The following is a 55,397-nucleotide window of genomic DNA, read 5'->3' as shown; positions in this document are numbered from 1 at the left end:
GAAAGTGCAGTCGATACCCTGTGCGAAGCGTTGGGCGAGGAAGGCTTTGACTTCACGCCCGGAGGGATCTGATCCATCGGGCTTGCGCGACTGGCGTGACCCGCTAAGCTCAGCTCATCCGGGGGTCGTAACTTCATGGAATGGCTGATTATTCTGGTTCTGTGCGTGGCGGTAATCGCGCTCTGGGACCGCGTGCGCATCCTCGGAAGGCGCGTCGAGGAGATAGAGCGGCACGATTATACGCAGCTAGCCGAACTCTCCGAAGAGCCGAAGATACACACGCATTCGGAGCCGGAAGCCGAGCCTGCGCCCGTCCCTGCTAAGGCCCGAACGGCGCCACCTGAAGAGCCGATCACACAAGAGTTACCTCCTCTTTATGATGAGCCTCCTGTGGAAGCTCCACCGCCGGACCAACCGGTGGATTACGAGGATCAAGGCGCCGGTTTCCAGCTGCCAAAATTCGACTTTGAAGACATCTTCGGGCGGCGTCTGCCCATCTGGCTGGGCGGTATCGCGCTGGCCGTCGGCGGCATTTTTCTGGTGCGGTATTCGATCGAGAAGGGGTTGCTCGGCCCGCAAGTGCGCGTTGCCTTGAGCTTCCTATTCGGCTTGCTCCTGCTCGCCGGCGCGGAGGCCGCCTATCGCTTTGAGGATCGCGTTGCCGACCCGCGCGTGCGGCAGGCATTGGCAGGAGCGGGCATCGCGACGCTCTATGCTGCGTTCTACCTCGCCGGTGCGCAATACGGGTTGATCGGGCCGGGCGTAGCGTTTGGCGGGCTTGCGCTGGTGACAGTGCTCGCGCTCGCCCTTACCTTCCGCTTTGGTTTGCCCACCGCTGTGCTCGGCCTTGTCGGCGGCTTCGCAACCCCGATGATGGTGGCGAGCGAGGAAGCCAATGTCCCTGTGCTCGCATTCTACCTTGTGTTGCTGACGGCCGGGCTGGCGCTCACTGCCCGACGCCTTGGCAACCGCTTGCTGGGCGCGGCTGCACTGGTGGGCGGATTTGTCTGGGGCGTCGGCATGCTCGCCTCCCAGCCGAACGCCGGGGGCGATGTGCTGGCAGTCGGGTTATACGTGTTGGCGCTTGGAGCAGTAGTGCCCATTGTGCTGGGCCGCGATGCAGCATTTCCCTACACGCGCGTGCTGGCCGGAGTCATCGCAACCGTGCAGCTCGCGGCCCTCGTCGCGCTGGCCGAGTTCTCCATGCTCACCTGGGGCCTTTATGCCCTGCTCGCAGCTGCCCTCGCTTTCCTCAGTTGGGGAGAGGAACGCCTGCGGCTCGCCAATGTCATGGCGCTGGCACTGGGCATTGTATTGTTGATCATGTGGCCCGATGCACCCGCAGCAGACTTTAACAGCATTGTCTGCACTCTGGCCGTCATCGGACTTGGCCTGCCGCTGATGCTGGTTTGGCGCAACGCGGCAACGCCTGTGGAGCTCGCGCAACTTAGTGTAGGCGCACTGGGCCTTGGCCTTGCCAGCTACCTGCACTTTCCCGTTGCGGACAATGATGTGATGCTGCCGATGCTGGCACTCACCTTTGCTCTGCTTGCCATAGTTGTCGCGCTTGGTGCGTGGCGGCTCTGGATGGAGGACAGCAATCTGGGCCAGCTGGTCGCGCTGCCAGTGGGAGCGGCAGCGATACTGGCCTTCGGTGCGACTCAGATGGTGCTGGTCGGGTGGGCCGAGGTGATCGGTGCGGCAGCCATCGCGCTTGTGCTTGTGGAGCTGGTACGCAGACGCCGCGATGTGGCACTTGCTGGCGTTGCATGGGGTGGGCTGGCTCTCACCATCGTAACGCTAGTTGCCCCTTGGGCCTTCACCCGCGAACTCTCGTATGCGGTTGGCGATCCGTACAGCACGCGAGATCTGCCGCAGGCATTGGTGCGCTGGGGCGTGGCCGCATTACCCTTCGCCGTGATGGCCTATGTCGAATGGCGCCGCCCTGCCGCGCGCCTGGCAGAGATCTTGCTGGCCCTGCTCGCCTATGTCTGGCTCTCCCAGATCGTGCCGGGAGATTGGCTGGCATGGACCGCTGCGCTGGCAGCTGCTGCGATCGTCTGGTGGCTTGCACCGCGTGGAGCGCTTTCGGGCACCTTCGTCACCATCGCGTTCTTCTGGAGCCTCCTGCCGCTCATCGAATGGATCGAGCGCGGTGCAGAAGCGCTTTCGGGTTTCCCGATGCTGGCTAGCGAACTTCCCACACCTGCCGATGCGCTCCGCCAAATCCTGCCCGTAGCACTCGCAGCCGCTTTCGCCTGGTGGCGTATTCGTGACAGCAAGCGCATGCGGCCGCTGCTCGCCGTGGTCGCGCTCGCCACAGGCATTGTTGTCGATCATACGCTGTTCAAGCAGCTCTTTGCACTCGCCTCATTCGAGGACTTTATCCATCTCGGCATGGCAGAGCGAACCGTGTGGCAAGCGCTACTTATGGGTGTTGGCGTTGCTATCCTTCACTGGTTGCCCGATTGGCGCCGCCTTGGCATCGGACTCTTGGGAGCGGGCCTTGTCCACTTCATCATCTTCACTTTCCTCCTCCACAATCCGTTGTGGAGCGAGCAGGCCGTGGGCGTACTGCCTATCATCAACTGGCTCACACCCGCCTATCTCCTAGCCGGAGCGGGCGTGTGGTGGCTGGCACGGCAAGGGCCGGAGGTGATGCGAGATCGCTTGCGGGTGCTGGGTGACGGGGTGATCATGCTGCTGATCGCTTTCTGGGCGCTGAGCGAATTGCGGCATGCCTTTGCCGGAAGCATTCTCACCGCCACCCCAATGACCCAGACCGAAGACCTGCTGCGCTCACTCACCGGAATTGTGCTGGCGCTGGGCTTCCTCGGGTGGGGTTCGCGCACCGGAACGCGCAGCTGGCGGATCGGATCGCTGGTGCTGATGCTGCTCGCGGTGTTCAAAGTCTTTCTGGTGGATGCCGCCGGGCTGGACGACCTGCTGCGCGTCGCCAGCTTCATTGCGCTGGGCTTCAGCCTGATCGGTATCGGCTGGTTTTATGCTCGGCTGTTGGGGCCGCGCGCTGCACCTCAAAACCACACATGAGAAAGGGGCGGAGAATCGCTTCTCCGGCCCTTTCGCGTGTTCTGTAAGCTGTAGGAAAGGCCTTCAAGCCAGAGCCTGTTGGCCCTTCCGCAACCGGAACGCACCAAACGCGCCGAGACCAAACAACACCAGCATTCCGGGCGCAGGGACTGGTGTACCGCTGCTGGCTGAATAGGTCGGCAGGCTCCAGCTCCCGCTGAACAGCAGATCGAAGAAGCCCTGCCCTTCGGCCGAGAAGGGATCGGTGCTGTAAACCGGGATGTTGAGTGCGCCGACCGATCCTGTTCCCTGCAGTCCGTTCAATCCGAAAATGACCGGATCGTATGCGGCAGACGGCGTGCAACCGGTTGCACCAGAGCATGGCACGTAAGTGCCGCTCGCAGCATCGTAGATATAGCCCGGCCCGCCATAGGCGCCGGAGTTGAAGCTGGAATCGGGGTCGATGTAGTATGTGTCGGTATTGTAGTCGTAGACCAACCCCACACGGGCCACCGTCGGTTGGCCGAAATTCAACGTTGGTTGCAGTGGGGTACTGACCGAGAAGCTCTCGATATAGCCGGTGACTGGGTCAGTACCCGGATCGAGCGAACTCACAGCGAATTCGTAGATTCCGTCTTCGGCGATCGGACCGGCGTAGAAGTTGTCGTAGAATTCCTGCGTCGGCACCTGCGCCGTGGCGGTGAACGTGAAGCTGTCACCAACTTGCAGCGGATAGTCAGGCAGAGGTCCAGTGTAATCCGTCAGCGTGCCATCGGCGAGCCGTACACGCAGATTGTCCTCAGCGTTCTGGATGACAGTGGCATCGTAAGTGATCGTGATTTGCTGCGAAAGAGGGACCGTTTCAGCCCTCACCTGGCCTGGTAGCAGGGCAAAACTCATCAACGCCGTAAAAAGAACTGGCCTGATCATAGAGCGACTCCTTCGGTCAGCCATCTGACACCGGATAAGCGACTGTACCCATTAACCATTTTGCTGCGTGCCGTTTCGGCACAAAGAGAAAGGGCCGGAGAATCGCTTCTCCGGCCCCTTCGCTTGTTTCGGATTCTGTAGGACAGTCCTAAATCAGGCCCCCTCAACCTCGGCGAGGTCGATCTTCAGGCCCGGGCCCATCGTGCTGGTCAGCGAGACCTTCTTCACGAACTTGCCCTTCGCGCCCGAAGGCTTGCCCTTCACAACAGCGCCGGTCAGCGCCTGGAAGTTGGCCTTGAGGTCAGCGTCCTTGAACGACAGCTTGCCGATGCCCGAGTGGATGATGCCCATCTTCTCGACACGGAATTCGACCTGGCCGCCCTTGGCGTCCTTCACGGCCTGCTCCACGTTCGGGGTAACGGTGCCCAGCTTCGGGTTCGGCATCAGGCCCTTGGGACCCAGCACCTTACCGAGGCGACCGACAACGCCCATCATGTCCGGCGTGGCGATCACGCGGTCATAGTCGAGGTTGCCTGCCTGCATATCTTCCATCAGGTCTTCGGCGCCAACCTTGTCAGCACCGGCAGCGGTAGCCTTCTCGGCATTGTCGCCACGTGCAAACACGGCAACCTTCACGTCCTTGCCCGTGCCACCCGGCAGCGAGACCATGCCACGGACCATCTGATCTGCGTGACGCGGGTCGACGCCGAGGTTCATGGCGACTTCAACGGTCTCGTCGAACTTGCCCTTGTGCTCGCGGAGCACGGCGATGGCTTCGTCAACGGTGTACAGCTTCTCGCTATCGAGTTCCGCGACCTGCTTCTGCTTCTTGGTCAATGCCATTGGTTCAGCCCTCCACCACATCGAGGCCCATCGAACGCGCGCTGCCCTCGATGATCTTCATGGCCTGGTCGATATCGTTCGCGTTGAGATCCTTCATTTTGGTCTCGGCGATTTCCTTGATCTGGCTCTGCTTGATTTTGCCGACCTTGTCCTTGTTCGGCTCGCCCGAACCCTTCTTCACCTTGGCGGCTTTCTTCAGCAGATAGCTGGCAGGCGGCGTCTTGGTGGTGAAGGTGAAGCTGCGGTCTGCATAGACGGTGATCTTCGTCGGGATCGGAGCGCCCTTTTCGAGGCTGTCCGTCGCGGCGTTGAAGGCCTTGCAGAATTCCATGATGTTCACGCCGCGCTGACCCAGGGCAGGGCCGATGGGGGGCGACGGGTTGGCGATGCCGGCGGGCACCTGAAGGTTGATGTAACCTTCGATCTTCTTGGCCATGATGGCCTCCTTTTCTCACTGTTCCCCGCAGCCGAAGCCACAGGGTCATGTTAAGCGGTCCAGCGCCACTGTTTGCACAGCAGCTCCCGCACGGATTTCCCGATGCTTTGAACGAGAAGGCGCGCAGATAGCGGTTTTCGCGGCAAATGCAAGCGATTCCCCCTCGGCAGCAGGCAAAGGTGTGACAGGTGTTACACAGTCCTGACGGGAAACTATTCCGGGGCGAAAAGCGGCTGCAAACATGGCCGAACCGTGCAGAGCGAACCGCCCTGTAGGAAAGCCCCGATCTTTACTCCTCGTTTACCATGACTGGTTAGAACTGCCTTACACATTGAAATGCGTTTGCGGACAACAGGGTAACAGTGGCGAAACAGTCCAACTTTGCGGAGAGGATATTCCTGCTCCTGGCGATGATCACGACGGGCGGGCTGCTCGGCGCGCTGAACATCGCACCCTTCCCGCAGATCGCCGACAGCGCGCGCATGACCATGACAGTGGTGGGCGGAATGTTCTCCAGTCGCCCGAGCATTCTCCTGCCCCTGACTTACGAAGGCGAAGGCCTGGTCACGCACGACACCGCACGTAGCCAGCCCGGTCTCACACTCGTCCAGGGCATCATGGAAAATGGCCACGAAGTCCGCTTGCTCGGCCCCGATGGCGAGACGCTGCACAGCTGGACGCCCGACTTCTACGCCAGTTGGCCCAATGCCAGCGAGGTGATCCCGGCCAAACGCATCCCCGCATCGCAGAACCACTATGTCAGCCAAGGGTTGTACCCGCTTCCCGACGGATCGCTGATTGTGAACTTCTCCGGACTCGGCACGGCTCGTATTGACGCCTGTTCGAACACCATGTGGGCGAGCACCGCCCCGCGCCACCACTCGGTAACGCCTGATGGGCAAGGCAATTTCTGGATCCCCGGCCACATCCCCGCAAGCGATACGCCGAGCGAGTGGATGCCCGATGGCCTCGATCCGCAGGAAATCGAAGACGATATCGCGACGGACCACTATTACCACGACAGCGTCACTCTGATGAGCGCCGACGGCGAAACGCTGCGCGAGTTTTCCGTGCTACGCGCCATAGTCGAGGCAGGCCTTGAAGGTGCGCTCTATCTCTCGGCGCAGGATCTGCGTACCGATGCGACGCATATCAACGACATCGACCTTGTCACCGCCCTGCTGGCGGACCGGATTGAGAATGTGAACGAAGGCGACCTTCTCGTCTCGCTACGCGCTATGAACATGATCGCCATTCTCGATGCGCGGAGCGGCGCGCTCAAATGGCATCGCCAAGGTGGCTGGGTGCGCCAGCACGACCCCGACATCACCGCTGACGGCATGATCGACATCTACAACAACCGCTCGCCCGAAATCCGCGCGCTGGGAGCGGGCAGCCAGATCGTTCGCTTCGACCCTTCCACCGACACCAGCGAAGTGCTGGTCGATGGCTTTTTCAGCGACATCATGGGCGTCCACCAGCTGCTCGACAACGGCAACCGTCTGGTGGTCGAAAGCCGCGCCGGACGCGTGTTTGAAGTGACCCCCCAAGGCGAGGTGGTGTGGGATTACCGCCAGCCGTGGGACGATGAATATGCCGCCCTGTTTTCCTTCGGCATGCGTGTGCCGACAGACTTTTTCGAAGAGGAATTTCCGACATGTACAAATTAGGCAAAGTCACTGTGCCCACCTGCGTGGCACTCGTCGCCTTCGGTGAAAGCCCGGCCCACGCCTATATGGGCGCAGGCGCAGGCCTTTCCGCCATCGGATCGATGATCAGCTTCCTCGGAGTGCTGTTCCTGATGGTGTTTGGCTTCATCTGGTTCCCCTTGAAGCGCGCCTTCAAAAAGGCAACCGGCAAAAATGAAGACAGTGCCGCCACCGAAAGCGCCAAGGAAGACGCATCGGAACCCGAAGAAGCCGCATGATCGCCGCCTACGTCCTCAGCTGCATTCTGCTGGTGCTGGCCTTTCAGGGGCTGCGCGTGTGGCCGCGCACGGCCGAAATGACGCGCGAACTGCGCACGGCATTCGGCGTGATGGCAGCAAAGGACATGAGCGATGACGAGAAGGAGCGCGAGATCCAGACGCGCTCGATCCGCGTGCTTGGGCTCACCGCGAGGCTGACACTGGCACTGATCGTGACCTTCGCCGCCGCCGCTGCACCCGTCGCTATTGCTGTCTGGGCAGACTGGCTGACGTGGGAGAGTTTTCTGATCTTCTCGATCCAACCGCTGGTGATCGTGCTGACGGTGGTCGCGCTGGCGCTGTGGCCGCGTGTGCAATCGCGCTTCGCCCGGGGCTGAACGAGTGGCGCTGGAAGACTACAGCTGGGCGGACCGCATGGTCCATCGCATGGCTTTTTCCGCCAAAGCGCCGCAACGTATGCTGCGCGAGATGGAAGACAGCCGCTTCGGCGAAACCATAGCCGCGCAAAGCATCACCGCACCGATTTTCATCACCGCCCTGCCCCGCGCCGGGACCACGCTGCTGCTCGAACTACTGGCCAAGCATCCCGACGTGGTCACGCACACCTATCGCGATATGCCCTTTGTGCTTTCACCCGTGATCTGGCGACAGTTCTCGGGCCGCTTCCACGCCAAGCAGGACGCGAAGGAACGCAGCCACGGTGACGGGATTATGGTCAGTGCTGACAGCCCCGAAGCGTTCGAGGAAGTCTTCTGGCTGAACCATTGCGCCGAGGATTTTTCAGGCGGCGCGATTGCGCTGCGCGAGACTATGACCGCGCCGACCAAAACCGCCATGCGCCAGCATATGCGCGCGCTGATGCTTTCACGCGGCGCTTCGAACGCCCGCTATGCCTCCAAGAACAATGCCAACATTGCACGCCTGCCCGCCCTGGCCCAGGCCTTCCCCGATGCGCACATCATAGTGCCACTGCGCAACCCGCTCGATCAGGCGCAATCGCTACTGCACCAGCACACGAAAGCGCTCGCGAGCCACTCGGCCAGCGCTTTTGCGGCCCGCTACCCGCGCGATATCGGGCACTTCGAATTTGGCGCCGATCACCGCCCGATCATGTTCCCCGGCATGGAGCAGGTGCGCGCAGACCATTCGCCCGACACGCTCGACTACTGGCTCGCCTACTGGATCGCTGCGATGCGCCATGCGAAGGAAAGCCGCAGCGCGCGCTTTGTCGATATGACGGGCTTCACGCATGATCCGCAGGGTGTGCTCGCGCTGTACCACCTGCTGGGGCTGGAAGCCGCGCCTGAGGCTAGCGCAGTGGCACAGGCGATGGTGAAGGCGATCCGTTCCTATGACACGCCGGTCGAAAGCACTCTCGCGGACGAGGCGCTGGGACTGTTCGAGAAACTTGGCGGCACGATGGCAGGATCGCTTTCCGCTTAGGCGGCGCGTTCTACCTGTAGGAAAAAGTTCGCTGGGCCCTTGTCCGGCATACAAAAGCCGTCGAGATGGTCCCGGGGCACAACAGGGAACGGACGATGGCAGAAACCAATATCAAAAATACGGGCGCGGCGACGCCGATCACTTCCGGCGGGACACTGCTCTGGGGGTTCCCGTTTCTGCACGTATTGACCGTTGCAATCGTCTATTTCGTAGGCAGCACGCTACCCGCACTGCCAGCGGTCTTCGCGCAGATCGAGAGCGGTGCCGCGGGCGATCCGGAGTTGAGCTCGCTCACCGTAGCGCTCACCGTGATGGTCGGCATGGCGCTCGGCCTCTTGATGAGCTGGTTCTGGCTCAAGCGTGAAGGCGTTGTGGGGGAGGCGTGGAACCTCAGCACACCGCCCGTCAGCTGGGGCCGCACGATCGGCTGGGCTGCTGCGGCAACCTTGGTAATCTTCCTGATCTTCGGTCTTGGCGGAGCGGCGGTCGACGCGCTGGGCCTTGGCGCGCCCGATCCGGGCTTTGTGCTCGACCTCGTCACCGAAAGCCCGGCGATGTTCGCGGTGTGGATCATCGGTGTCGCGATTCTGGCTGCAGGCGCTGGTGAGGAATTGCTCTATCGCGGTTTCCTGATGGATCGCCTGTCTCGCGTCGCCGGACTGCGGGACAAGATTTGGCTGGTAATTATCATTCAGGCCGTACTGTTCGGCCTGCCCCACGCCTATCAGGGCTGGGGCGGTGTGGTGGTGACCGGCACTGTCGGCCTGTTCTTCGGCTGGTTGCGGGTGCGGATGAACGGCAACCTGTGGGCCTGCATTATCGCCCACGCCGCAGTGGACGTGCTGGCGATGAGCCTTGCCTATGCCGAGAAGCTGGGTTGGCTGAGCGTGTAAATACACGTCCACACGGCACACAAAAAAGCAGCGCAAGGCAACCGTGCCCTGCGCTGCTTTTTGATTTCGTCAGAAGGTCTTACTTGACCAGTTCAACCTGGTCGAAGTCCAGTTCCACCGGAGTTGCGCGGCCAAAGATCGAAACGCTGACCTTGACCTTCGCCTTATCGAAATCGAGTTCTTCGACTTCGCCGTTGAAGCTTGCGAACGGCCCTTCGAGCACCTTGACCTGATCGCCGATTTCGTAATCGACGTGGATGTCCTGCTTGGGTGCGGCCTTGGCTTCTTCCACACCGCCGAAATAGCGCGCGGCTTCTTTCTCGCTGATCGCCTGCGGCTTGTTGCCCGAACCGAGGAAGCCGGTAACCTTCGGCGTGTTTTTCACAAGGTGATAGACATCATCCGTCATGTTGAGCTTGGCGAGCACATAGCCGGGCATGAACTTGCGTTCGACCTGCACCTTCTTGCCGCGCTTGATCTCGGTCACGGTTTCGGTGGGCACTTCCACCTCTTCCACGCCTTCGGAAAGGCCCAGACGCTCTGCTTCGGAAAGGATCGCGTCGCGCACCTTGTTCTCGAAACCGGAGTAGGCGTGAATGATGTACCAGCGGGCTGCCATGTTGTTACCCTTTATCCCTCAATTATCTTCGTAAGCGTGATCGTGATCAGATCAGTTCAAGCAGGGTTTCAACCACCCAGCCGAACAGCGAATCGACGCCGAGGAAGAACAGCGAGAGGATCACCACCATGATGAACACGAAGATCGCGGTGCGGACGGTTTCCTCACGCGTCGGCCAGACGACCTTGCTCATTTCCGAGCGCACCTGACGCACGAATTCGCCGGGGCTGGTTTTCTTCTTCGGTGTTGGTTCGGCCATGATGGGCACTTCCCGCTTGTCTAAAACTTGTCTCGTGCCTTCCGGGTAGGGCTCCTCGCCGCCCCGGTTTAGGTCCGGGAGGGGCTTGATGCTCTGCCAATGTCGGAAGACGATTGGCTATCTAGGCGCGTGGCCACGCCTTGGCAAGAGTGGGAAATGGGGGGCGGGCGCAGAAATTTCCAGCGAATCCGGCCAAAATGCGCGCCAATATGCAGAAGGGGGCTAGGCATGACCGTCTGCCACCGATAGCAAGGCGCCAACAATTTTCAGAGGGACGCGAGGGGATTTCTCGAATGGCGGCACAAGACGCGAGCGTAAGCCTGGTCGACAGGGTTACGAATGTTTCCGACTTTATCTGGGGCGGCACGTGGAACGGCGAAGTCCTTCCGTGGCTGTCTATTGGCGGGCAACCGATCCCACCCATGACGCTGATCCTGCTGGGCATCGGCATGTGGATCATGATCGGGCTGCGCTTTTATCCCATCGTCAAGCTGGGCAGCGCATTCAAGGGCCTGTTCAAGAGCCGCAAGAGCGACGGCGACGGTGAGATTTCACCTTTTGCCGCACTCTCGACCGCACTTTCCGGGCAAGTCGGTACGGGTAACCTGGCAGGTGTCGCAACTGCGATCGCCTTGGGTGGCCCCGGCGCTATCTTCTGGATGTGGGTGACGGCACTTGTCGGCATGGCACTCGCCTTCGCCGAAGGTTCGCTTGCCATCCGCTATCGCGAGAAAACATCTGACGGCGTCTATCGCGGTGGTCCGATGACCTACATCATGATGGGTCTGGGCAAGAAATGGACATGGCTCGCCATCCTGTTCTGCCTCGGCACGCTGTTTTCGGCACTGGTCACAGGCAACTCGATCCAGGCCAACGCCATTGCAGACGGCATGACCGAGCTGTTCGGCATTGAGGAATGGCTTGGCGGTGCGATTACCGCGATCCTGGTGTTCATCGTGATCATTGGCGGCATCAAGTCGATCGGCAGCGTGGCGGAAAAGATCATTCCGTTCATGGCTGCAAGCTACATCCTCATGGCGGTGATCGCGCTGATCCTGAACTTCGGCGATCTGCCCGAGACTTTCGGTCTGATCTTCCACGGTGCGTTCAACCCGCAGGCAGCCACGGGTGGCTTCGTGGGTGCGGCGATCATGCTGGCGATCCGCGCCGGTGTCGCGCGCGGCCTGTTCTCGAACGAGGCAGGTCAAGGTTCGACGCCTATCGCTCACGCGGTGGCACAGACCAACGATCCGCAACAGCAGGGCCGTATGGCTATGTTGGGCACCTTCATCGATACCATCGTGATCTGCACCATGACGGCGCTGGTCATGCTGACGGTGGAGGGTAACTTCACCGCTGGTGAAGAGGCCGTGCGCCACGCGTGGAATTCCGATCTCCAAGGCTTTGCGATGACGAGCGGCGCTTTCGCAGCGGCTTTCCCGTTCGAGATTGTTGGCGTCCCGCTCGGCACGTTAGTGGCATCACTCGCGCTGATCCTGTTCGTGTTCACCACACTCCTCACCTGGAGCTACTACGGCGAACGCGCGATCACCTTCATCTACGACCGCGTTCCGGGTTCGACTCGCGGCGGCGAAAAGGTGCTGCACATGATCTGGCGTGTGCTGTGGTGCGTGGTGATCTACATCGGATCGACGCAGGATCTGACGCTGGTCTGGCGCATGGGCGATATTTCCAACGCCGCGATGGCGCTGCCCAACCTGCTGGCACTCGCGCTGCTCTCTGGCGTGGTGTTCAAGCTGGCAAGGGGCGAGAAGGACGCCGGGCCAACGCACACGGCAGACACACCGGAAGAGCCGAACGAATACTGAGACTCTTTTGCTTTTCGCTCCTGCCTCCGCAGGAGCGTCCTCGCTAAGCGCGCAGGCGAGCTGCGCCCGCTGCGGGCGGCCAGTCGGCCTTGCGGTCCGCTTATCGCGGACCGATCAAAGAGAAAGGGCCGGGAGCTTTGCAGCTCCTGGCCCTTTTCTATGGGTTATGGTTTTTGATCAGCGCCAGCCGAACAGGCGCTCCAGAAGGCTCGGCTCTTCCATCGGCAGTACACGGCCGTGCTTGGCAAAGCGCAGGCTGGCATCGGTGTAAGGACGCGGATTGCTCCAGGCGTCATTGCGGCTGGATGTGTAGATTCGATTGCCCATAGTGGCCTCCTGTTCCTTTTCGGCGACTGCGAATGCCCTCCATTCGTCGCCGGTAGGGAACGGATTACCGCCTGCTATCTGAATTCGCTGTGGGCGGTTGGTTAGCCTCGCGTTCAGCTTTGTGAAGAGTTGTATGAACGCCCGCCGCCACGCGACCAGATCAGCCAGACCAGTGCAAGCGAGGCGAGTGCCATCAGGTTGATCTCCAGCGGGAGAGCTGCCGCGCGGGTGGCGTAGGGCGCGGCAAACAGCACGACGAGGCCAAGTTTCTCGTATGATCGGAAGCCCTCACGCAGTCCTTCGCGCACCAGCCACAGCACCGGCAGGATCAGGAACGGCAGGTCGTAGCTGAACAGATAGGGCGAGGTGAGCGCGGTGGCGGCCAGCACAAAAGCACCGCTCGCCAGCATGTCTCCGCCAAAGCGCCTCGCTGACAAGAATGCCAGCGCGCCCATGCAGAGCGCCACCAGCGCGTTGGCCGCCAGCGCAAGGGGCACCGTCGCAAACAGGCGCAGCTGGCTGTAGATACTCGCCATACGCAGATAGAACTCGGGATCGTCCCCGCGCATGATCGCGGCGCTTGCTTGCCAGCTATCCATGTAGCCGAGCATCGTTTCGTTGCCGAACACCAGCCAGCTCAGCAACAACAGCCCGGCTGCACTTGCGCCAGCAGCCACGAAAGCGCGCCATTGCCGTGCGCCCGCCAGCCAGAAAGGAATGAGGATCGCCAGATGCGGCTTGATGATGAGCGCGCCGAGTAACATTCCGCCGAAAACAGGCCGAGTGCCCATCGCTGCCACGCCGCCCACCAGCAGCGCTCCTGTCAGAAGGCCTGTCTGCGCGTGACCAGCTGCGAGCAGCGCGCCCGGAAATACGAGAATGATCGGCCAAAAACGCGGAAAGGCGCGAATGCTCGCCCAGGCCCACAGCGTGAAGGTCACAGCGACCCAGGCGATCCACGCCAGCGGGAATGGCAAGGCGCCAAACGGGGCGGCGGCAAACAGGAACGGCGGCGGATTGACGAACGCGAACCAGCCAGTGCTACCCGTGCCGGTCTGTACTCGCTCCTGCGTCGCAAGATCATATGCCGCCGCCGGATCGCCGGAGACCGTCACATGCCCCGCACCCCAGAATGCGAGGAAATCGGTCCCATCCGGCCCCATCGCCTTGAGGTAGGAATTCACCAGCAGCGCCAAGGAGGCAATGCCGAGGATCACCGCGTATCCGCGCACACGCCGGCTATCGAGCCAGTCGGCTTGGCGGATGTGGTTGAGTTTGCCCCCGGACATAGTCGGGACGTTAGCGGAATCGCGTGAATAAGGAATCCCTTGTTTGTTTTTCGCACCGACCTCCGTCGGTGCGTCCTCGCTAGATGCGCAGCAAGCTGCGCCCGCTGCGGGCGGGCGTTCGCCCTTGCCCTCGGCTAGTCGCCGAGCGAGCTCCGCCACATGGTAGCTATCGCTCGCTGTGATTGGGCGCGACTAGCGCACGACCTAGGCCGACTGGCCGCCCGGACCAGCCGCGTAGCGAAGCGGAGCGAATTGCTGGGAGGACGATCCGGCGGAGGCCGGATCATGAAAATATATGGCAGGGGTGACAGGATTCGAACCCGTGGCCCTCGGTTTTGGAGACCGATGCTCTACCAACTGAGCTACACCCCTGCATTCAGGAGCGCCGCCTCTAATATGCGAATTGCACGATGGCAAGCGACGACATGCTTCCGGCGTGCTAAAGAGCCGCGATGCACTCGCCCCCTCCCCCGACTGCCATCAAGCTGATCCCGCCGGAGATCCTGCTGCTCGCCTATCGCAGCGGCGTTTTTCCGATGGCCGATTCGCGCGATGACGAGGAGGTGTTCTGGGTCGAACCGCGCAATCGGGCGATTTTTCCGCTCGATGGTTTTCGCATGTCCCGCTCGCTCGCCAAGCTGATCAGGCAGGACAGGTACGAAATTCGCGTTGATGGTGATTTCTCTGCAGTGATCGGCGAATGCGCGCAGCCGCGGATCGATCATCCGGGCACCTGGATCAGCGAAGTCATCGATGCGAGCTATCGCAACCTCCACCGGCAAGGTCACGCCCATTCGGTCGAGTGCTGGCACAAGCGCAAGCTGGTGGGCGGCCTTTACGGAGTGGCGTTTGACCGCGTCTTCTGCGGCGAAAGCATGTTCACCCGCGCGGACAATGCCAGCAAAGTGGCTCTCGCCGCACTGATCTGCCTGATGCGGCGAGCGGGTTATGTGCTGCTCGACTGCCAGTTTATGACCGATCACCTCGCCTCATTGGGCGCAGTGCAGGTTTCTCGTGATGACTATCAGGAAAGGCTGTCAGCCGCTTGCGAAGGGTCGCCACGGTGCACTTTGCTCGAAGCGCTGGAGCAACTGCAGGAGGAGGCTCAGGCCTCGGCTTCTTCCCCGGGGAAGCTCATCGCGCAGTCCTTCACCCACACATCGTAGACCGGGTGTTCGACGACATTGATGCTGGGCATTTCCTTGAAAAGCCAGCCGGAAAAAACCTGGTTCCACTGCGTGCCATCGCCGCTATCAACGCGTTCGTTGACGAAGACCTGCACGAAGCCGCCGGTCTGCTGCGGATCTTCCCACGGGGCGGTGCGCTCGCACGCCTGCAGCCGGACGATGACATCGCCAAAGCGGCGCGATTCGCCCGGATACATTTCGATGTCGCGGGTTTCGTTGTTGCGCTTGTTGACGAGTCCGATGGTGGCGAGGCGCTCTTCCATCGGGGTTCCAATACCTTCGGGATTGCCGATCTGCGTAGCGGGCTCGGACTGGAACTCCTCGGGCATCTCGGTCTCTTCAGCCTCCGGAGCGGGTGCATAGCCTCCGCAGGAGGTCAAGGCCAGCGTGGCCAGCGCACCGGCGCAGACGGCGCGTAGAGCGATCACGCGTCGGGCGACCATGCTTCGTAGTCACCGGTGGCTGCGGCGCGCTTGCCACCGCGTTCCAGTGCACCCGCGGGCAGGTAACGCGCATCGGTGCCGGTAGCATTGGGCGTGTAATCGGCTTCCCAGATCTTCGGCGGAGCGAGATGGCTTTCGGGCAGCTCGTCATACGAGCCGTGCAGCCAGCCGTGCCATTCGGACGGCACGCGGCTTGCATCATTGGCACCATCATAGATGACCCAGCGGCGCTCTTTCTGGCCTTCTTTCACGTTCTTGGAACGGTAGTACTTGTTGCCCTGCGCATCGGTGCCGACATGCTCGCCATTCTTGAACGACCACCACAGCGTGCCGATGGTGGCGCCTTCCCACCAGGTGAAGATTTTCATCAGAAAGTTCATGGGGGCGCGATTAGCGGATTCGCTGGCGAAGGCCAATAGCCATTACCACTCTACGCTATCACCTGGCTCGAGACCTAGCTCTTCCGATCGACCGGCTGCCAGCTCCAACACGGCAATACCCGGACGGTCAGATGTAATTGGCTCCTCATTATACGGCTCGCCCTGCCCGATGTTGATGACCTGGCGGTTCTCGTCGATGAAGATGAGGTCGAGCGGAATTACCGTGTTTCGCATCCAGAAGCTGAGCGGCTGCACCGGATCCTTCGGGAAAATCATGCCTTCATCGGGACCGAGCTCCTGCCGGAACATCAGTCCGCGGCTCTGTTCCTGCTGGGTCGCCGCAACCTCAGCCTGGATTACGTGAGTGCCATTCGACGTTGTCAGCGTCACCGGAATAACCTCGAGACCGGAGATCGGATGTGTCGCCACCGCTTCTTCAACGACCGGCGCAGCAGCTTCCTGCGCAGCTTCACCGCTACATGCTGCCAGCGTCAAGGCCGCCAGCGCCGCAAACACATTCCTACCGAAATTCATCGTCACCATTATCCTCCGCTTCGGAGATCCATTGTTCCACTGCCCTCTCGCTTGGCGCATCCAGCACCGCGCGGGCGTGATCAAAGGAATGGCCTGCCCGCAGCATGGCTGCAATCTGTTTTTCGCGCTTTTCCTTATCGGGAGCCTCGATAGCGAAGGGGCCAAAGCGTCTGCGTTGTGCTAATCGCACCGCCGCTTGCCGCTTGGCTGCATCACCCGGTCGCATTTGTGACCGGACCTCTTCGTTGACGCCCGCTTGCCCCAGCGCCTGATTGACACGCCGTGCACCATATCCTCGCCGCAGCAGATCGGATGCGCGCGCACGGGCGTAAACTTCATCATCGACGAAGCCTTTTTCAACGAATTTCGCCACCAATTGAGGGACATCAGGCTGATGGTCATCTTCCCAACCACGCTCGCGCAACTTGCGCGCCAGATAGCGTTCCAGCTTGGCCGCTGTGGTTGCAAACCGGGCGGCGTAGGACAGCGCCAGCTCCTCCAGCGAGGCAGCCGAAAGCGGTTTCGGCGCACGCCGCTTGCGTATTCCCCCTTGTCGATTGCTGTCCATTGGCCTTATTCGTGCCACACTTCCCTTCAAATGGGAAAGCTTGCGGCGTGGAACAACCAATTTTCCCGCCGTTTTGTATATGGGAAGCGCCGTAGAAGCGCGTTGAAGATGAGGGTTCCCCATCACACAGACGACTGAGCTAACGCCGACACCGAACGATTGTCCGTTGCCGCGCCGCCGATCCGATTTCGCCACCTTCGTCGAAGCGATCGAATATGCCGCGCGCAGCGAAAAGGGCATGAACTTCTATGACCCGCGTGCCACGCTGGAGCGTGTCTACACCTACCGCGAAATGCGCGAAGACGCGCTGGTCGCAGCGCGCCGCCTGATGGGCATGGGAATCAAGAAGGGTGACCGTGTCGCCCTGATCGCTGAAACTAGCCCCGAATTCGTCGCCGCCTTCTGCGCCTGCGTCTACACCGGCGCATGGCCGGTGCCGTTGCCGCTACCGACCACGTTCGGCGGCAAGGACAGCTATATCGACCAGTTGGGCGTCCAGCTTTCCAGCAGTGACCCCGCCGTCTTGCTCTACCCCGCCGAGATCGATGAAATGGCGCGCGCCGCTGCGGACAACCAGGGCTGCAAGGGCATGAATTGGGACGAGTTCGCCGCGCTTGACGCGCCCGAGGCAGACCTGCCCGAAGCCGACCCCGAAGACATTTGCTACCTGCAGTATTCTTCCGGCTCGACCCGCTTCCCTACCGGTGTTGCGGTCACCCACCGCGCATTGCTGCACAACCTTTATGGCCATGCCGAAAGTATGCACATCGGCGAAGGTGATCGCGGCGTCAGCTGGCTGCCGTTCTATCACGACATGGGTCTTGTCGGTTGCTTCCTGTCGATGGTCGGCAATCAGGTGAGCGCGGATTATCTACGCACCGAGCATTTCGCCCGTCGCCCGCTCGCATGGCTCGATCTGATCAGCCGGAACGAGGGCAATTCGATGAGCTATTCGCCCACATTCGGCTATGACATCTGCGCGCGCCGCATTTCCAGCCAGAGCCATGTGGCGGACCGGTTTGATCTGTCGCGCTGGCGGCTTGCCGGCAACGGTGCCGACATGATCCGCCCTGACGTGATGCAGCAATTCGTCAACGCCTTTGCCGATGCCGGCTTCAAAGCGAGCGCTTTCACGCCGTCATACGGGCTTGCTGAAGCGACACTGGCCGTCACCGTGATGCCGCCGGGCGAAGGTATTCGCGTGGAACTGGTCGAGGAAGAACGCCTTTCGGGAACGCAGCGAGATCTTTCGCGCCCCGCCCGCTATCGCGCCATCGTCAACTGCGGCAAGCCGCTGCCCGACATGGATGTCGAGATCCGCGGCGAGAATGACGAGATCAAGGGCGATCACCAGATCGGCAAGGTCTGGTGCCGTGGCCCCAGCGTCATGCACTCCTACTTCCGCGATGAAGCCGCGACCGAGGACTGCCTGGTCGATGGCTGGCTGGATACCGGAGACATGGGCTACATGGCCGATGGCTACCTGTTCATCGTCGGCCGGGCGAAGGACATGATCATCATCAACGGCAAAAACCACTGGCCGCAGGATATCGAATGGGCGGTAGAACAGCTGCCCGGCTTCAACCACGGCGATATCGCCGCCTTCTCGGTCGAGACCGAGAGCGGTGAGGAAGCACCCGCCGTGCTCGTCCATTGCCGCGTGAGCGACCCCGAAGAGCGTGTAAAACTGCGCGATCAGATCGCCGACAAGGTACGCTCTGTCACCGGCATGAACTGTGTGGTCGAACTCGTGCCCCCGCGCACCCTGCCGCGCACAAGCTCAGGCAAGCTGAGTCGCGCGAAGGCGAAGAAGCTTTACCTTTCGGGCGAGATCATGCCGCTGAAACTGGCAGCCTAACCCAGCAACAACACGCCCAGCACGTAAAGCAGCGCGACTAGCCCCGCGCCCCACACTATGGTGCGCACTTTCGGTACGCCGGCCCAGTATAGCGGCAAGTAAATCGCCCGTGCGCCCAGCCACACCCACCCTGCAAGCGCGGTCCATTCATTTGCCTTCTCCGCCAGCACCACGCCGAATAGTGCGATGATCGCGAGCGGCAAGGTTTCGATGAAGTTGTCTCGCGCACGCTCCAGCCGAGCTGCCAGATCATTGAGCGGCGGCATATCCGCATCACGCGCGCCCATATTCCAATCCTTGCCATATTGCTTCGTCTTGAAATGGACGGCGACGAACACGTGTACGACCAACAGCACTCCCGCGAGCGCAAGCACAGTGATTTCGGGTGCCATTGTACCTACTCCCCCGCTGCCCAGCTGACGGTCACCGTACCGTGGCCCGCTCCGTTTGTCTCTTCCATCATGCTGCGATTGTCGGTCGAAAGGATGGTACGGAGCGCCGCGACCGAATCCGCCGGACCTGTCAGGCGCACGGGAATGCTGGTGCGATCCTGCGCCCAGCTGGCCAACGCGAGAGCGCGGCGGCCCTCAGCTGTCGGTCGCCACACGGTCTCTCCTTCAGCATTCTCGACCTGCTCGAAGGCGATATTGGGAAGAGCGCGGAGCGGCGGGGTGAAGCGGATATCCCATTCCGGCTCGGTCGCATCGATACGCCGTTCGAGCTCGCGATAGGTCGCCATTGTCGCCCCCGCGAGCGGGCGGGCAACGACGATAGCGCGGCGGCGTTCGCGGTCGATAGTCACATCGTCGGTCGGCACCCCGGCGAGCAAGGCGAGACGATCGGCGATGTTCTCCATCTGCTCGACAGCTTCGGCTTCACGGGTACGAGCGGCAGCAAGCTGCGCTTCTTCGGCTGCGTCTTCGCTGGTGCCGACCGGGATCTGCGTAAGGGAAACATCAACCGTCCGGCCCAGTCGCTCGCTGATCGCTGTTTCAGCCAGCACCTCTGCATCGCCGATGATCTCGGGCGTCAATACCGTTGCAGTTATGTGCACCGTTTCGCCCTCGTAGTTTGGGTCGAGCGTGTCGACCCGCGCACGGCCATCGAACGTCTCTTCGATCACGGTATTGATCTGCCGTGTCGCGGTGGTCTCCCAAACGATCTGGCGCAGCGAAAGTAGCAATGGAATCGCCAAGACCACAAAGGCGGAAAAGATCAGAAAGGCCTGCAACTGCGTCTGCTTGTCCGAAAGACTGGTCGAAAAGCCATATGCGCGCGCCATCGCCGTGGCTGTCAACGCAATGGCGGTAAGGTTGGTGATGAACAGGAACAGCGCGCCCCAGAACACCGTGCCGTTGAAAGTCGCAAGACCGAAGCCGACGACGGCCAGTGGCGGCATCAAGGCAGTAGCAATCGCCACGCCAACGATGGTGCCCTCACGCCCCCGGATCATCGCGTAAGCACCGGCAATGGAGGAGAAAATCGCTACGCCGAGGTCGAACAGCGTCGGACGAGTTCGAGCGGCAATTTCGGCTGTGATCGTCTGCAAGGGCGAAAAGAACACGATCATCGCGCAGAACAGGATCGCAAACGCCGTGCCGACGGCCAGCGACTTGGCCGATTGCCTCAGCCATTTGTAATCGCCAATCGCCAGTGCAAAGCCCACACCCATGATCGGATCCATCAGAGGCGATAGCAGCATGGCGCCGATCACAACCGCGGCGGAACCCTGCAGCAGACCAAGAATAGCAATCCCGGCAGACATACAGGTCATCAGCAGGTAACGTGCCGAAAGCGTACATTCGGCACGACGCTTTTCGATGACCGCAACCTGGTCCACGGTGCCGCTGACATCCTTGCGCCACCAGCTGTTAAAGTGCGTCAGGCTCTCTGCAAGATTGGCCTTTGCCTTGTCGAGCGGCTGATCGGCAGTGTTCGGACTATTCGCGTCGGGCGCGTTTGGTGTTTGCATTGTAGCCTATTATCGCGGAAACTCGATTGGCACAAAGCTTGATGCACTAAACTTGAATTGCGTGTCTTGCATCACTAATACAGTTAGTGAGGAACGAAGAGGGATTTTGCCGCGATGGCCACGACAAACGAAACAACGACCAAGACAGACCTTGATCTGGAGCTGACTCCGCCTGAACCGGTGCCCACAGTCGCACCCGAAAAGGCCGCCGGACTTGTCCCCGTGAGCGAGGAGAAGAAGAGCGCGCTGCAGGAGAAGGTTGACGGTTTTGTTGACGAGCTTGTTGCGCTTGATGCCAATTCGCCCGATTTCGGCAAGAAGGTCGACCAGATCACCAATATGGGTCGCAAGGAAATCATGGCAGCCAGCCAGATGTCCAACCGCTTCCTCGATCGCCCTGTGCGCGCGATGGACCAGGAAAGCGGCGTTGGCGCGGATCTGGCAGAGCTGCGCCGCGTGGTCGAAGATCTCGACCCCGGCAAGCGCGGTAAGCTGTCCAAGCGGCGCAAGTTCCTCGGCATCATCCCGTTCGGCAACAAGCTGCAGAACTATTTCCGCAGCTACCAGAGCGCGCAGGGGCACATCCAGTCGATCCTTAGCAACCTTTCCAGCGGCAAGGACGAACTGATCCTCGACAATGCGGCCATCGATGTCGAACGGCAGAAACTGTGGGAAGCAATGGGCAAGCTTGAGCAGATGATCCACATCGCCAAGACGCTCGATGGCCAGCTCGAAGAAAAGGCAGCCGATCTCGACGCAACCGATCCGGAAAAGGCCAAGGCGATCCGCGAGACCGCGCTGTTCTACGTCCGCCAGCGCACGCAGGACCTGCTGACGCAGATGGCGGTGTCGGTGCAGGGTTATCTCGCACTGGACCTGGTCAAGAAGAACAATGTCGAGCTGGTGAAGGGTGTTGATCGCGCCAGCACCACCACGGTGGGCGCGCTGCGCACCGCTGTGACCGTGAGCGAGGCGATGACGAACCAGAAGCTGGTGCTCGGCCAGATCACCGCGCTCAACGAAACCACCGCCGGGATTATCGATTCCACCGGCGAATTGCTGCGTTCCAACACCGCGCAGATCCACGAACAGGCGGCCAGCAGCACCATCCCGATGGAAACGCTGCAGCGCGCCTTCCAGAATATCTACGATACCATGGACGAGGTCGATACCTTCAAGCTGCGCGCGCTCGACAGCATGAAACAGACAGTCGACACACTGTCTGTCGAGGTCGAGAAGTCCAAGGGCTATATCGCCCGAGCCGAAGGACAGGCCCAGGCCGCCCAGCAGGTGCAGGACAGCGGCCTGCTGTCGCTGGAGCCGTAAGGACGCATTGATGGTAGATTCCACCGACCAATCCGACCGTATCCTGAGGGAAGCCCGCTCCAGCCTGCAAATGCAGCGCGAAGGCGGCTATCACCGGCGCGGCGGTGGCTCGATTGGCGAAGGTTCGCGGAGAGTAAAGAAGTCCAACCGGATGAAACGGCTGAAGCTGTTTTTCGGGACAGTCTTTGCAATCCTCGCCGGAGCCAGCATCTTTGGTGTCTTCATCGAAGCGCTGGGTTTTGGCGGAGTGATGATCGTTGCCCTGATGATCGTTGCTGCCGTTTTCATTTTCAGCAATTTTCCAAAGGTGAGGGCGCCCAAACTCCCTGATCTGAAGCGCGTGCAGGACGCCAAGCAACTGGTCGCGCGCACCGAAATCTGGCTCGAGCACCAGCGCGAAAAGTTGCCCGAGGCTTCCGCGCGTCTCGTACACAGTATGGGCTCGCAACTCGATGCTCTGGGCCAGCAGCTTGCGCATATCGATCCCGAGCACCAGGCGGCAGGCGAAGTGCGGCGACTGGTGGGCGAAATCCTTCCCGAAACGATCCAGACCTATCTGCGCATTCCGGCCAACCTGCGCAGTGAGGAACGCGCTGGCGCTACGCCTGATGCGCAGCTTGAGCGCAGCCTCAAGAAGATCAGCAAGGAATTGGACAGCGTCACCCGCCAGCTGGCCGAAGGTTCGCTCGATGACCTCGCGATCAAGGACCGCTATCTCGACTATCGCTATGGCGATGCGGAAGGCAATCCGCTCGATAGTGCAGCCGATAACGGTGTGCCTCTGAATGAAGGCTCCGGCGTTCCGCTCCCCGACTTCGATACGGCAAAGAGCAAAAGCTGATGCAGGTCGCGATCCCGCATGATCTGGGCCGAGAGGAAGTGCGCCGTCGCCTGCGCGAAAATGGCCATTCCATCGGCGACAATATTCCCGGCGGAATGGCCGATGTCGCAACCAGCTGGCCGACCGAAGACCGCATGACGCTCACCATCACCGCGATGGGGCAAGGGCTCACCGGACACATTGATATCGAAGACAGCCAGGTGCTATTCGAAATGATACTTCCGGCTGCTCTCGGTTTCCTCAAGCCCATCGTCGAAGGGGCCATAGCGGATCAGGGCCGCCGCATGCTGGAGCCGCCCAAGGAGTAACCGCGGGGAATTTGTCCACGCCGCCTAGAGCTTGCGCTCACGCTCCAGATAACTCTCCGGAACCCGCAAACCTTCGGTCGCTTCGCGCGTTTCGCGCAGGAACAGCACAAGCGCCCACATCAGCAGGCCAATCGAGACGATAAAGGTCGCAGCAGCAATCGGGTTAAGTCCGACATGCGCGAACTCTTCGGCAAACAGCAGCACCACTGTCACCCCGATCGCGAGGCTCGCGATGACCAGCAGCCGCAAGGCCTGGTTAATGAGTGCAATCCGGCTATCGAGCAGGCGGATTTCCCGCACCACGTCATCATGCTCCATGCCTTCGGTAACGCCGTGCTCGCGCTGCAGGTCTCGGCTGCGGTCCACCACGCGGCCAAGGCGCTGTGTCAGCGTGCCGATGATATTCCCGATAGCCACGAGGAGAAAGACCGGCGCAAGCGCGAGCTGGATGGTCTGGGCAATCATCACATCGGCTTCCGGAGACAGTCCCATCGGCGGCACCAACTATTGCCGGGCCGCGCCGGACAGTTTTCCGACTTTCTGCGCGCCATCCATGGAGGTGACGAGCACTTCATCGCCATCCACCACGATTGCGACATCTTCCAGACCGATTGCCGACACACGCGGGCCGTCACTATCGACCAGGACATTCCTGCAGTCGACAAGTTCAGCATTGCCGTTGACGCGATTGCCGTTATCGTCACCCGCGCGGGCATCGCGCAGCGCAGGCCAGCCGCCGATATCGGACCAGCCCATTGAAACGGGCACCATTGCCGCGCGCGATGTCTCTTCCATCACCGCATAGTCGACCGATTCAGACTGGACCTGCGCGAACGGTTCGGGAGCAGGATGGAACCGCGCGCCCTCTTCACTGCCCTGCTCGACAGCGGCCCGCACAGCAGCCGCGAGGTCAGGCCTATGCGCCTCCAACTCGGAGACAAATGCACCCGCCCGGAAAGCGAAAATGCCGCCGTTCCAGCTGTATCCACCGTGTGCCAGGAACTCGGTCGCGCGCTCCAGATCGGGCTTTTCGACGAAACGCTCGACCGCAAAGCCACCCTCCAGCGGGTCGCCCTGCAAGATATAACCATAACCCGTTTCGGGGTGTGTCGGAGTAATGCCAAAGGCGACCATCCGGTCTTCCCGCGCCAGCTTAGCAGCCGCCTGAGCCGCTGCCTGAAATGCCGCGACATCGGCGATATGATGATCGCTCGGGCACACCAGCATGACTGCGTCTTCGGGCAGGCGCAGCGCCGCAAGTGCGATGGCTGCCGCGGTGTTCTTGGCTTCGGGCTCGACAATAATCGAAGCCTCTGCATCGCCCAGCTGCGCCTCAACATGCGGCAGATGCGCCGCCCCGGTCACGACGGTGGACGCAGCAAACTGCGCAGGATCACTCGCGCGGGCAATCGTTTCCTCGAACAGCGTCTGCTCGCCGACGAGCGGTAGGAAGGGCTTGGGCATGGTCTTGCGGCTGCGCGGCCAAAGGCGCGTTCCGCTGCCGCCGCACATGATAACGGGATGGATCAAGGTCATGGCGCTACCCTGTGTGGAATCGCGCGGCTCACTGCAAGGGATTTCATCACCAAGCCCTAGCGCGCGCGGAAATCGACCCGGTAGCCATAGCGCGCCTCCACCGGCGTGCCGTCGGAAGTGGTGGCTGGGTTAAAACGGATGCGCTCCACCACCAGCGGACAGACACGTGCAGTGGTTTCCGCATCTACGCCAGTGCTCGCCACCGTACAGTTGCGCGCGCGGCCATCCACGGTGACGATAAACTGGACGGTGACCGAGCGACCAAAGCGGGTGGACCGTCCACCTTCCGGGATAGGAAAATCGCGCGATTCATTGAGTTCGCCCGAACGCACCGAAGGCCGGACCGCCACCGCGCCGCCACTGCCCGAACCGCGTCTGCCGCTACCCGTGCCATCACCATTGCCGCCCGCCCCGGTGCCTTCGCCTTCCTGGCGCGCTCCCGAAGCATTTGCCGTCCCGGTGGAGGATGCGCGCGGCGCGGGTGTGGGCCGAGGGATTGGCTGTTCGGGCGCGACCACCTCGCGCGCAATTGCCTCCCGTCCCTCGTCCCCGGCTGCGCCTTCATCGGTGGACGGAGGTGAAATGCTCGGCTCTGCCTCGGGCTCGACGGTGCGCACAGTGACGGTGACCATACTGGTCGCCTGTTCGATCACGTTGGCAGTGAATTCGGGCACAAGCGCACGAGCCAGGCCGTACAGGACAAGCAGGTGAAACAGCACGATCAGCACTACCAGCTTCCAGTCTAGCTTCTTGCGTTTGGCCAGAAATCCGCTTTGCGCCATCGCGATGTCTCCTCTTGGGCCATATTCGCGCGCAGAAGCGCGTCATGCAAGCTTGGCAAGCGCATATGGCAACGCCTAGGGATGCGCGCATGGCCTCTTCCTATCGTTTCGCCATCGATCGCGGTGGCACCTTCACCGATGTGGTGGCCGAATTGCCGGGCGGCCAGCTGGTGACTACCAAGCTGCTTTCCAGCAATCCCGATCAATATCCCGATGCCGCCAGCGAGGCGGTGCGGCGCGTGATGGAGGAGCACGGGGACGCGCCGATTGCAGAGCTGCGCATCGGCACCACGATTGCGACCAATGCCCTGCTCGAGCGGCAGGGAGCCAGAGTCGCACTGGCGATTACCGGTGGGCACGGCGATGCCCTGAAGATCGGCAACCAGGCACGACCCGATATCTTCGCGCGGCATATCGTGAAGCCCGAACGGCTGGAGCAGCGGACGGTCGAGATCACCGAGCGGATGAGTGCTGCTGGCGAAGTGCTGATTGCGCTTGATGAGCAGGCCGCACGTCGGGACTTGCAAGCCCTGCGAGACAACGGGTTTGATGCCCTCGCCATCGTGCTTATGCACGGCTGGACTTTCACCGTTCACGAGGCGCGACTGGCAAAGATCGCACGCGAGCTGGGCTTCACGCAGGTGAGCGCCAGCCACGAAGTCTCCCCCCTTATCCGCCTGGTTCCGCGCGGCGATACCAGCGTGGCCGATGCCTATCTGTCCCCCGTGATCCGCGCCTACGTCGACCAGCTTGCAGAGCGCTTGCCCGATCACGGAAGCCTGCGCTTCATGCAGTCAAACGGCGGCCTCGCCGATGCGCGCACCTTTCGCGGCAAAGATGCGGTTCTCTCCGGCCCTGCTGGCGGAGTGGTCGGCATGGTGCGCACGGCAGAGGCGCTGGGGTACAGTCGGCTGATAGGCTTCGACATGGGTGGCACCAGCACAGATGTCTGCCACTATTCGGGCGAGTACGAGCGCACGGGTGACAGCGTGGTCGCGGGCGTGCGCATCGCCGCGCCGATGATGCAGGTGCATACCGTAGCGGCGGGTGGCGGCTCTATCTGCAGCTTCGACGGGCAGCGGCTGCGCGTGGGACCGGAAAGTGCGGGGGCAGATCCCGGTCCGGTATGTTACCGCAAAGGCGGGCCGCTAACCGTGACCGATTGCAACCTTATGCTGGGTCGGATCGATCCCGCACATTTCCCGCATGTCTTCGGGCCTAATGGTGACCAGCCGCTCGATCCCGAAGCTTCGCGCCGGAGGTTGGGCGAGGTAGCCGCAAGCCTTCCAACAGCCATGCAGCTCGAAGAACTGGCCGAAGGTTTCCTCACGCTGGCTGTCGATGAAATGGCCAATGCCATCCGCAAGATTTCGACCGCACGCGGACACGATGTCACCACCCATGCACTCGCGTGCTTTGGCGGAGCTGGCGGGCAATTTGCCTGCCGCGTGGCGGACGAGCTGGGGATGGAGACGGTGCTCGTGCATCCCTATGCGGGCGTGCTCAGCGCCTACGGCATCGGCCTCGCTCCCGTGATCGCCATGCGTGAAGCCGGTGTCGTGCGACCCCTGACAGAGGATTTTTCCGCTGCCCTTGAAGCTTTGCAAGCGCAGGCGCGGACCGACTTGGTAGCGCAGGGTATTTCCAAAGAGCGCATCGTGCTTGTCACTCGCCTGCGGCTCCGCTTCGATGGTAGTGACACGACGCTGGACATGCCGCTCTCAGACGATGCCGATGCGGAATTCCGTGCCGAACATCGCCGTCGTTTCGGCTGGTCGGACGATGCCGCGCCCGTGGTGCTCGAAGCAATAAGTGTTGAGGCACAGGGCAGCAGCGGTGGCCTCGCAGCAAAAGCCAGTGTGACATCGCGTGGCCAGCTGGAACAGGGCCAGACGCTCGCCGGACCCGCGCTGATCGCTGATCCGAGTTCTACAACCATCGTCGAAGAGGGGTGGGGCGCGAGTGTCGCCGACGATGGCTCGCTGATCCTCAACCGCACCGCTCCGCGTGAACGCGCGCCCGCTGCGGGGACTCAGGTTGATCCCGTCCGCCTTGCCATTTTCAACAACCTGTTCATGGCGATTGCTGAAGAAATGGGCGTGGTGCTCGAAGCCACGGCGAGTTCGGTGAACATCAAGGAACGGCTCGATTTCTCCTGCGCGCTGTTCGATGCGGACGGATCGCTGATCGCCAATGCGCCGCATATTCCGGTGCATCTGGGCAGCATGGGCGCGAGTATCCGCCGGGTGATCGACAACCGCATGGACAGTGCCCGCGGTGTGCGGCGCGGCGATGCCTATGTGGTGAATGATCCTTACAACGGCGGCACACATCTGCCCGATGTCACGGTGATCGTACCCGTGTTTTGGGACGAGAAATCACCCAATCCGCAGGCCTTTGTCGCCGCACGCGGGCATCATGCAGATATTGGCGGGATTGCACCCGGCTCCATGCCGCCCGACAGCACAACCATTGATGATGAGGGTATCCGGCTTGATGACGTGCTGCTCGTCGACGAGGGGCGCTTCCTCGAAAGCAAGATGCGCGAACTGCTTGGCGCAGGCCCGCATCCGGCACGCAGCCCCGACCGCAACATTTCCGACCTCAAGGCCCAGCTCGCCGCTTGTGCGCGCGGGAACGACCTGCTCACCGCCTCCGCAACCGAACACTCGGGCGAAGTCATCACCGCCTATATGGGGCACGTCATGGACAACGGCGAAGCTGCTGTACGCGGGCTGCTGGAGAGGCTGCCAGAGGGCGCATTCACCTATGAGATGGACAATGGCGCACAGGTTTCGGTCGCCATTTCAATAGACCGCGAGAAGCGCAGCGCTGTGTTCGATTTCACTGGAACGAGCGGCCAGCTGGAAGACAATTTCAATGCCCCTGCCGCGATCACCCGCGCCGCCGTACTCTATGCTTTACGCTGCCTTGTCGATGACGATGTGCCATTGAACGATGGCTGTCTGCGCCCCGTCACCCTCAGGATACCGCAAGGTTCGATGCTCTCCCCCAACCCGCCTGCCGCGATTGTCGCGGGCAATGTCGAGACGAGCCAGGTCGTCACCGATGCCGTGCTCGCTGCATGCGGCGCACTCGCGCCTTCGCAGGGCACGATGAACAACCTCACTTTCGGCAATGAAGAGCACCAGTATTATGAGACGATCTGCGGTGGTTCAGGCGCCGGACCAACGCACCCCGGCACCGATGCTGTGCAAACCCATATGACCAATTCGCGCCTGACCGATCCCGAGGTTCTCGAAAGCCGCCTGCCCGTGCGTGTTGACAGGTTCGCGATCCGCACAGGTTCGGGTGGAAAGGGCGCGCAGCAGGGTGGAAACGGGGCCGAGAGGCGCATAGCGTTCCTTGAAGATATGCAGGTGCAGATGCTCGCCAACCGCCGCCGTGTCCCGCCGCGCGGATTGGCCGGAGCGAGCGATGCTATGCCAGGAGAGACGTTTGTGGAACACGCTGATGGCAGTACCACTCCACTGGGAAGCGACGGCGCCGTTCAGGCCCATGCGAGAGACGTGGTGGTGATCCGTACGCCCGGCGGTGGCGGCTTCGGGAAAGCCGGATGAGCGTCGATCCATCCATGGCCGGGCGCTTTGCCCGCACCGCGCTCGATCACGTGTGCCAGGAATACCCCAACAAGCTCGATCATGTGATGGGCGGCGATGAGGATGCGCTATCGCCCAGCACGCTGCACCCCGTATTCTACGGCAGTTTTGACTGGCACAGCTGCGTGCACAGCTGGTGGCTGCTGTTGACGATCCGCCGCGTGTATCCCGATCTGCCCGAAGCCCCGCGGATCACCGCGCTTGCCGATGAAATGTTCACCGCCGAAAAGCTGGCAGTGGAAACCGAGTATGCACGGCGCCCGCTTTCCCGCGGGTTCGAGCGGCCATATGGCTGGGCGTGGTATCTCAACTTGCATCTCGAGGCATCGCGGGAACCGGGCAAACCCTGGGCACAACATATGGAGCCCCTCGCCCGTCAGTTCGCCGCCGGTTGGCGCGACTATCTGGCTGCGCTTGCCTATCCCATCCGCACCGGCACCCATTTCAATACAGCCTTTGCCATGCGCCTCTCGCTAGACTGGGCCGAAGTTTTCGACCCTGCCCTCGCTAAACTGATGGGCGACACCGCAATGGGCTGGTTCGAAGGGCACCGCGACGTGCGCCCTATCGAGCCTTCGGGCGATGATTTCCTGTCCGGCACGCTCACCGTGGCGCAGCTGATGCGCAAAGTAGGCCGGGTGCCCTTCGCAGACTGGCTTGACGGCTACCTCCCCGGTCTGGCGCAGGGCCGCCCCGCTTGCCTGTTCGATCCCGTGGTCCCGCGCGACCGCAGCGATGGCAAGATGGCGCACCTCGACGGCTTCAACATTTCGCGCGCTTGGGCGTGGATAGAAATCGGCAAGGCAGCCGACCTTGGCGAGCGCGAGAACCCGCCCGAAATTGCACTCTACAACGCTTCTATCGATCAGATCGATCAAGATTATATGTCATCGCACTGGCTGGCGAGCTTCGCGCTGCTGACTATATTGGCCTACGAGGAAAGGCATCGGTCATGAGCGAGAGAGACACGGCACTCCATGCCGCCACCCGGCAGGTTGAAGCGGCGCTGGCCGATGCGGGCAAGCGCCCCACTATTGCTGGGTTCTTTGACGAGGCGACCAATACCGTCAGCTACGTTGTGAGTGATCCCGCCACCCGCGAAGCAGCGATTATCGACTCTGTTCTCGATTACGATGCACCTTCGGGCCGGACAACGTTCGGATCGGCAGAGCGGATTATCGAATATGTCGAGACCAATGCGCTCAAGGTCACCTGGTTGATCGAAACCCATGCCCATGCCGATCACCTGTCTGCAGCACCCTATTTGCAGGAGAAGCTGGGCGGAAAGCTGGCTATCGGCCGCGAGATCATCCGGGTGCAGGACGTGTTCGGCAAGCTGTTCAATGCCGGGACCGACTTCGAACGCGACGGATCGCAGTTCGATCACCTGTTCGACGATGGTGATCGCTTTGCGATTGGCAAGCTGGAAGGGATAGCCCTCCATGTGCCCGGTCACACCCCGGCCGACATGGCCTTCGTAGTGGGCGATGCCGCCTTCATCGGCGACACGCTTTTCATGCCCGACTTCGGCACCGCGAGAGCGGATTTTCCAGGCGGCGATGCCCGTCAGCTGTTCCGCTCGATCAAGCGCCTGCTGGCTCTGCCTGACGCGGCGCGGCTGTTCACCTGTCACGATTACAAGGCGCCGGGGCGGAACGAATTCGCCTGGGAAAGCACCGTTGCCGTGCAACGCGCGGGCAATATTCACGTGAAAGACGGCACAAGCGAGGATGAATTCGTCGCCATGCGCTCTGCCCGCGATGCCAAGCTCAACATGCCGACGCTGATCCTGCCCAGTGTGCAGGTCAACATTCGCGGCGGTCATTTGCCAGAACCCGAGGACAATGGCGTGAGTTATATCAAGATACCGGTGAATGCGCTGTGATGCTGCCCGGCTTCCCTGACGCTGCTCCCCTGGATGGCCTTGTCGGCGGCGCGCTGATCGGCGTAGCGGCGGCGATCATGCTGCTTGGCCTCGGCCGTATCGCGGGTGTTTCAGGCATCGCTGCCAAGGCAGTCGGGCTCGGCGGTAGCGGCATGGACCGCACCAGCGCGCTGGCCTTCATTATCGGATTGCCGCTGGGCGCGATGCTGATTGCCGTGGCGCGCGGCGGGGTCGAGGCGAGCTTTGCCGGACCTGTCCCGCTGATTATCGCCGGGCTGCTTGTCGGTATCGGCACCCGCATTGGCAGCGGCTGCACCAGCGGCCACGGTGTATGCGGGATGAGCCGCCTGTCGGTCCGTTCCATCGTGGCGACACTCACCTTCATGGCGGCGGGCATTGCGACGGTGGCGATCATGAATGCGCTGGGACTGGAGGTGCTGTCATGAGCACGCGTCCACTCGTAGCGCTCGCGGGCGGCACCGTTTTCGGCGCAGGCCTTACCGTTGGCGGCATGACCGATCCTGCCCGCGTACGCGGTTTTCTCGACCTGTTCGGTGACTGGGACCCGACCCTCGCCTTCGTCATGGGCGGTGCGCTGGTGGTCATGGCAATCGCCTGGCGCATTGTTCCCGGCATGGCGCGACCACTGTTCGAAGACGGTTTCCACCTGCCCACCCGCAGCGATCTCGATGGCCGATTGATCAGCGGTGCCGCACTGTTCGGCATAGGCTGGGGTGTTGCAGGGCTGTGCCCGGGGCCGGGATTTGCCGCGCTCGCCATTGCCCCCGCCGACGCCGCGATCTTTGTCATTGCCATGCTGGCGGGCTTTGTGCTCGTTCGCCTCACCGAAGGAAAGCGGTGATGGATATCCGCAAGGTCGATGACACTTTCGCCGTCGCTCCGCAGATTCAGGCAAGCGACATGCAGACGCTGGCGGATGCCGGATACACCACGGTGATGTGCAACCGCCCCGATGATGAAGAGCCGAGTCAGCCGCCACTGTCAGAGATCGTGGCCGCGGCAAAAGCCGCCGGACTGGAATTCCACCATGTGCCCGTTTCAGGAGGCATGTTCCCGCAGGAGGCGCTCGAAGAGTTCGCACGTGTGCGTAAGGAATCGCCCGGGCCCGTGCTCGCCTATTGCCGCAGCGGAACGCGCTGCATGACGATGGAGGCACTCGCCAACCCGATGGGCCTTTCCGTAGACGAGCGTCTCGAACGCGCCGCCGAGGCCGGATACGACCTTTCCGGCATGCGAAGCTTTCTGAGCTAGCGCTTACTCGCCGATCAGCGCCTCGGCCTCGATCTCGACCAGCCATTCCTCACGGCATAGCCACGCCGCGCCGACCATTGTCGCTGCCGGCCTGGCTCCACCGAAATAGTGTTTGTGGACTTCGCCCACGGCGGCCTGATCTTCAGGACTGGTCAGGAACATACGGGTGCGCACCACATCGTCCGCACTTCCGCCAAGGTCCTCGATCGCCTTGACAATCAACCGGCAGCAGCGGTCGGCCTGCGCGCCTGCATCGCCCGGTGTCGTCGATCCGTCATCCTCGATAGGCCCGGTCCCTGCAACCACGATACGGTTCCCCTCGCGCACCGCACGGGTGAAGCCGAATTGTTCTTCGAATGGCGATCCGGAAGTGGCGTGGCGGCGCATGGTCAGTCCTCTGCTTGCTGCTGGGTTGGTTCAATGCCCAATACCCGCGCATTGAAGGCGGCGCGAGCAGTCGGGATATGGTTGCGTGTATACCAGCGCGGTGCGGGTATACCGCGCTCCCACGCAACCTGTTCGGTCAGCGTGCCTTGCGCGGAGGGCGTGTCGTAGGTCGCGGCAAGTTCGCCAAAAGGATCGGTATAGGCTTCGTCCGCCGTGATGATCGTCCAGCCATCAGCCTCGAGCGCGTCGATCAGCTGGGGGAGGAACATCACCGTTACATCCGCCTCATGCAGCAACATGACATGCGCGGGGGAGCGGCCGACGGTGCGGATCGCCAGATCATCGAAGAACGCTGCTGCCTCGACATGGCTTTCGACGAATAGTTCGCCGAGCGCCTCCATATCGAGCTCGTGCCCGTCACGCACGGCCTCGCTCACCGCCTGATCGTAGAACCAATCGCTGGCGTCTACCGTGACATAGCCGTTGGAAAGACCACGCTCCGCCAGTCCGGCACGGACGCCATCGCGCTTTTCATGATCACGGCGGCCCTCGTTGAGATAGGGGTAGCGAAACCATGGGCGGTGGCCGTCGAGCTGCACGAGCCACGCTTCCGCTGCGTCAATCTCGGCAAAATACTCGTCCAGAGTAAGATTGCTGAGCGATCCGTGGTCGGCAGTGTGGTTGGCGACCACATGCCCGTCAGCCATATAGGCCATCACGTGCTCCACGCCGTTCACACGCTCGTGCAGATGGCCTGGATTGACGAAGAAAGCTGCCTGCTCGACACTGGCATAGCGCAAGGTGGCCCGCAGCAGTTCCGCCCGCTCATCCGTGGTGTAGAACGCACCCTGATGACGCGGAATGTCATCGAAAGTCAGCGCAATACGCCGCTCGGCTTGTGGCCCGGGCAATTGTGCAGTTGCGCAAGCTGACAGCGCGATTGCGGCGATCAGAATCGTGAGCAACCGCGCCATCATCGCCTCGTCATCCCATCGTCGGGATAACAAAGGCGTTGGAGCCATCGCCGCCACCGTCGGGCCAGCGCTGGGTGATCTTCTTGGCCTTGGTCCAGAAACGCAGGCCTTCCATGCCGTACTGGTCGATGTCGCCGAACCCCGAGCGCTTCCAGCCGCCGAAGCTATGATAGCTGACCGGCACGGGGATCGGCACGTTGATGCCGACCATGCCCACGTTTACGCGATGCGCAAACTCGCGTGCGGCGTGGCCGTTGCGGGTGAAGATCGCAACGCCGTTGCCGTACTGGTGCTCGCTCGGCAGGCGCAGAGCGTGTTCGAAATCGGTTGCGCGCACGATCTGCAGGACGGGGCCGAAGATTTCTTCCTTGTAGCTGTCCATATCGGGCGTCACGCGGTCGAGCAGCGTCGGTCCGACGAAGAAACCGTTCTCGTGGCCTTGCAGGCTAAACCCGCGACCGTCGACTACGACTTCGGCGCCTTCCTGTTCGGCGGTGTCGATCCACTGTTCGATGCGCGCCTTGTGCTCTGGCGTGACCACAGGGCCATAATGCGCATCCCTGTCGGTCGAGACGCCGACACGCAGCGCGTTGATCGCCGGGATCAGCTTTTCGCGCAGGCGATCCGCGGTGTCCTCGCCCACCGGGACGACGACGGGAAGCGCCATGCAGCGTTCACCGGCGGAACCGAATGCAGCACCCGCCAGATCGTTCACCACCTGATCGAGATCGGCATCAGGCATCACCACGCCGTGGTTCTTCGCACCGCCAAAGGCCTGCACGCGCTTGCCGTTCGCCGCGCCGCGCTCGTAGATGTACTGCGCGATGTCGGAAGAGCCGACGAAACTGACCGCCGAAATGTCACGATGGTCAAGAATGGCATCGACCATTTCCTTGTCGCCGTGGACAACCTGCAGCAGACCTTCGGGAGCGCCTGCTTCGAGGAACAGCTCTGCCAGGCGAACCGGTACGCTCGGATCGCGTTCGCTCGGTTTGAGGATAAAGGCGTTACCCGCCGCAATCGCCATGCCGAACATCCACATCGGGATCATCGCCGGGAAGTTGAACGGGGTAATGCCAGCACCGATGCCGAGCGGCTGGCGCATCGAATAGACATCGATGCCCGGGCCCGCGCCATTGGTGTATTCGCCCTTCAACGCCTGCGGGATGCCGCAAGCGAACTCGATCACTTCGAGCCCGCGCTGCACGTCGCCGTGCGCATCATCGACGACCTTGCCATGCTCGCTGGCGAGCAGCTCGGCGAGCTCCTGCTTGTTCTCTTCGACTAGCCGCTTGAACTCGAACATCACCCGCGCGCGCTTTTGCGGATTGGTCGCCGCCCATGCTGGCTGGACCTTTTTCGCATTCTCGATCGCACGTTCCAGCACCGACGCATCGCCGAGCACGACTTCAGCCTGCACTTCGCCTGTTGAGGGGTTCCAGATCTTGTGCGTCCGGCCCGTGCCTTGGCCCGAACCGCCCTGAATGAAATGATCGATATGTCGCATGGTCGTATTTCCGTTACAGGTGAAACTTGTTGGCGATGCCCTAGGCTTGTCAGTCGCGAGAGTCCAACGGACTTAGCGGTGCTTCCAGTTCGCCGGGCGCTTCTCGACGAAGGCCTTCATGCCCTCCATCTTGTCCTCGGTCGCGGTCAGGATCTGGAACAGGCGGCGTTCATGGAGCATGCCCTGCGAGAGGCTCATCTCATCCGCTGTGTTGACCAGTTCCTTGTTCACCATCGTCGCCATCATTGGCATGCCGGCAATGGCTTCGGCAGCCTTCATCGCCTCGTCCATTAGTTGGTCATGCGGCACGACGCGCGCGACAAGACCGGCACGCTCGGCTTCCTCGGCATCCATCATCCGGCCCGTCAAGCACAGGTCCATCGCCTTCGCCTTGCCAACCGCACGGGTGAGGCGCTGGCTGCCACCCATACCTGGCGCGACGCCCAGCTTGATTTCGGGTTGGCCGAATTTCGCGTTCTCCGATGCGATGATGAAGTCTGCCATCATGGCAACCTCGCATCCTCCGCCGAGAGCGAAACCGTTAACCGCCGCGATCCAAGGCTTGCGGGTCTTCGCGGTCATCTCGTTCCAGCCGGAGAAAAAGTCCTCGAGGTAGAAATCGGCGGCAGGTTTGTCGGCCATCTCTTTGATATCGGCACCCGCGGCAAAGGCCTTGTCACCCGATCCGGTGATGACCGCGCATAGCTGGCTGTCATCCGCATCGTAGGCGGCAAAGGCGTCCATCAGTTCGGCAAGAACCGTGGTGTTGAGCGCGTTCAGAGCTTCGGGGCGATTGAGCGTGATCAGCGTAACCGCGCCGCGCTTTTCGGTGGTGATGGTCTCGTAAGCCATGGGGGGCCTTCCTGTTTATTCGAGTTCGAGAATAACGGCGTCGACGACCAGCGTCTCGCCTTCTTCGGCATTGATGGTGGCGATGGTGCCCGCCTTTTCGGCGCGCAGGATGTTTTCCATCTTCATCGCTTCGACGGTGGCGAGGGGCTGGCCGGGTTGAACCTCCTCGCCCTCAGCCACATGCAGCTTCACGAGCAAACCCGGCATCGGGCAGAGCAGCATCTTGGACGTGTCCGGCGGCTCCTTCTCGATCATGTGCCCCGCATGTTCGGCAAGGCGCGCAGGGAGCGCCATGCCGCGATATTGGCGACCGCGCGTGGTCAGATCCCACCAGGCACCGTCGCGCTGTATCTGGACGCCAAAGGTTTGTTCACCCGCTGCAACGGTGGACAGACGCATGCCGGGCTCCCAGTCCCACGTGCCGCCGATCCACTCGCCGTTTACTGTCGCGCCGCCTTCACCAAGCGTGACGTCGAACTGCTCGCCGCCAAACTTCACGATCCAGTCAGAGCCGGGGCTTGGCGTGCCGTTGAGACGTTCCGATATGCGCCCGGCACGCGCGCGTTCGGTGCATTCCGCACCCGCAATCCACGCGGCCACCGCGCGCCGTAAATCGTCGGAGGCTTCCGCGCCTTCAAACCCGTCAGGGTACTCCTCGGCGATAAAGCCAGTGGTGAGCTCACCCGAACGGAAGCGCTCGTGCTGCATCAGCGCGGAGAGGAAATCGATGTTGTGGCCGAGGCCTTCCAGCTCGGTCCGGTCGAGCGCAGCGATCTGCAGATCCGCCGCCTCGTCTCGCGTCGGCGCCCAAGTCACCAGCTTGGCGATCATCGGATCGTAAAAGATCGAGACCTCGCCGCCTTCCTGCACACCGCTGTCAAAGCGCACACCATCAACACCGCGCAGATCGCCTGCCCACGGCTCGACCGGCGTGCGGTAACGCACCAACCGACCGGTGCTGGGGAGGAAGCCGCGATAGGGGTCCTCGGCGTAGATACGGTTCTCGATCGACCAACCGTCGATAGTGATATCGTCCTGCGTCATGGAGAGCTTCTCGCCCGCCGCGACGCGGATCATTTGTTCGACCAGATCGACACCGGTAATAGCTTCGGTAACAGGGTGTTCCACCTGCAGGCGGGTGTTCATTTCGAGGAAGTAGAAGCTCTCTCCCGTCGGATCCGCGCCGCTAACAATCAGCTCGACCGTACCCGCCGAGTGGTATCCGACCGCCTTGGACAGCGCGACTGCCTGCTCGCCCATCTTCTTGCGCATTTCGGGCGTCACGAAGGGGCTGGGCGCTTCCTCGACCACCTTCTGGTGCCGGCGCTGGATCGAACATTCGCGCTCGTTGAGGTAGAGCACGGTGCCGTGCTTGTCGCCGAGCACCTGGATCTCGATATGGCGCGGGTCCTCGATGAACTTCTCGATAAAGACACGGTCGTCACCGAACGAATTGAGGCCTTCGCGCTTGGTCGCTTCGAAGCCCTCTTCGACGTCCTTGTCATTCCAGGCGAGGCGCATGCCCTTGCCGCCGCCGCCCGCGCTGGCCTTCATCATCACCGGATAGCCGATGTCCTGACTGACCTTGAGCGCCTCCTCGGTGGTGTCGATGGCATCGGGCGAGCCGGGGACAGTGTTGACGCCGGCTTCCTTGGCGAGCTTCTTGGACTCGATCTTGTCACCCATCGCCGCGATCGCATTGGCGGGCGGACCGATGAAAGCGATGTTCTCTTTCTCGAGCGCTTCAACAAAGCTCGCGCGCTCCGAAAGAAAGCCATAGCCCGGATGCACCGCCTCCGCGCCGGTCTCCTTGCACGCCGCGATGATCTTGTCGGCGAGCAGGTAGCTCTCGGCCGCAGGTGGCGGGCCAATATGCACGGCCTCATCGGCCATTTGCACAAAGGGGCTACGCGCATCGGCATCGGAATAGACCGCCACCGTGGCAATACCCATGCGCCGCGCGGTCTTGATAACCCGGCACGCAATTTCGCCACGATTGGCTATGAGGATCTTTTTGAACATTCTTAGTCTTCGGCCTCCCAAAGCCTTTTAATCGCCCACGCCCATACCAGCATCAGCACTACCGCGACGAGCCACAGCACGTTTTCGTACCAGAGCGGCGAATTTGCAAAACCACTCGTGCGCGCATCAAGCCGCTCCGCAGCCATGCTGCCTGCGAAACAGGACGTTGGCAGGAGCACCAACGTGAGCACGACAGAGCGTAGGACGAGCGGCTTGATCACTCCAGCTCTTCCCCCGCAGGCGGCATGTTGTGACCGAGCAGGCGCAGCACGTCGGCGGCAGCCTCGACCACATTGGTGCCCGGGCCGTAAATCCCCTGCACGCCGGCCTTCTTCAGGAAGTCATAGTCCTGCGGCGGGATCACGCCGCCAGCAACCACTTTGATATCCGCGCGGCCTGCGTCCTTCAGGTGCTGGATCAGTTCCGGAATAAGGGTCTTGTGACCCGCCGCGAGCGAGCTTGCGCCGACCGCATCAACATTGTTCTCCAGCGCCATTTTTGCCGTTTCTTCCGGCGTCTGGAACAGCGGGCCGGAGAGGACATCGAAGCCCATATCGGCAAAGGCGCTGGCGATCACATTCGCGCCGCGATCGTGGCCGTCCTGGCCCATCTTGGCGACGAGGATGCGCGGCTTGTGATCGAGACGGCGGGCAACGGCCTCCACCCCTTCGACCACGGCGGCATAGCGTGGATCGCCTTCGTAGGCACTTGCGTAGACACCCTTCACCGGGGTCGGCACGGTGTCGTAGCGACCGAAGGCAGCTTCCATTGCGGCGGAGATTTCGCCCAGGGTTGCGTCGTGGCGGGCGGCTTCGACAGCAAGGGCGAGCAGGTTGCCTCCACCGCGTGAGCCTTCTTCTAGAGCCTTGAGCGCAGTTGTGCAGGCGGCCTCATCCCGCTCACTGCGCACGCGGGTGATGCGCTTGATCTGGCTTTCGCGTACCGCGTGGTTGTCGATATCGAGCGTGTCGATCGGGTCTTCTTCCGCCTTGCGGTACTTGTTGACGCCGACGATCACCGTCTCGCCCTTGTCGACCTTGGCCTGCTTTTCCGCCGCCGCCGCTTCGATGGCTGCCTTGGGAGCGCCCGAAGCCACGTAAGCCGTCATCCCGCCTGCTGCATCGACTTCGGCCAACAGCTCGCGCGCCTTGTCGGCAATCTCGGCAGTCAGCGCCTCGATGTAATAGGAGCCACCCAGCGGATCGGCGACGTTGCACACACCGCTTTCCTCCTGGATCACCAGCTGGGTGTTGCGCGCGATGCGGGCGGAGAAATCGGTGGGGAGAGCGATGGCCTCGTCCAGCGCATTGGTGTGCAGCGATTGCGTGCCGCCGAGCACAGCCGAAAGCGCCTCCAGCGTGGTGCGGATGACGTTGTTGTAGGGGTCCTGCTCCTGCAAGCTCACGCCGCTTGTCTGGCAATGCGTGCGCAGCATCTTGGACTTGGGGTTCTGCGCCCCCAGCCCCTCCATCACCTCGTGCCACAGCGTGCGCGCGGCGCGCATCTTGGCGATCTCCATGAAGAAGTTCATGCCGATGCCCCAGAAGAAGGACAGGCGCGGCGCGAAGGCATCGATATCGAGGCCCGTTTCCATCGCGCGTTTGGCGTATTCCTTGCCGTCAGCAATGGTGAAAGCGAGCTCCTGCACCGCCGTCGCCCCGGCCTCGTGCATGTGATAGCCGGAGATCGAGATGCTGTTGAAGCGCGGCATGTTCTGGCTAGTGTAGGCGATAATGTCCGACACGATCCGCATCGATGGCTCGGGCGGATAGATATAGGTGTTGCGGACCATGAACTCCTTCAGGATGTCGTTCTGGATGGTGCCGCTGAGCTTCTCTTGGCTGACCCCCGAACGCTCCGCCGCGACGATATAGAACGCCATCACCGGGATGACCGCGCCGTTCATCGTCATCGAGACGCTCATTTCGTCGAGCGGGATCTGATCGAACAGGATCTCCATGTCGCGCACGGTATCGATGGCAACGCCCGCCTTGCCGACATCTCCGACAACACGCGGATGGTCGCTGTCATAACCGCGGTGCGTGGCGAGATCGAAAGCAACGCTCAGGCCCTTCTGACCCATCGCGAGGTTACGGCGGTAAAAGGCGTTCGATTCCTCGGCAGTGGAGAAGCCCGCATACTGCCGGATCGTCCACGGGCGACCCGTGTACATGCTGGCATAGGGCCCACGCGTGAAGGGCTCGAAACCGGGCATGGCGGGTTCTGATGGCGCATCGCCCGCCGTGTAGAGCGGCTGCACCGCGATGCCCTCCGGCGTGTTCCACGTCAGGTCACGCCCTTTGACTTCCTTGGTGGCGCGGTCTTGCCAGTCTGCTTTGGTGGGTTTGTCAGTCATACAATCAATCCGTCATCCCAGCGAAAGCTGGGATCGCTTTTGGGCTCGCACCAAGCCGAGACAGATCCCAGCTTTCGCTGGGATGACGAAGGAGGCCGGAATTAGTGGCCATCCTTGGGCACCTCCATAATCTCGGTCAGCTGGCCCATCATGTCCTTGGGGTGGAGGAAGAAAATTGGTGTGCCGTGCGCGCCGATGCGGGTGGGGCCGAGAATACGCTTGCCCTGCCCCTCGAACCATTGGCGCGCTTCCTCAATATCCTCGACCTCAAAACAAATATGGTGCTGCCCGCCGAGCGGGTTCTTGGCGAGGAAGCCGGCGATGGGCGAAGCATCGGACAAAGGCTCGATCAACTCGACTTGCGTGCCGTTCATGCCGCTGTCCGTCGGCGTATCGACAAAGCAGACTTTCACCCCCTGTTCGGGCAGATCAAACGGCTCGGTGATGGCGGTGGCACCCATCGTGTTACGAAAATGCGCGATGGAGTCCGCGATGGACGGCGTGGCGACACCGATATGGTTGAGACGGCCGAGTTTCATTCACTCAATCCCCCTTCGACTCGCTGGATAGTCATCCTGTCAGACCCCTCGTCAGAAGGGGCGAAGACCTCGAAATCTTGATGCATTCCGGCAACGTAATCACGGGCGGATAGTCGCAGGATTTGGGATGCGAGCATTTTCAAACCTTGTTGATCTGCTCGAATGAGAAAGTCACCGGCATCAGTGACGGTGTGTTGGAACAGAAAGTTCGGCCCTTCAGGATGATCTTGCGGCGAAAGCCTATCAGCCAATTCAAGAAGTTCTTCGTTGCTCATAACGGCAGATTATCATGCTTCTTCCACGGGTTCTCGAGCTGCTTGTTCGCCAACTTCCTGAGCCCCAGCGCGATCCGCTTTCGCGTCGAGTGCGGGTAGATCACCTCGTCCACATAGCCGCGTGATGCTGCCACGAAGGGGTTGGCAAAGCGGTCTTCGTATTCCTTCGTTTTCTCGGCGATCTTTTCCGGATCGTCGCGGTCCTTGCGGAAGATGATCTCCACCGCGCCTTTTGCACCCATCACGGCAATTTCGGCGGTGGGCCAGGCGTAGTTTAAGTCGCCGCGCAGGTGTTTGGACGCCATCACGTCATACGCGCCGCCATAGGCCTTGCGGGTGATGACAGTGATCTTGGGCACGGTCGCCTCGGCATAGGCAAACAGCAGCTTCGCGCCGTGCTTGATGATGCCGTTGTGCTCCTGCGCGGTGCCGGGGAGGAAGCCTGGGACGTCCACCAGCGTCACGATCGGAATGGAGAAGGCATCGCAGAAGCGCACGAAGCGCGCGGCCTTGCGGCTGGCATTGATGTCGAGCACGCCCGCCAGCACCATCGGCTGGTTGGCGACGAAGCCCACCGGGCGGCCCTCGATCCGCCCAAAACCAGTGATGATGTTCGCCCCATGCGCGGGCTGGATTTCGAAGAAAGTGCCCTCGTCCACGACCTTCGCGATCACCTCGTGCATGTCGTAGGGCATGTTGGCATTGGCGGGGATCAGCGTGTCGAGGCTGTCCTCCATGCGGTCCCACGGATCGCTTGTCGGCAGTTCGGGCAGCTCCGCCTGGTTGTTGGCGGGGAGGAAGCCCATCAGCTCGCGCGCGGCGAGCAGCGCTTCGATATCGTTTTCAAGCGCCAAGTCGGCGACGGAGGTCTTGGTCGTGTGCACCACCGCGCCGCCCAATTCCTCCTGCGTGACTTCCTCGTTGGTGACGGTCTTCACCACTTCAGGGCCCGTCACGAACATGTAGGAGCTATCCTTCACCATAAAGATGAAGTCGGTCATCGCGGGCGAGTAGACCGCGCCGCCCGCGCATGGCCCCATGATCAGGCTGAGCTGCGGCACCACGCCCGATGCGAGCACGTTTTGCTGGAACACCTCGGCATAGCCGCCAAGGCTGGCGACGCCTTCCTGAATACGCGCGCCGCCGCTGTCGTTGAGGCCGATAACGGGCGCACCAACGCGCATCGCCATGTCCATCACTTTGCAGATCTTCTCCGCATGGCGCTTCGACAGCGAGCCGCCGAACACGGTGAAATCCTGCGAGAAAACGTAAACCAGCCGGCCGTTGATCGTGCCCGATCCGGTTACCACGCCATCGCCGGGGATCTTCTGGTCGGCCATGCCGAAATCGACACAGTCGTGCTCGACATAGGTATCGAGCTCTTCGAACGAATCTTCATCCAGCAACACGTCGAGCCGCTCACGCGCGGTCAGCTTGCCCTTGGCGTGTTGCGCATCGATCCGCTTCTGTCCGCCACCCATTCTGGCAGCTTCACGGCGACGTTCCATTTCAGCGATATTGGCGGACATAGATGCGGTTCTCCTCGTGCAGAAGCCGTTGCACGGGAAACCATGTGAGGTCAACGCAAGCTGAGGAGGGAAAAGGTGGTGATCCGGACAGTCTGATCCGGGGTTAGACCGCCGAACTGAAGCGGCCAGGCAGGTGTTCGCGATAGGGATCGAACGAGGCAGCAATTGTCCGCGAGTATGGCAACCCTTCAGCTGTAATACGGATTGTTCCGTCCTCACAGGTCACCAGGCCGCGATCCAGGAAAGGGCGCAGTGCAGGCATCGCGTTGGCCTCTAGCTCTTGGCTCACATTGGCTTTCCCAGAGCACAGGAGCTGCTCGATCACCCTGCCCCGATTGCGATCATCGATCAATCTGCGAATTCCCCGTACCGTGGCAAGCCGGCCATCCGAAGCTAGCATGCGATATCGACCGCTGTTCTTCTCATTTTGAGCGAGCAGAGTTTCGAAAGAACTGATCGCCGATGCACCCAGACCTATCAGGCTTGGCGCACTGTCATCGGTGAAACCCTGGAAGTTTCGGCGCAAAATTCCCGCACGCGCCGCAACCGCAAGCGGGTCTTTCCCGGTACGAGCGAAATGGTCAAACCCGATCGCGCTATAGCCGCTGGAGCGAAGGTAGCTGAACCCAAGGTGCGCCATTGCAAAACGGTCCGCACCATCCGGCATGGAACTGCAATCGACCGCGCGTTGCCGAGGGACGACATGCGGCACATGCGCATATCCGAACAGGGCGACCCGATCGGCGCCAAATTCGACTGAGCGCTGCAAGGTATCGAGCAGATCATCGTGGGTTTGCCGCGGAAGCCCATACATCAGATCGAAGTTGAGCGACGTCACGCCCGCCTTGCGCAAGAGCTCGGTGGTTTCGGCAATCAGTGTCTCGGGCTGGATACGCCCAATCGCTTGCTGACATTGCGGGGCGAAAGTCTGCACGCCGAGACTGGCGCGATCGATCCCGATTGCACCGATGGTGTCGGCCCATTCACGAGACATCGTGCGGGGATCAAGTTCGATGGAAAAAGCTGGATCGGAGACACCGAAGCTGGTGACAAGGTCATCGACAAGCCGGGCGAAATCGGCGGGGTCCAGTGCGTTCGGGCTTCCGCCGCCAAATGCTATCCGGTGCACCTTTGCATCCGATGGGAGCAGGCGGGAGACTGTTTCGATCTCGTGATGCAACACATCAAGATACGATTCCAGCCGGTGCCGACGCCCTGCGGCTCCCGTATTGCAACCGCAATAGTGGCAGATCTTCTCGCAGAAAGGGATGTGAACGTAGAGCGACACCTCGCCTGACGTGTTCTCTATGGCAAAGCGGAGGTCACCCTGGTCGATCGCCTCGAACTCCGCCGCGGTCGGGAAGCTGGTGTATCGGGGGACTGGCTGCTCTAGCAGTTCGGGATAGTAAGGCCACATAGTCATCGCGTAAAAGCGCCGCGCATTGGAGTCTTTGATCCGCATCAAATATGCAGTCAGCTTGACACTGGGGCGGCGAGTATCCTTTGACATCCATCAATCAACAGACGCAGGTTCTCGTCTAAGCGCTCGCACACGTTGATGCGGCGAGAACTATCCAAGTAGCCTGGACTGCCACCGACCATGACTGAGTTCATTCTTGCCGGACCCGGGCTTTTCGCGATTGCCCTTCTCTTCGCAGCCGCACTTTACTCTGCGGTAGGCCATGGCGGTGCGTCGGCCTATCTTGCCTTGATGGCTCTTGCAGGATTTGCACCCGCAGAGATGCGTCCGCTGGCTTTGACATTGAACCTGTTTGTCTCTTCGATTGCATTTCTGCAGTTCCGCCGCGTCGGCGCGTTCGATCTGCGATTGTTCCTGCTGTTCGCTGTCGCCGCAATCCCGATGGCCTATTTGGGCGGATCGATCGACCTCGGCGTCGATTGGCATCGGCGCCTCCTCGGCATGGTTTTGTTGGCATCTGCTGCGGCACTGGCATTTCGCCCAGAGCGGAATTTTGCGGAAACAAGGCCACCGCAAGCTTTTATCGCCTTGCCGACAGGTGCATTTCTGGGCCTGATGGCAGGTCTAACCGGAACCGGAGGCGGAATTTTCCTTAGCCCGCTGCTGATCCTGTTCAGATGGTGCGACCCCCGAATGGCCGCCGGCATCAGCGCTGCATTCATCTTCTGCAACTCCGCCGCAGGATTGCTTGGCCAAGGCGCTCAGCTGAGTAGCATGCCGGATTCAACACCGTGGTACATCCTGGCCGTTATTGCTGGTGGAGCCCTGGGCAGCAGGCTGAGCGCTGTCCATTTGCCGCGCAAGGCACTGCTGCGCCTGCTTGCGTTGGTTCTTGTCATTGCAGGAGGAAAGCTCCTTGGCCTCTGATACACCGGCAATCGTTATCGCTGCAGGTGGTGCAGGCACCAGGATTGGCGGCAACAAGCCCTCACGGCTGCTGGCTGGCAAACCGCTTGTCGAGCATGCGCTGGAGTGGGCCAGAAAGCACTCGTGCCTGGTCGCGGTTTCTCTCGGAAACCCCGATCAAATCGCAGTCGCCGACGTCCCGATCCTCATCGATGCGAAGGCCGATATTGGGCCAATAAGCGCCTTGCAAAGCGCCGTCAGCTTTGCCGAAAAAAACGACCGCAAGACTGTCTTACTGATCGGTTGCGACCAGCCATTTCTTCCGGACGATTTGGTTTTGCGTCTGACCCGCGAAATCGGATCGCACTCCTGCGCCATGGCTTACAATGATGGAAGGGCACATCCGCTTGCCGCCTTGTGGCACACAGATCGTGCAGAAGTGGATGCGTATGTTGCCAGCGGCGGGCGGTCGCTCTGGCAATTTGCTGAAAGCATCGGCTGCCAGCAAGTGCAGTGGCGCGATGATGGGTCTTACGGCGAATTCACCAATATCAACGACCTCGACGCTCTCCGATCCGCCGAACAAAGGATCGCCAAGAGGCCAGACTGAAATTCAGAGCACGTGCGCCACAGCTGATCATCCCATTCTGGCTTTCAAGAATGCCGGCCACCTCAAAACTCCAGCGCAATCACACTCTGACCTGCATTCCCGCCCGGTTGATTGGGTGGGCAGCGAATTAGCCAATCGGCTTGCACCAAGGCAGCCTGGGAACCGCTTTCCTGATTGTCCAGCGGTTCGAGACCGTGCTCGACGAGGCGCGCACGGGCAAAAGTCTCTCGGCCTCCGGTCTGTTTTAGTGGCGCGGCCAGAGGTATGTTGCGCCAACCCAGCACCTGATCGATCTCCTGCCCTTGCAGTCTCGCCAGCAACGGCCTCAAAAACAGCCGGGCTGTCACCATTGCGGAGGTGGGGTTGCCAGGAAGGCCAAGCACCCATTTGCCCTTTGCCCGGCCGAGCCAGACGGGTTTGCCCGGCTTGATGGCAACTTTCGCGAACACCAGGTCCAGTCCGTGCGGAGCGAACATCGGCTTGGCGAAGTCACGTTCGCCCACAGAGGCGCCACCGGTAACGATGACAACGTCCGCCACATCAAGCATGGCACCGGCCAGTTCCTCAAGCGCGGGCAAATCGTCTGGGCCCAAGGTTCGCTCCACCACCATTGCCCCCGCTTCAGCAGCTATCGCAGCAACGCCATAGGTCACGCTTTCCGGGATCGCATCTGCCCGCGTATGTGCAGTCCCCGGCCTCATCAACTCATCGCCGGTACCGACAATGGCGACACGCGGCTGTGTGCTCACACACACATTGGCACAATCGGCAGCGGCCGCCGCAACCATTGCGCGAGGCGTGAGCTGGGCGCCGGGCGACAAAAGCCGACTGCCTGCAGCAAAGTCGCTGCCTGCTGCGCGGACATGCCAGCCTGGACCATAACCTTCGGTAAAGGTGACGGTTTCGCCGTCCCGCTCGGCATGTTCCTGCATGATGCAGCGGTCACTGCCATGTGGCATGGGGGCGCCGGTAAAGATGCGCACCGCCTCTCCCGGACCGAGACTTCCCTTGAACCCTGCCCCGGCAGCCGATTGACCGATCACCCGCAATGGCTGGCCGGGTTCGGTGGTCGCATCGAGTACGGCATAGCCATCCATCGCCGCGACAGCGCGGACCGGGGCATCGCGAGGCGCATCAAGCGGAGTCGCAAGCACACGGCCAGCGGCCTGTTCAAGCGAAATGCTCTCTTCGCCAAGCGTAGTCACGTGATCTTTGACCAGTCCGATGGCTTCATCGAACGAAATCATCATACCTCCCATGAACCCGGCGTGCCTCCTGTCTTCGAGATTTCCCGTACATCCTCGATTTGCATCACCCGATCAATCGCCCTGAACATTCCGAAACTCTTGCACGGCCTTCACGATCGGGATGAGTGAGGCCCGTCATGCGCAAAGGTGCCTCAGGCGAGGCACCTGTCCGGCGATCGAGCAAGGCCGGTACCGGCTGTCGAACTCGAGCGAAAGGACATGATCCCAAGCGTCCCGACAGGCACCTGTTGAGCCAGGGACGCAGAAGATAAACGTGTCATCAGCTTGCCCCGCAAAGGCGCGCGATTGCAGCGTGGAGACACCTATCGTGCCCATGCTGACCTGATGAAAAACTACGCTGAATCCATCCATCACGCGGCGCAGCAAGGGGAGGACGGCTTCAGGGGTGACATCGCGAGGAGTAAAACCCGTTCCCCCGGTGCTGATAATGACGTCGACCCCGGGATCTGCGACCCAAGCAGATACCTGCTTGCGGATCGCGTCTACCTCGTCGGGCACGATACAGCGGCCCGCGAGCCTGTGGCCCGCCGCCTGAAGACGGTCGGCAAGTAGCCCGCCAGACGTATCGTTATCCGGAGTGCGCGTGTCCGAAACTGTCAGCACCGCCACGTTGAGCGGATAGAAATCCAGGGTTTCATCTATTCCGGGCATATTGCCTCACTCTCCTTGCCTAGCCACCGCGCTGCGTCGCTTTGATCGGCATCGGTCGGTTCGATCCATGTCGAGCCGTTTGCATGTTCCTCACGTTTCCAGAACACTGCTTCGGTCTTGAGCCTATCCATCAGGTAGTCGGCGGCCTCGAAGGCAGCCCTGCGATGACGCGAAGCGGTTGCAACGAAAACAATCGATTCCTCCGGCGAAATCCGGCCTGCCCGGTGGATCACATGGCTTGCGGATATCGGGAATTTTGCGTGTGTGTCCGCCACAATTTGCTGCATAGAAGAGAGCGTAACCCCGCGGTAGCTTTCGAGGACGAGCGCTTCGATACCCGCACCATCCTTGGCATGCCCTCTCGCTCTACCGGTAAAGCTCACGACTGCGCCTTCGTCTCCAATGCGCTCAACGAACTGTTGCAGACACGTTGGCGGATCGAATGCCGCCGGCACAACTTCTACGTGCGTACTCATCCGCCGGAGACAGGTGGGAAAAGGGCGGCGGTATCACCTTGATGGATGATGGCGTGGTCTGGCACGATGACTTCGTTGACGCAGGCTCTCACGCTTCCGCTAGCAAGGATCGGTTCGAGCAGCGGGTAGGCGCTGCTCACTGCCTCGAAGAGCTCCCTGACAGGCAAGCCACAAGGCGCGATGTAGAGTGTGACCGAGCCGCCATAGCTGTCAGCGAGCTTGCCGCAGAGTTCGACGTTGATTGCCCTTTCCAATTCAACCTCCAATCGATGCCAAATGAGGGGTAGCGCCGCTATTTCCCTGGTGCAGGCGATGCGCAGGCGCCTTTGTCGACGTGAGCTTGCGTACCCGTTCGACAAGCTCGGCCTGCGCATCATCGCTCTGCAGCAAGGGACGCAGATCGATCCCCGCGTCGCCGAACAGGCACAAATGCAGTTTGCCGAGCGAGGACATGCGCAAGCGGTTACAGGTCGCGCAAAAATCCTTCGAATAGGGTGCGATTATGCCGATCCGGCCCTTCGCTTGTTGGTGCCCGAACTCGACCGCAGGGCCAGCGCCCGGCTGTCGCGGCAGCCGCGACCAGCCAAGGACCTGCAAGCGATCAATCACGGACTGACCCGCAACGTGCCGCTTGGCAAAGAACTCGGCATTATCGTTGGTGCGCATAACCTCGATGAAGCGGAGCGACAGATCGCGCGACGATACGAAATCGATCATCGCCTCAAGCTCCGTGTCATTGACGCCTCGCATCAAGACTGCGTTGAGCTTGATACTGTCGAAACCCGCTCCCTGAGCCGCATCGATCCCGGAAAAAACCTGCTTCAGCCTGTCATGACCGGTGATCTCGGCAAAGCGCGCCGGATCGAGTGAATCCACGCTGATATTGATAGCGCTGATCCCTGCTGCTCGCCATTGGACAGTCCGCTCTGCAAGTCGATATCCGTTGGTTGTCATCGCCACACGACGGATGCCCGGAACTTGCGCGACTGTGCGGGCGATCTCTTCAAAGTCGCGCCGCAGCGTCGGTTCGCCTCCGGTCAGGCGCACCTTCCAAAGCCCCAGTTTGGCAAACGCCGTTACCACGCGCCGCACTTCGTCAACGCTGAGTTCTGATGGGCGATTGCAAGGCTTCTTGTAGCCATCGGGCAGACAATAGGTGCAACGAAAGTTACACACATCGGTCACCGACAGCCGCAGATATTCGAACCGCCGGCCGATCCCGTCAATCAGACCGCCAGCAGCCCCGTGCGGAGCAGCCGGAGCTTCGAATTCGCCGACCTTCACTGGACCAATGGCCCTTGAGCGGCGGCAAGATCAACGCCCTCGATCTCGGTTTCGCTGGCAAGGATTGCAAGATATTGCGCCATCGCCCGGCGGTAGCTGGCTTCCTCGAGATAGTTGCAGATAGATTGCTCGACCATTTCAAAGGGTAATTGCTTGCCTTCCGCCCGCCTCCCAGCACGGATCACGTGAACGCCAAACGGCGATTTGACCGGTTCGCCACACAACTCGCCTTCGGCGAGCGCAAACAACGCGTCCTCGAATTCCGCAACAGTCTGACCCTTGCCGATCTGTCCGAGATTTCCGCCCTGTTCCTTTGACGGACAGGCTGATCTTGTTTTGGCAAGCCGAGCGAAACAGGAGGGATCGGCCTCTATCTCGCGAATGGCCATGCGGGCATCGCCAACGGCAAGACTGTAATTGAAGCTGTCGTCAGGGCTGGCGGAGAACAGGATATGTTCAGCCTCGACCAGCACTTCGCTGCAAAAGCGCTCGGTATGATTGTCATAGAACCGTTGCGCTTCTTCGCTCGTCGCACTGGGTACGATCACGTTTTTGGCGAGCAGCGCATCAATTCTCGCATCGTCATCCAGCAGCTTTCGGCCCTCGGCATCGCTGCAATCTTCGGTAATGATTTCCTGCCGATGGGCCTCAGCCAGGAGCATCTCGCGGATAGCAAGGGCCTTTGCCGCTTCATGCCATGCTTCTTCTGCATTGGCAGCAGGGTGATTCTGCAGCTCGGCGGCGATTGCGCTGGCAGGAATTTCCTTACCGCCAACGCGGACGACTGCTCGATCGATTGCGTCAGCCATGGCTCAGGTCCTTGCGAGAGCGCACCACCTGATATCCACCACGCCACAGGTACCTCACAGGAGCCGACAGCATGTGAACGAGGCGGGTAAACGGGAACAGCACGAAGATCGTCAGGCCGAGGAACAAGTGCAGTTTGAAAATGATGTGCACGTCCGTGATGTAGCTCGCGGCATCACCCTGGAAAGTGAAGATGCCCTGTGCCCAATTCATAAACTTGACCATTTCCTCGCCATCGAGGTGGCCTGCCGAGAGCGGGATTGTCGCAAGCCCCAGCGCCAGCTGCACCCACAGGATCAGGATGATCATATTGTCGCTGAATTTTGATGCGGCGCGCACACGCGCATCGAAGAAGCGGCGATGGATCAGCAGCGTTGCGCCGATGATTGCGGCAACACCAGCCACACCGCCGGCTATGATCGCCAACAGCTGCTTTGCTCCATGACTGATCCCCATGGCATCGAAAATGGCAATCGGAGTCAGCAAGCCAACAAGGTGGCCGAATAAGATGAACAGTACGCCGACATGGAACAGGACCGATCCCCAGATCAGCTGCTTGCGGCGCAGCAACTGGCTCGACCCGGCGCGCCAGCTGTAGGGCTCCCTGTCAAAGCGAATGATCGACCCAACCGCGAGTGTTGCAAGCGCGATGTAGGGATAGATACCGTATAGCAAGTAGTGGATGAAGTCTTGCATGGCTCAGCTCCTTGCCGTTGCTTGGGATGCAGGCGGATCACGCATCTGATCGAGCATTTCACCAACCTTGGGGCAGGCTGCGTTGGGATCGGGAGCGGCTTCCGCACCGAAGCGGATTTCCTCTTCCTCCCATTGTGCATCGAGCGCTTCGAGGTCTTCGGGATCATCCGCTGGCGGAAGCGCGTTCTTGGCTTCCTCGTCCATTTCGACCCCGGCGATATCGCACAGCAGCACAAACAGCGGAGCATAATCGGACTGCTTCTCCGCCAAACGCGCAGCGAGCGCGACCAGCACCACGCCCGGCTCGGCCAGCATTTCCCGCGCAGCATCATCAGGCAGCGTCGAACAGTAGTCGAGAAACAGCGGGAGATAATCGGGCAACTCGTTGCCGGTTGGCTCCAGCCCTGCGGCAAGATAGCGTTCGCGCAAATCGACCATGGCCTGCCCGCGATCACGGCTTTCGCCATGGACATGTTCGAACAAATGCAGGCTATGCGCCCGCCCGCGATCGAACAGTTCGACATAGGTTTCCTGCGCATCATAAATATCGCTGGTGGCAAGCCGCGTCAGGAGCGGATCGAGTGCGGCAACTGCGGCCTCCGAAAGCGCGGTGTCCGATGCCAGGCGCCGGCCTATTTCGACGGCGACTGTCTGCAATTCCAGCGAGGGATATTGCAACAGGAGCGAAAGAAGATGGAGCGATTTCATCAGAATACCTCCGTGGGTGTCTGGAGTTTCTTGCGCTTGGCAGGCGCGCCAAAGAGATTGGGTTCCCCGCTGCCGCCCGAGCAGCCATTGCCGAAGGAGAAGCCGCAGGAGCCGCGCTCGTCGAACATGTCCTCGGCATCTTCGCGATGGCCGGTGGGGATGACGAAGCGATCCTCGTAATCGGCAAGCGCCATAACCTTGTACATTTCCTCGATCTGCGCGCCGGTCAGCCCGACATCGCTGGCGATGGTCTCGTTGTGGACGCCCTCCACTGTCTTGGCGCGCATATAGCCGCGCATGGCGAGCATCCGCTCAAGGCAAACCGCAATCGGCTCCTCATCACCTGCAGTCAGCAAATTGGCGAGATATTTGAGCGGAATGCGCAAGCTACGCACATCGGGCATGCCGTTGTTCACGGCCATGTCGCCGGCATTGGCAGCCGCACTGATCGGCGAGAGTGGTGGCACATACCAGACCATTGGCAGCGTGCGATATTCCGGGTGGAGCGGGAAGGCGACCTTCCATTCCATCGCCATCTTGTAGACCGGTGAGTGGCGCGCCGCTTCGAGCCATGCTTCGGGCACGCCATCCTTGCGCGCCTGTTCGATTACTCGGGGATCATTGGGGTTGAGGAATATATCGAGCTGCGCCTGATACAGGTCCTCGACACTCTCCGCCGAAGCAGCTTCCTCGATGCGATCCGCATCGTACAGCATCACGCCAAGATAGCGGATACGCCCGACGCAGGTTTCCGAGCAGACCGTCGGCTCCCCCGCCTCGATGCGCGGATAGCAGAAGATGCACTTCTCGCTCTTGCCGGTTTTCCAGTTGTAATAGATCTTTTTGTACGGACAGCCCGAGACGCACATGCGCCAGCCGCGGCAGGATTCCTGATCGATCAATACGATGCCGTCTTCCTCGCGCTTGTAGATCGCGCCCGAAGGGCAGGCGGCAACGCAAGTGGGATTAAGGCAATGCTCACACAGCCTTGGCAGATACATCATGAAGGTGTTTTCGAACTGGCCGTAGATGTCCTTCTGGACACCTTCGAAGTTGTAATCCTCCGAACGTTTGGAAAATTCACCGCCCAGGATTTCTTCCCAGTTCGGGCCCCATTCGATCTTTTCCATCCTCTTGCCCGACACCAGGGAGCGCGGGCGCGCGGTGGGGAAGGCCTTGCTTTCACCAGCCTTTTGCAGATGCTCGTAATCGAAAGTGAAGGGTTCGTAATAATCGTCGATTTCGGGCAGGTCGGGATTGGCGAAAATCTTCGCCAGCACACGCCATTTGCCACCCATCTTGGGACGGATCGAACCACTGGGCGTGCGCACCCAGCCGCCGTTCCAACGTTGCTGGTTTTCCCAATCCTTGGGATAACCGATGCCGGGCTTGGTCTCGACATTGTTGAACCAGGCGTATTCCATGCCATCGCGGCTGGTCCACACGTTCTTGCACGTTACCGAACAGGTGTGGCAGCCGATGCATTTGTCGAGGTTGAGCACTTTGCCGATCTGAGCGCGGATCTTCATGCTGCATTCTCCCCTTCGGAAAGCGCTTCTTCGAGCCAGTCGACCTTCTGAAGCTTGCGGACGATGACATATTCATCACGGTTCGAACCGACGGTCCCGTAATAGTTGAAGCCATAACTTTGCTGGACGTAGCCGCCGATCATATGCGTCGGCTTGAGCACGGCACGAGTGACGGAATTGTGGATGCCGCCGCGCTGGCCGGTGAGCGGAGAGCCGGGGACATTCACTATCTTTTCCTGCGCGTGATACATGAACAGCGTACCTTCTTTCATCCGCTGCGAAACGACCACGCGGGCGACCAGCGCGCCATTGGCGTTGAAGGTTTCGACCCAGTCGTTATCGACCAGCCCGACTTTGGCGGCGTCCACCTCGCTCATCCACACGATCGGTCCGCCGCGCGACAGCGTCAGCATCAGCAGATTATCGGTATAGGTCGAGTGGATGCCCCATTTCTGGTGCGGAGTGATGAAGTTCAGCACCACATGCGGCGCGTCTTTCGCTTCATCCAGCATCGGCTTGACCGCCTTGGTGTCGATCGGCGGACGGTAGAGGCAGAAGCCTTCACCAAAGGCGCGCATCCACTTGTGATCCTGATAGAGCTGCTGCCTCCCGGTCAGCGTGCGCCACGGGATCAGCTCGTGCACGTTGGTGTAGCCGGCATTGTAGCACACATGCTCGCTCTCCAGGCCCGACCAGGTCGGCGAGGAGATGATCTTTCTCGGCTGCGCCTGGATGTCACGGAAGCGGATTTTCTCCTCTTCCTTGGGCAATGCGAGATGCTTGTGATCGCGACCGGTGTTCTGCGATAACGCATCCCACGCCTTGACCGCGACTTCGCCATTGGTTTCCGGCGCGAGCATCAGGATGACTTCGGCGGCATCGATGGCGCTTTCGATCTGCGCCATGCCCTTGGTCGGCCCTTCTTCCCGCACTTCACCGTTGAGATGGCGCAGGTTCTCCACTTCATGCTCGGTGTTCCAGGCGATACCTTTGCCGCCATTGCCGAGCTTGTCCATCAAAGGGCCAAGCGCGGTGAAACGCTTGTACAGGTTGGGATAGTCGCGTTCGACAAGTGCAACATTGGCCATGGTTTTGCCGGGGACAGGTTCGGCTTGCCCCCGGCCCCAGTCTTCGACCTCGAAGGGCTGGGCAATCTCGTTTGCGGTGTCATGCTGGATCGGCACCATTACGACATCTTGCTCGACACCAAGGACTTCCGGCGCCACTTCAGAGAATGTCTTCGCAATGCCCTTGTAGATGTCCCAGTCGCTGCGTGATTCCCACACCGGATCGACCGCTGCCGAGAGCGGGTGGATGAAGGGGTGCATATCGGAGGTGTTGAGATCGTCTTTCTCGTACCAACTCGCAGTCGGCAGGACGATGTCCGAATAGACACATGTGGTCGACATGCGGAAGTCCAGCGTGACCAGCAGGTCAAGCTTTCCTTGCGGCGCATCGTCGTGCCACTTCACTTCCTTGGGCTTCTGCCCACCCATTTCGCCCAGGTCCTTGCCCTGCACGCCATGTGCGGTGCCAAGCAGATGTTTGAGGAAGTACTCATGGCCCTTGCCTGACGAACCGAGCAGGTTCGATCGCCACACAAACATGTTGCGCGGCCAGTTGGCTGGATCGTCCGGATCGAAACAGGACATTTCCAGCTCGCCCGATTTGAGCGCATCGGCAACATAGTCCTTGGCTTCCTTCCCCGAAGCCTTGGCCGCCTTGCCTACTTCCAGTGGATTGGTTTTGAGTTGTGGTGCGCTCGGCAGCCAGCCCATGCGTTCGGCACGCGCGTTGTAGTCGATAAGGCTCGCGTCCCAATCATCCTCGGGCGCGGTTGGCGAGAGGATTTCGCCGATGTCGAGCGTCTCGTAACGCCACTGATTGGTATGCGCATAAAAGAAGCTGGTCGAATTCATCTGGCGGGGAGGACGCCCCCAATCCAACCCGAAGGCCAGTGGTAACCAGCCGGTTTGCGGCCGCAGTTTCTCCTGGCCAACATAGTGTGACCAACCGCCACCGGACTGACCAACACAACCACACATCACCAATAGATTGATGATGCCCCGGTAATTCATATCCATGTGGTACCAGTGGTTGAGACCCGCCCCCAGGATTACCATCGACTTGCCGTTGGTCGCCTCGGCATTGCTGGCGAATTCGCGCGCAACCGTAACGATCTTTTCGGCCGGGACACCGGTGATTTTTTCCGCCCACGCCGGAGTGTAAGGCACCATCTCGGCGTATTCGCGCGCAACGTGTTC

58 protein-coding genes and 1 tRNA gene (2 of these 59 cut by a window edge) are annotated in these 55,397 nt (G+C 61.1%); 21 read left to right on the top strand and 38 right to left on the bottom strand.

The genetic code is table 11. The features are described 5' to 3' along the window. Nucleotides 1–72, top strand: the final stretch of a protein-coding gene (locus tag OOZ52_RS07520) for a competence/damage-inducible protein A (RefSeq protein WP_274697896.1). Its footprint begins 693 nt before the window's first position; the window shows 72 of its 765 coding nt (coding positions 694–765); its start codon lies off the left edge, out of view; the stop codon is at nt 70–72. Nucleotides 73–135: 63 nt separating this feature from the next. Next, complete coding sequence (locus OOZ52_RS07515; RefSeq protein ID WP_274697895.1) at nt 136–3,051, top strand: DUF2339 domain-containing protein; 2,916 nt, start codon at nt 136–138, stop codon at nt 3,049–3,051. A 63-nt stretch (nt 3,052–3,114) separates the two neighbouring features. On the opposite strand, the gene OOZ52_RS07510 is transcribed toward OOZ52_RS07515, so the two are convergent. From OOZ52_RS07510 to rplK, 3 genes are all read right to left on the bottom strand, one after another. Then, nucleotides 3,115–3,960: a PEP-CTERM sorting domain-containing protein gene (locus tag OOZ52_RS07510; RefSeq protein WP_274697894.1), complete on the bottom strand. Its 846-nt coding sequence runs from the start codon at nt 3,958–3,960 to the stop codon at nt 3,115–3,117. A 153-nt stretch (nt 3,961–4,113) separates the two neighbouring features. Further along, nucleotides 4,114–4,803 (bottom strand): 50S ribosomal protein L1, encoded by a 690-nt coding sequence (gene rplA, locus OOZ52_RS07505; protein WP_274697893.1) that lies wholly within the window; start codon nt 4,801–4,803, stop codon nt 4,114–4,116. A 4-nt stretch (nt 4,804–4,807) separates the two neighbouring features. Continuing rightward, complete coding sequence (rplK, locus tag OOZ52_RS07500) at nt 4,808–5,239, bottom strand: 50S ribosomal protein L11 (protein WP_274697892.1); 432 nt, start codon at nt 5,237–5,239, stop codon at nt 4,808–4,810. Nucleotides 5,240–5,601: 362 nt separating this feature from the next. On the opposite strand from rplK, the gene OOZ52_RS07495 reads away from it, so the two are divergent. The 5 genes from OOZ52_RS07495 (at nt 5,602) to OOZ52_RS07475 (ending at nt 9,502) form a co-directional block, all read left to right on the top strand. Next, complete coding sequence (locus OOZ52_RS07495; protein ID WP_274697891.1) at nt 5,602–6,909, top strand: arylsulfotransferase family protein; 1,308 nt, start codon at nt 5,602–5,604, stop codon at nt 6,907–6,909. Next, nucleotides 6,897–7,166, top strand: a complete 270-nt coding sequence (locus tag OOZ52_RS07490; RefSeq protein ID WP_274697890.1) for a hypothetical protein — start codon at nt 6,897–6,899, stop codon at nt 7,164–7,166. The genes OOZ52_RS07495 and OOZ52_RS07490 overlap by 13 nt, the downstream gene beginning before the upstream one ends. Next, nucleotides 7,163–7,543: a hypothetical protein gene (locus OOZ52_RS07485; protein WP_274697889.1), complete on the top strand. Its 381-nt coding sequence runs from the start codon at nt 7,163–7,165 to the stop codon at nt 7,541–7,543. The genes OOZ52_RS07490 and OOZ52_RS07485 overlap by 4 nt, the downstream gene beginning before the upstream one ends. A gap of 4 nt (nt 7,544–7,547) precedes the next feature. Next, nucleotides 7,548–8,609, top strand: coding sequence for a sulfotransferase (locus tag OOZ52_RS07480; protein WP_274697888.1), 1,062 nt, complete (start codon nt 7,548–7,550; stop codon nt 8,607–8,609). Nucleotides 8,610–8,704: 95 nt separating this feature from the next. Next, entirely contained in the window at nt 8,705–9,502 is a 798-nt protein-coding gene (locus OOZ52_RS07475; RefSeq protein ID WP_274697887.1) for a CPBP family intramembrane glutamic endopeptidase, read from the top strand. 79 nt (nt 9,503–9,581) lie between these two features. Here OOZ52_RS07475 and nusG read toward each other — a convergent pair whose 3' ends face one another. Together nusG and secE are read right to left on the bottom strand one after the other, a co-directional pair. Continuing rightward, a complete protein-coding gene (gene nusG / locus OOZ52_RS07470; RefSeq protein ID WP_274697886.1) occupies nt 9,582–10,121 on the bottom strand; it encodes a transcription termination/antitermination protein NusG in 540 nt (179 codons plus the stop codon). 46 nt (nt 10,122–10,167) lie between these two features. Then, nucleotides 10,168–10,380 carry a preprotein translocase subunit SecE gene (gene secE, locus OOZ52_RS07465; protein WP_274697885.1) on the bottom strand — a complete coding sequence of 71 codons (213 nt, stop codon included), beginning with the start codon at nt 10,378–10,380 and terminating at the stop codon, nt 10,168–10,170. 293 nt (nt 10,381–10,673) lie between these two features. Between secE and OOZ52_RS07460 the strand changes: the two genes are divergently transcribed. Continuing rightward, nucleotides 10,674–12,209 carry an alanine/glycine:cation symporter family protein gene (locus OOZ52_RS07460; RefSeq protein WP_274697884.1) on the top strand — a complete coding sequence of 512 codons (1,536 nt, stop codon included), beginning with the start codon at nt 10,674–10,676 and terminating at the stop codon, nt 12,207–12,209. Between the two features lie 177 nt (nt 12,210–12,386). Here the strand turns inward: OOZ52_RS07460 and OOZ52_RS07455 are convergent, their stop codons facing one another. From OOZ52_RS07455 to OOZ52_RS07445, 3 genes are all read right to left on the bottom strand, one after another. Continuing rightward, nucleotides 12,387–12,536, bottom strand: coding sequence for a hypothetical protein (locus tag OOZ52_RS07455; protein WP_274697883.1), 150 nt, complete (start codon nt 12,534–12,536; stop codon nt 12,387–12,389). Between the two features lie 113 nt (nt 12,537–12,649). Further along, nucleotides 12,650–13,825 carry a glycosyltransferase family 87 protein gene (locus OOZ52_RS07450; RefSeq protein WP_274697882.1) on the bottom strand — a complete coding sequence of 392 codons (1,176 nt, stop codon included), beginning with the start codon at nt 13,823–13,825 and terminating at the stop codon, nt 12,650–12,652. Between the two features lie 296 nt (nt 13,826–14,121). Continuing rightward, nucleotides 14,122–14,197 (bottom strand) — tRNA-Trp (locus tag OOZ52_RS07445). 80 nt (nt 14,198–14,277) lie between these two features. Between OOZ52_RS07445 and aat the strand changes: the two genes are divergently transcribed. Continuing rightward, nucleotides 14,278–14,991: a leucyl/phenylalanyl-tRNA--protein transferase gene (aat, locus tag OOZ52_RS07440; RefSeq protein WP_274697881.1), complete on the top strand. Its 714-nt coding sequence runs from the start codon at nt 14,278–14,280 to the stop codon at nt 14,989–14,991. Here the strand turns inward: aat and OOZ52_RS07435 are convergent. Genes OOZ52_RS07435 through OOZ52_RS07420 form a run of 4 tightly spaced genes read right to left on the bottom strand, consistent with a single transcriptional unit; the run spans nt 14,931 to nt 16,937 of the window. Continuing rightward, complete coding sequence (locus OOZ52_RS07435) at nt 14,931–15,455, bottom strand: DUF2155 domain-containing protein (RefSeq protein ID WP_274697880.1); 525 nt, start codon at nt 15,453–15,455, stop codon at nt 14,931–14,933. The genes aat and OOZ52_RS07435 overlap by 61 nt on opposite strands. After that, the gene (locus OOZ52_RS07430) at nt 15,437–15,835 is read right to left on the bottom strand and encodes an NADH:ubiquinone oxidoreductase subunit NDUFA12 (RefSeq protein WP_274697879.1); all 399 of its coding nucleotides are present in this window, start codon (nt 15,833–15,835) and stop codon (nt 15,437–15,439) included. Before OOZ52_RS07430 ends, OOZ52_RS07435 begins: the two co-directional genes overlap by 19 nt. A gap of 42 nt (nt 15,836–15,877) precedes the next feature. Further along, nucleotides 15,878–16,369, bottom strand: a complete 492-nt coding sequence (locus OOZ52_RS07425) for a DUF192 domain-containing protein (RefSeq protein ID WP_274697878.1) — start codon at nt 16,367–16,369, stop codon at nt 15,878–15,880. Continuing rightward, nucleotides 16,356–16,937 (bottom strand): regulatory protein RecX, encoded by a 582-nt coding sequence (locus OOZ52_RS07420; RefSeq protein ID WP_274697877.1) that lies wholly within the window; start codon nt 16,935–16,937, stop codon nt 16,356–16,358. Before OOZ52_RS07420 ends, OOZ52_RS07425 begins: the two co-directional genes overlap by 14 nt. Before the next feature lie 121 nt (nt 16,938–17,058). Here OOZ52_RS07420 and OOZ52_RS07415 point away from each other — a divergent pair, with 121 nt between their 5' ends. Continuing rightward, complete coding sequence (locus OOZ52_RS07415) at nt 17,059–18,795, top strand: fatty acyl-AMP ligase (RefSeq protein WP_274698335.1); 1,737 nt, start codon at nt 17,059–17,061, stop codon at nt 18,793–18,795. Here OOZ52_RS07415 and OOZ52_RS07410 read toward each other — a convergent pair. Continuing rightward, complete coding sequence (locus OOZ52_RS07410) at nt 18,792–19,187, bottom strand: MAPEG family protein (RefSeq protein WP_274697876.1); 396 nt, start codon at nt 19,185–19,187, stop codon at nt 18,792–18,794. The two genes, OOZ52_RS07415 and OOZ52_RS07410, sit on opposite strands and share 4 nt — an antisense overlap. A 5-nt stretch (nt 19,188–19,192) precedes the next feature. After that, the gene (locus OOZ52_RS07405; RefSeq protein ID WP_274697875.1) at nt 19,193–20,767 is read right to left on the bottom strand and encodes a TIGR00341 family protein; all 1,575 of its coding nucleotides are present in this window, start codon (nt 20,765–20,767) and stop codon (nt 19,193–19,195) included. Nucleotides 20,768–20,881: 114 nt separating this feature from the next. Here OOZ52_RS07405 and OOZ52_RS07400 point away from each other — a divergent pair, with 114 nt between their 5' ends. From OOZ52_RS07400 to OOZ52_RS07390, 3 genes are read left to right on the top strand one after another with little or no spacing between them, the layout of a single operon-like run. Further along, a complete protein-coding gene (locus OOZ52_RS07400; protein WP_274697874.1) occupies nt 20,882–22,093 on the top strand; it encodes a toxic anion resistance protein in 1,212 nt (403 codons plus the stop codon). 10 nt (nt 22,094–22,103) lie between these two features. After that, nucleotides 22,104–22,934, top strand: a complete 831-nt coding sequence (locus OOZ52_RS07395; protein ID WP_274697873.1) for a hypothetical protein — start codon at nt 22,104–22,106, stop codon at nt 22,932–22,934. Further along, entirely contained in the window at nt 22,934–23,242 is a 309-nt protein-coding gene (locus tag OOZ52_RS07390) for a polyhydroxyalkanoic acid system family protein (RefSeq protein ID WP_274697872.1), read from the top strand. The genes OOZ52_RS07395 and OOZ52_RS07390 overlap by 1 nt, the downstream gene beginning before the upstream one ends. A gap of 24 nt (nt 23,243–23,266) precedes the next feature. Here the strand turns inward: OOZ52_RS07390 and OOZ52_RS07385 are convergent, their stop codons facing one another. From OOZ52_RS07385 to OOZ52_RS07375, 3 genes are read right to left on the bottom strand one after another with little or no spacing between them, the layout of a single operon-like run. Continuing rightward, nucleotides 23,267–23,734, bottom strand: coding sequence for a DUF2721 domain-containing protein (locus tag OOZ52_RS07385; protein ID WP_274697871.1), 468 nt, complete (start codon nt 23,732–23,734; stop codon nt 23,267–23,269). A 12-nt stretch (nt 23,735–23,746) separates the two neighbouring features. After that, nucleotides 23,747–24,778 (bottom strand): mannose-1-phosphate guanylyltransferase, encoded by a 1,032-nt coding sequence (locus tag OOZ52_RS07380; RefSeq protein ID WP_274697870.1) that lies wholly within the window; start codon nt 24,776–24,778, stop codon nt 23,747–23,749. Between the two features lie 56 nt (nt 24,779–24,834). After that, the gene (locus OOZ52_RS07375) at nt 24,835–25,560 is read right to left on the bottom strand and encodes a hypothetical protein (protein ID WP_274697869.1); all 726 of its coding nucleotides are present in this window, start codon (nt 25,558–25,560) and stop codon (nt 24,835–24,837) included. A gap of 89 nt (nt 25,561–25,649) precedes the next feature. Between OOZ52_RS07375 and OOZ52_RS07370 the strand changes: the two genes are divergently transcribed. From OOZ52_RS07370 to OOZ52_RS07345, 6 genes are read left to right on the top strand one after another with little or no spacing between them, the layout of a single operon-like run. After that, nucleotides 25,650–29,141 carry a hydantoinase B/oxoprolinase family protein gene (locus OOZ52_RS07370; protein WP_274697868.1) on the top strand — a complete coding sequence of 1,164 codons (3,492 nt, stop codon included), beginning with the start codon at nt 25,650–25,652 and terminating at the stop codon, nt 29,139–29,141. Beyond that, complete coding sequence (locus tag OOZ52_RS07365) at nt 29,138–30,136, top strand: DUF2891 domain-containing protein (RefSeq protein ID WP_274697867.1); 999 nt, start codon at nt 29,138–29,140, stop codon at nt 30,134–30,136. Before OOZ52_RS07370 ends, OOZ52_RS07365 begins: the two co-directional genes overlap by 4 nt. Continuing rightward, nucleotides 30,133–31,065 carry an MBL fold metallo-hydrolase gene (locus OOZ52_RS07360; RefSeq protein WP_274697866.1) on the top strand — a complete coding sequence of 311 codons (933 nt, stop codon included), beginning with the start codon at nt 30,133–30,135 and terminating at the stop codon, nt 31,063–31,065. The genes OOZ52_RS07365 and OOZ52_RS07360 overlap by 4 nt, the downstream gene beginning before the upstream one ends. After that, on the top strand, nt 31,065–31,511 hold the full coding sequence (locus OOZ52_RS07355; RefSeq protein WP_274697865.1) for a YeeE/YedE family protein: 447 nt from the start codon (nt 31,065–31,067) through the stop codon (nt 31,509–31,511). The genes OOZ52_RS07360 and OOZ52_RS07355 overlap by 1 nt, the downstream gene beginning before the upstream one ends. After that, on the top strand, nt 31,508–31,927 hold the full coding sequence (locus tag OOZ52_RS07350; RefSeq protein WP_274697864.1) for a DUF6691 family protein: 420 nt from the start codon (nt 31,508–31,510) through the stop codon (nt 31,925–31,927). The genes OOZ52_RS07355 and OOZ52_RS07350 overlap by 4 nt, the downstream gene beginning before the upstream one ends. Beyond that, nucleotides 31,927–32,337 (top strand): TIGR01244 family sulfur transferase, encoded by a 411-nt coding sequence (locus tag OOZ52_RS07345; protein WP_274697863.1) that lies wholly within the window; start codon nt 31,927–31,929, stop codon nt 32,335–32,337. Before OOZ52_RS07350 ends, OOZ52_RS07345 begins: the two co-directional genes overlap by 1 nt. A 3-nt stretch (nt 32,338–32,340) precedes the next feature. On the opposite strand, the gene OOZ52_RS07340 is transcribed toward OOZ52_RS07345, so the two are convergent. The 11 genes from OOZ52_RS07340 to hemN form a co-directional block, all read right to left on the bottom strand. Beyond that, entirely contained in the window at nt 32,341–32,724 is a 384-nt protein-coding gene (locus OOZ52_RS07340; RefSeq protein WP_274697862.1) for a RidA family protein, read from the bottom strand. A gap of 2 nt (nt 32,725–32,726) precedes the next feature. Further along, complete coding sequence (locus tag OOZ52_RS07335) at nt 32,727–33,746, bottom strand: polysaccharide deacetylase family protein (protein WP_274697861.1); 1,020 nt, start codon at nt 33,744–33,746, stop codon at nt 32,727–32,729. Beyond that, complete coding sequence (locus OOZ52_RS07330) at nt 33,709–35,205, bottom strand: CoA-acylating methylmalonate-semialdehyde dehydrogenase (protein WP_274697860.1); 1,497 nt, start codon at nt 35,203–35,205, stop codon at nt 33,709–33,711. The genes OOZ52_RS07335 and OOZ52_RS07330 overlap by 38 nt, the downstream gene beginning before the upstream one ends. 72 nt (nt 35,206–35,277) lie before the next feature. Continuing rightward, complete coding sequence (locus OOZ52_RS07325; RefSeq protein ID WP_274697859.1) at nt 35,278–36,057, bottom strand: enoyl-CoA hydratase-related protein; 780 nt, start codon at nt 36,055–36,057, stop codon at nt 35,278–35,280. Between the two features lie 15 nt (nt 36,058–36,072). Then, on the bottom strand, nt 36,073–38,079 hold the full coding sequence (locus OOZ52_RS07320; protein ID WP_274697858.1) for an acetyl-CoA carboxylase biotin carboxylase subunit: 2,007 nt from the start codon (nt 38,077–38,079) through the stop codon (nt 36,073–36,075). A gap of 2 nt (nt 38,080–38,081) precedes the next feature. Then, nucleotides 38,082–38,300 carry a hypothetical protein gene (locus OOZ52_RS07315; protein WP_274697857.1) on the bottom strand — a complete coding sequence of 73 codons (219 nt, stop codon included), beginning with the start codon at nt 38,298–38,300 and terminating at the stop codon, nt 38,082–38,084. After that, nucleotides 38,297–40,435 carry a methylmalonyl-CoA mutase gene (scpA, locus tag OOZ52_RS07310; RefSeq protein ID WP_274697856.1) on the bottom strand — a complete coding sequence of 713 codons (2,139 nt, stop codon included), beginning with the start codon at nt 40,433–40,435 and terminating at the stop codon, nt 38,297–38,299. Before scpA ends, OOZ52_RS07315 begins: the two co-directional genes overlap by 4 nt. A 101-nt stretch (nt 40,436–40,536) precedes the next feature. Beyond that, nucleotides 40,537–40,974: a methylmalonyl-CoA epimerase gene (gene mce, locus OOZ52_RS07305; RefSeq protein ID WP_274697855.1), complete on the bottom strand. Its 438-nt coding sequence runs from the start codon at nt 40,972–40,974 to the stop codon at nt 40,537–40,539. Then, entirely contained in the window at nt 40,971–41,249 is a 279-nt protein-coding gene (locus OOZ52_RS07300; protein ID WP_274697854.1) for an Imm32 family immunity protein, read from the bottom strand. The genes mce and OOZ52_RS07300 overlap by 4 nt, the downstream gene beginning before the upstream one ends. Continuing rightward, on the bottom strand, nt 41,246–42,778 hold the full coding sequence (locus OOZ52_RS07295; RefSeq protein WP_274697853.1) for an acyl-CoA carboxylase subunit beta: 1,533 nt from the start codon (nt 42,776–42,778) through the stop codon (nt 41,246–41,248). The genes OOZ52_RS07300 and OOZ52_RS07295 overlap by 4 nt, the downstream gene beginning before the upstream one ends. Before the next feature lie 103 nt (nt 42,779–42,881). Beyond that, nucleotides 42,882–44,195, bottom strand: coding sequence for an oxygen-independent coproporphyrinogen III oxidase (gene hemN / locus OOZ52_RS07290; RefSeq protein ID WP_274698334.1), 1,314 nt, complete (start codon nt 44,193–44,195; stop codon nt 42,882–42,884). Between the two features lie 183 nt (nt 44,196–44,378). Between hemN and OOZ52_RS07285 the strand changes: the two genes are divergently transcribed. Together OOZ52_RS07285 and mobA are read left to right on the top strand one after the other, a co-directional pair. Next, on the top strand, nt 44,379–45,125 hold the full coding sequence (locus OOZ52_RS07285; protein WP_274697852.1) for a sulfite exporter TauE/SafE family protein: 747 nt from the start codon (nt 44,379–44,381) through the stop codon (nt 45,123–45,125). Beyond that, complete coding sequence (gene mobA, locus OOZ52_RS07280) at nt 45,091–45,714, top strand: molybdenum cofactor guanylyltransferase (RefSeq protein ID WP_274697851.1); 624 nt, start codon at nt 45,091–45,093, stop codon at nt 45,712–45,714. The genes OOZ52_RS07285 and mobA overlap by 35 nt, the downstream gene beginning before the upstream one ends. A 62-nt stretch (nt 45,715–45,776) precedes the next feature. Here the strand turns inward: mobA and OOZ52_RS07275 are convergent, their stop codons facing one another. The 10 genes from OOZ52_RS07275 to OOZ52_RS07230 all read right to left on the bottom strand — a co-directional run. Continuing rightward, nucleotides 45,777–46,964: a molybdopterin molybdotransferase MoeA gene (locus OOZ52_RS07275; protein WP_274697850.1), complete on the bottom strand. Its 1,188-nt coding sequence runs from the start codon at nt 46,962–46,964 to the stop codon at nt 45,777–45,779. A 132-nt stretch (nt 46,965–47,096) separates the two neighbouring features. Continuing rightward, nucleotides 47,097–47,633, bottom strand: a complete 537-nt coding sequence (gene moaB, locus OOZ52_RS07270) for a molybdenum cofactor biosynthesis protein B (protein ID WP_274697849.1) — start codon at nt 47,631–47,633, stop codon at nt 47,097–47,099. Beyond that, entirely contained in the window at nt 47,621–48,109 is a 489-nt protein-coding gene (locus OOZ52_RS07265) for a molybdenum cofactor biosynthesis protein MoaE (RefSeq protein WP_274697848.1), read from the bottom strand. The genes moaB and OOZ52_RS07265 overlap by 13 nt, the downstream gene beginning before the upstream one ends. Next, nucleotides 48,106–48,363, bottom strand: a complete 258-nt coding sequence (locus OOZ52_RS07260) for a MoaD/ThiS family protein (RefSeq protein ID WP_274697847.1) — start codon at nt 48,361–48,363, stop codon at nt 48,106–48,108. The genes OOZ52_RS07265 and OOZ52_RS07260 overlap by 4 nt, the downstream gene beginning before the upstream one ends. A gap of 1 nt (nt 48,364) precedes the next feature. Continuing rightward, nucleotides 48,365–49,393: a GTP 3',8-cyclase MoaA gene (gene moaA / locus OOZ52_RS07255; RefSeq protein ID WP_274697846.1), complete on the bottom strand. Its 1,029-nt coding sequence runs from the start codon at nt 49,391–49,393 to the stop codon at nt 48,365–48,367. Next, nucleotides 49,390–50,202 (bottom strand): peptidylprolyl isomerase, encoded by an 813-nt coding sequence (locus OOZ52_RS07250; RefSeq protein WP_274697845.1) that lies wholly within the window; start codon nt 50,200–50,202, stop codon nt 49,390–49,392. The genes moaA and OOZ52_RS07250 overlap by 4 nt, the downstream gene beginning before the upstream one ends. Next, nucleotides 50,195–50,896, bottom strand: a complete 702-nt coding sequence (gene narI, locus OOZ52_RS07245; RefSeq protein ID WP_274697844.1) for a respiratory nitrate reductase subunit gamma — start codon at nt 50,894–50,896, stop codon at nt 50,195–50,197. Before narI ends, OOZ52_RS07250 begins: the two co-directional genes overlap by 8 nt. A gap of 3 nt (nt 50,897–50,899) precedes the next feature. Then, entirely contained in the window at nt 50,900–51,604 is a 705-nt protein-coding gene (narJ, locus tag OOZ52_RS07240; RefSeq protein WP_274697843.1) for a nitrate reductase molybdenum cofactor assembly chaperone, read from the bottom strand. Further along, entirely contained in the window at nt 51,604–53,133 is a 1,530-nt protein-coding gene (gene narH, locus OOZ52_RS07235) for a nitrate reductase subunit beta (RefSeq protein ID WP_274697842.1), read from the bottom strand. Before narH ends, narJ begins: the two co-directional genes overlap by 1 nt. Beyond that, nucleotides 53,130–55,397, bottom strand: partial view of a nitrate reductase subunit alpha gene (locus OOZ52_RS07230; RefSeq protein ID WP_274697841.1) — the 3' portion only. It continues 1,470 nt past the right edge of the window; only the last 2,268 of its 3,738 coding nucleotides appear in the window; its start codon lies beyond the right edge, outside the window; the stop codon is at nt 53,130–53,132. The genes narH and OOZ52_RS07230 overlap by 4 nt, the downstream gene beginning before the upstream one ends.

The sequence above is a fragment of the Aurantiacibacter sp. D1-12 genome (assembly GCF_028858515.1).
In the GTDB taxonomy this organism is placed as follows: Bacteria; Pseudomonadota; Alphaproteobacteria; order Sphingomonadales; family Sphingomonadaceae; genus Alteraurantiacibacter.
The sequence above is the reverse complement of the archived record's forward strand: the minus strand, read 5'-3'. Positions and strand labels throughout refer to the sequence as shown.

Coding starts and splice junctions, on each gene's coding strand:
- OOZ52_RS07430 (WP_274697879.1), bottom strand. CDS start 15,835: ATGAACTTTCTGATGAAAATCTTCACCTGGTGGGAAGGCGCCACCATC.
- narI (WP_274697844.1), bottom strand. CDS start 50,896: ATGCAAGACTTCATCCACTACTTGCTATACGGTATCTATCCCTACATC.
- OOZ52_RS07510 (WP_274697894.1), bottom strand. CDS start 3,960: ATGATCAGGCCAGTTCTTTTTACGGCGTTGATGAGTTTTGCCCTGCTA.
- OOZ52_RS07420 (WP_274697877.1), bottom strand. CDS start 16,937: ATGGACAGCAATCGACAAGGGGGAATACGCAAGCGGCGTGCGCCGAAA.
- scpA (WP_274697856.1), bottom strand. CDS start 40,435: ATGACTGACAAACCCACCAAAGCAGACTGGCAAGACCGCGCCACCAAG.
- OOZ52_RS07405 (WP_274697875.1), bottom strand. CDS start 20,767: ATGCAAACACCAAACGCGCCCGACGCGAATAGTCCGAACACTGCCGAT.
- aat (WP_274697881.1), top strand. CDS start 14,278: ATGCACTCGCCCCCTCCCCCGACTGCCATCAAGCTGATCCCGCCGGAG.
- OOZ52_RS07285 (WP_274697852.1), top strand. CDS start 44,379: ATGACTGAGTTCATTCTTGCCGGACCCGGGCTTTTCGCGATTGCCCTT.
- OOZ52_RS07385 (WP_274697871.1), bottom strand. CDS start 23,734: ATGGGACTGTCTCCGGAAGCCGATGTGATGATTGCCCAGACCATCCAG.
- OOZ52_RS07435 (WP_274697880.1), bottom strand. CDS start 15,455: ATGGTCGCCCGACGCGTGATCGCTCTACGCGCCGTCTGCGCCGGTGCG.
- OOZ52_RS07275 (WP_274697850.1), bottom strand. CDS start 46,964: ATGATGATTTCGTTCGATGAAGCCATCGGACTGGTCAAAGATCACGTG.
- OOZ52_RS07400 (WP_274697874.1), top strand. CDS start 20,882: ATGGCCACGACAAACGAAACAACGACCAAGACAGACCTTGATCTGGAG.
- OOZ52_RS07250 (WP_274697845.1), bottom strand. CDS start 50,202: ATGGCTGACGCAATCGATCGAGCAGTCGTCCGCGTTGGCGGTAAGGAA.
- OOZ52_RS07350 (WP_274697864.1), top strand. CDS start 31,508: ATGAGCACGCGTCCACTCGTAGCGCTCGCGGGCGGCACCGTTTTCGGC.
- OOZ52_RS07395 (WP_274697873.1), top strand. CDS start 22,104: ATGGTAGATTCCACCGACCAATCCGACCGTATCCTGAGGGAAGCCCGC.
- OOZ52_RS07515 (WP_274697895.1), top strand. CDS start 136: ATGGAATGGCTGATTATTCTGGTTCTGTGCGTGGCGGTAATCGCGCTC.
- OOZ52_RS07425 (WP_274697878.1), bottom strand. CDS start 16,369: ATGAATTTCGGTAGGAATGTGTTTGCGGCGCTGGCGGCCTTGACGCTG.
- OOZ52_RS07390 (WP_274697872.1), top strand. CDS start 22,934: ATGCAGGTCGCGATCCCGCATGATCTGGGCCGAGAGGAAGTGCGCCGT.
- OOZ52_RS07345 (WP_274697863.1), top strand. CDS start 31,927: ATGGATATCCGCAAGGTCGATGACACTTTCGCCGTCGCTCCGCAGATT.
- rplA (WP_274697893.1), bottom strand. CDS start 4,803: ATGGCATTGACCAAGAAGCAGAAGCAGGTCGCGGAACTCGATAGCGAG.
- OOZ52_RS07490 (WP_274697890.1), top strand. CDS start 6,897: ATGTACAAATTAGGCAAAGTCACTGTGCCCACCTGCGTGGCACTCGTC.
- OOZ52_RS07300 (WP_274697854.1), bottom strand. CDS start 41,249: ATGAGCAACGAAGAACTTCTTGAATTGGCTGATAGGCTTTCGCCGCAA.
- OOZ52_RS07360 (WP_274697866.1), top strand. CDS start 30,133: ATGAGCGAGAGAGACACGGCACTCCATGCCGCCACCCGGCAGGTTGAA.
- OOZ52_RS07330 (WP_274697860.1), bottom strand. CDS start 35,205: ATGCGACATATCGATCATTTCATTCAGGGCGGTTCGGGCCAAGGCACG.
- OOZ52_RS07325 (WP_274697859.1), bottom strand. CDS start 36,057: ATGGCTTACGAGACCATCACCACCGAAAAGCGCGGCGCGGTTACGCTG.
- OOZ52_RS07355 (WP_274697865.1), top strand. CDS start 31,065: ATGCTGCCCGGCTTCCCTGACGCTGCTCCCCTGGATGGCCTTGTCGGC.
- OOZ52_RS07340 (WP_274697862.1), bottom strand. CDS start 32,724: ATGCGCCGCCACGCCACTTCCGGATCGCCATTCGAAGAACAATTCGGC.
- hemN (WP_274698334.1), bottom strand. CDS start 44,195: ATGTGGCCTTACTATCCCGAACTGCTAGAGCAGCCAGTCCCCCGATAC.
- OOZ52_RS07410 (WP_274697876.1), bottom strand. CDS start 19,187: ATGGCACCCGAAATCACTGTGCTTGCGCTCGCGGGAGTGCTGTTGGTC.
- OOZ52_RS07295 (WP_274697853.1), bottom strand. CDS start 42,778: ATGTCCGCCAATATCGCTGAAATGGAACGTCGCCGTGAAGCTGCCAGA.
- OOZ52_RS07450 (WP_274697882.1), bottom strand. CDS start 13,825: ATGTCCGGGGGCAAACTCAACCACATCCGCCAAGCCGACTGGCTCGAT.
- secE (WP_274697885.1), bottom strand. CDS start 10,380: ATGGCCGAACCAACACCGAAGAAGAAAACCAGCCCCGGCGAATTCGTG.
- narH (WP_274697842.1), bottom strand. CDS start 53,133: ATGAAGATCCGCGCTCAGATCGGCAAAGTGCTCAACCTCGACAAATGC.
- OOZ52_RS07475 (WP_274697887.1), top strand. CDS start 8,705: ATGGCAGAAACCAATATCAAAAATACGGGCGCGGCGACGCCGATCACT.
- OOZ52_RS07485 (WP_274697889.1), top strand. CDS start 7,163: ATGATCGCCGCCTACGTCCTCAGCTGCATTCTGCTGGTGCTGGCCTTT.
- OOZ52_RS07335 (WP_274697861.1), bottom strand. CDS start 33,746: ATGGCTCCAACGCCTTTGTTATCCCGACGATGGGATGACGAGGCGATG.
- OOZ52_RS07365 (WP_274697867.1), top strand. CDS start 29,138: ATGAGCGTCGATCCATCCATGGCCGGGCGCTTTGCCCGCACCGCGCTC.
- rplK (WP_274697892.1), bottom strand. CDS start 5,239: ATGGCCAAGAAGATCGAAGGTTACATCAACCTTCAGGTGCCCGCCGGC.
- OOZ52_RS07380 (WP_274697870.1), bottom strand. CDS start 24,778: ATGACCTTGATCCATCCCGTTATCATGTGCGGCGGCAGCGGAACGCGC.
- narJ (WP_274697843.1), bottom strand. CDS start 51,604: ATGAAATCGCTCCATCTTCTTTCGCTCCTGTTGCAATATCCCTCGCTG.
- OOZ52_RS07375 (WP_274697869.1), bottom strand. CDS start 25,560: ATGGCGCAAAGCGGATTTCTGGCCAAACGCAAGAAGCTAGACTGGAAG.
- moaB (WP_274697849.1), bottom strand. CDS start 47,633: ATGCCCGGAATAGATGAAACCCTGGATTTCTATCCGCTCAACGTGGCG.
- OOZ52_RS07265 (WP_274697848.1), bottom strand. CDS start 48,109: ATGAGTACGCACGTAGAAGTTGTGCCGGCGGCATTCGATCCGCCAACG.
- OOZ52_RS07455 (WP_274697883.1), bottom strand. CDS start 12,536: ATGGGCAATCGAATCTACACATCCAGCCGCAATGACGCCTGGAGCAAT.
- nusG (WP_274697886.1), bottom strand. CDS start 10,121: ATGGCAGCCCGCTGGTACATCATTCACGCCTACTCCGGTTTCGAGAAC.
- OOZ52_RS07460 (WP_274697884.1), top strand. CDS start 10,674: ATGGCGGCACAAGACGCGAGCGTAAGCCTGGTCGACAGGGTTACGAAT.
- OOZ52_RS07370 (WP_274697868.1), top strand. CDS start 25,650: ATGGCCTCTTCCTATCGTTTCGCCATCGATCGCGGTGGCACCTTCACC.
- mce (WP_274697855.1), bottom strand. CDS start 40,974: ATGAAACTCGGCCGTCTCAACCATATCGGTGTCGCCACGCCGTCCATC.
- OOZ52_RS07320 (WP_274697858.1), bottom strand. CDS start 38,079: ATGTTCAAAAAGATCCTCATAGCCAATCGTGGCGAAATTGCGTGCCGG.